Annotated in this window: 60 protein-coding genes (1 of these 60 running past the window's edge); 21 read left to right on the top strand and 39 right to left on the bottom strand. The window is 67.4% G+C overall.

Annotation, left to right across the window (positions count from 1 at the left end; genetic code table 11):
* From NA10_RS03090 to NA10_RS03080, 3 genes are all read left to right on the top strand, one after another.
* Positions 1-345, top strand: partial view of a TIGR03557 family F420-dependent LLM class oxidoreductase gene (locus NA10_RS03090; RefSeq protein ID WP_067563039.1) — the final stretch only. It extends 663 nt beyond the left edge of the window; 345 of the gene's 1,008 nt are visible here — the last part of the coding sequence; its start codon lies beyond the left edge, outside the window; the stop codon is at positions 343-345.
* Positions 346-429: 84 nt separating this feature from the next.
* Positions 430-1,080 carry a response regulator gene (locus NA10_RS03085; RefSeq protein WP_067563036.1) on the top strand — a complete coding sequence of 217 codons (651 nt, stop codon included), beginning with the start codon at positions 430-432 and terminating at the stop codon, positions 1,078-1,080.
* Between the two features lie 140 nt (positions 1,081-1,220).
* On the top strand, positions 1,221-2,231 hold the full coding sequence (locus NA10_RS03080; protein WP_067563033.1) for an Acg family FMN-binding oxidoreductase: 1,011 nt from the start codon (positions 1,221-1,223) through the stop codon (positions 2,229-2,231).
* Positions 2,232-2,454: 223 nt separating this feature from the next.
* Here the strand turns inward: NA10_RS03080 and NA10_RS03075 are convergent, their stop codons facing one another.
* The 9 genes from NA10_RS03075 to NA10_RS03035 all read right to left on the bottom strand — a co-directional run bounded on the left by NA10_RS03075 (position 2,455) and on the right by NA10_RS03035 (position 9,975).
* The gene (locus tag NA10_RS03075; RefSeq protein WP_067563030.1) at positions 2,455-3,267 is read right to left on the bottom strand and encodes a DUF72 domain-containing protein; all 813 of its coding nucleotides are present in this window, start codon (positions 3,265-3,267) and stop codon (positions 2,455-2,457) included.
* Positions 3,268-3,434: 167 nt separating this feature from the next.
* Positions 3,435-3,620, bottom strand: coding sequence for a hypothetical protein (locus NA10_RS03070; RefSeq protein WP_067563027.1), 186 nt, complete (start codon positions 3,618-3,620; stop codon positions 3,435-3,437).
* 20 nt (positions 3,621-3,640) lie between these two features.
* A complete protein-coding gene (locus NA10_RS03065) occupies positions 3,641-4,261 on the bottom strand; it encodes a class I SAM-dependent DNA methyltransferase (protein ID WP_067563024.1) in 621 nt (206 codons plus the stop codon).
* Positions 4,258-5,007 carry a PIG-L deacetylase family protein gene (locus NA10_RS03060; RefSeq protein ID WP_067563021.1) on the bottom strand — a complete coding sequence of 250 codons (750 nt, stop codon included), beginning with the start codon at positions 5,005-5,007 and terminating at the stop codon, positions 4,258-4,260. Before NA10_RS03060 ends, NA10_RS03065 begins: the two co-directional genes overlap by 4 nt.
* Positions 4,992-5,966: an acyl-CoA dehydrogenase family protein gene (locus tag NA10_RS03055; RefSeq protein WP_373862333.1), complete on the bottom strand. Its 975-nt coding sequence runs from the start codon at positions 5,964-5,966 to the stop codon at positions 4,992-4,994. Before NA10_RS03055 ends, NA10_RS03060 begins: the two co-directional genes overlap by 16 nt.
* Complete coding sequence (locus tag NA10_RS03050) at positions 5,959-6,684, bottom strand: glycosyltransferase family 2 protein (protein ID WP_067563019.1); 726 nt, start codon at positions 6,682-6,684, stop codon at positions 5,959-5,961. The genes NA10_RS03055 and NA10_RS03050 overlap by 8 nt, the downstream gene beginning before the upstream one ends.
* A 316-nt stretch (positions 6,685-7,000) precedes the next feature.
* On the bottom strand, positions 7,001-7,645 hold the full coding sequence (locus NA10_RS03045) for a GNAT family N-acetyltransferase (protein WP_067563016.1): 645 nt from the start codon (positions 7,643-7,645) through the stop codon (positions 7,001-7,003).
* 177 nt (positions 7,646-7,822) lie between these two features.
* Positions 7,823-8,902 carry an NAD(P)H-dependent amine dehydrogenase family protein gene (locus NA10_RS03040; protein ID WP_157556006.1) on the bottom strand — a complete coding sequence of 360 codons (1,080 nt, stop codon included), beginning with the start codon at positions 8,900-8,902 and terminating at the stop codon, positions 7,823-7,825.
* A 26-nt stretch (positions 8,903-8,928) separates the two neighbouring features.
* Positions 8,929-9,975 carry an aromatic ring-hydroxylating dioxygenase subunit alpha gene (locus NA10_RS03035; protein ID WP_067563012.1) on the bottom strand — a complete coding sequence of 349 codons (1,047 nt, stop codon included), beginning with the start codon at positions 9,973-9,975 and terminating at the stop codon, positions 8,929-8,931.
* 174 nt (positions 9,976-10,149) lie between these two features.
* Between NA10_RS03035 and NA10_RS03030 the strand changes: the two genes are divergently transcribed.
* Positions 10,150-10,716 (top strand): TetR/AcrR family transcriptional regulator, encoded by a 567-nt coding sequence (locus tag NA10_RS03030; protein WP_245676999.1) that lies wholly within the window; start codon positions 10,150-10,152, stop codon positions 10,714-10,716.
* A gap of 30 nt (positions 10,717-10,746) precedes the next feature.
* On the opposite strand, the gene NA10_RS03025 is transcribed toward NA10_RS03030, so the two are convergent.
* A complete protein-coding gene (locus NA10_RS03025) occupies positions 10,747-11,475 on the bottom strand; it encodes an alpha/beta fold hydrolase (protein WP_067563006.1) in 729 nt (242 codons plus the stop codon).
* A gap of 221 nt (positions 11,476-11,696) precedes the next feature.
* Between NA10_RS03025 and NA10_RS03020 the strand changes: the two genes are divergently transcribed.
* Positions 11,697-12,554, top strand: a complete 858-nt coding sequence (locus tag NA10_RS03020) for an enoyl-CoA hydratase-related protein (RefSeq protein ID WP_067563003.1) — start codon at positions 11,697-11,699, stop codon at positions 12,552-12,554.
* Positions 12,555-12,559: 5 nt separating this feature from the next.
* Here the strand turns inward: NA10_RS03020 and NA10_RS03015 are convergent, their stop codons facing one another.
* The 5 genes from NA10_RS03015 to NA10_RS03000 form a co-directional block, all read right to left on the bottom strand.
* Positions 12,560-13,180, bottom strand: a complete 621-nt coding sequence (locus NA10_RS03015; protein WP_067563001.1) for a class I SAM-dependent methyltransferase — start codon at positions 13,178-13,180, stop codon at positions 12,560-12,562.
* A gap of 33 nt (positions 13,181-13,213) precedes the next feature.
* Positions 13,214-13,954 (bottom strand): glucose 1-dehydrogenase, encoded by a 741-nt coding sequence (locus NA10_RS03010; protein WP_067562998.1) that lies wholly within the window; start codon positions 13,952-13,954, stop codon positions 13,214-13,216.
* 195 nt (positions 13,955-14,149) lie between these two features.
* On the bottom strand, positions 14,150-14,350 hold the full coding sequence (locus tag NA10_RS39420; RefSeq protein ID WP_084514252.1) for a LysR family transcriptional regulator: 201 nt from the start codon (positions 14,348-14,350) through the stop codon (positions 14,150-14,152).
* Between the two features lie 81 nt (positions 14,351-14,431).
* Positions 14,432-15,352 carry an alpha/beta fold hydrolase gene (locus tag NA10_RS03005; RefSeq protein ID WP_067562996.1) on the bottom strand — a complete coding sequence of 307 codons (921 nt, stop codon included), beginning with the start codon at positions 15,350-15,352 and terminating at the stop codon, positions 14,432-14,434.
* A gap of 646 nt (positions 15,353-15,998) precedes the next feature.
* Positions 15,999-16,961, bottom strand: a complete 963-nt coding sequence (locus NA10_RS03000) for a hypothetical protein (RefSeq protein ID WP_067562993.1) — start codon at positions 16,959-16,961, stop codon at positions 15,999-16,001.
* A 247-nt stretch (positions 16,962-17,208) separates the two neighbouring features.
* Here NA10_RS03000 and NA10_RS02995 point away from each other — a divergent pair, with 247 nt between their 5' ends.
* A complete protein-coding gene (locus NA10_RS02995) occupies positions 17,209-17,871 on the top strand; it encodes a TetR/AcrR family transcriptional regulator (RefSeq protein WP_067562990.1) in 663 nt (220 codons plus the stop codon).
* 1 nt (position 17,872) lies between these two features.
* On the opposite strand, the gene NA10_RS02990 is transcribed toward NA10_RS02995, so the two are convergent.
* The 17 genes from NA10_RS02990 to NA10_RS02910 form a co-directional block, all read right to left on the bottom strand.
* Positions 17,873-19,066, bottom strand: coding sequence for an esterase/lipase family protein (locus NA10_RS02990; protein WP_067562989.1), 1,194 nt, complete (start codon positions 19,064-19,066; stop codon positions 17,873-17,875).
* Positions 19,067-19,161: 95 nt separating this feature from the next.
* Positions 19,162-20,382, bottom strand: coding sequence for a PucR family transcriptional regulator (locus tag NA10_RS02985; protein WP_067562986.1), 1,221 nt, complete (start codon positions 20,380-20,382; stop codon positions 19,162-19,164).
* 238 nt (positions 20,383-20,620) lie between these two features.
* Positions 20,621-21,385 carry a ThuA domain-containing protein gene (locus NA10_RS02980; protein ID WP_067562984.1) on the bottom strand — a complete coding sequence of 255 codons (765 nt, stop codon included), beginning with the start codon at positions 21,383-21,385 and terminating at the stop codon, positions 20,621-20,623.
* The gene (locus tag NA10_RS02975; RefSeq protein ID WP_067562982.1) at positions 21,382-22,146 is read right to left on the bottom strand and encodes an SDR family NAD(P)-dependent oxidoreductase; all 765 of its coding nucleotides are present in this window, start codon (positions 22,144-22,146) and stop codon (positions 21,382-21,384) included. The genes NA10_RS02980 and NA10_RS02975 overlap by 4 nt, the downstream gene beginning before the upstream one ends.
* A 59-nt stretch (positions 22,147-22,205) precedes the next feature.
* The gene (locus NA10_RS02970) at positions 22,206-22,433 is read right to left on the bottom strand and encodes a biotin/lipoyl-containing protein (RefSeq protein ID WP_067563194.1); all 228 of its coding nucleotides are present in this window, start codon (positions 22,431-22,433) and stop codon (positions 22,206-22,208) included.
* A 41-nt stretch (positions 22,434-22,474) separates the two neighbouring features.
* Positions 22,475-22,684 (bottom strand): ferredoxin, encoded by a 210-nt coding sequence (locus NA10_RS02965; protein WP_373862332.1) that lies wholly within the window; start codon positions 22,682-22,684, stop codon positions 22,475-22,477.
* A complete protein-coding gene (locus tag NA10_RS02960) occupies positions 22,681-23,826 on the bottom strand; it encodes a thiolase family protein (RefSeq protein ID WP_067562979.1) in 1,146 nt (381 codons plus the stop codon). Before NA10_RS02960 ends, NA10_RS02965 begins: the two co-directional genes overlap by 4 nt.
* A complete protein-coding gene (locus NA10_RS02955; protein ID WP_067562977.1) occupies positions 23,823-24,254 on the bottom strand; it encodes a Zn-ribbon domain-containing OB-fold protein in 432 nt (143 codons plus the stop codon). The genes NA10_RS02960 and NA10_RS02955 overlap by 4 nt, the downstream gene beginning before the upstream one ends.
* Positions 24,251-24,604 carry a 2Fe-2S iron-sulfur cluster-binding protein gene (locus tag NA10_RS02950; protein ID WP_245676991.1) on the bottom strand — a complete coding sequence of 118 codons (354 nt, stop codon included), beginning with the start codon at positions 24,602-24,604 and terminating at the stop codon, positions 24,251-24,253. The genes NA10_RS02955 and NA10_RS02950 overlap by 4 nt, the downstream gene beginning before the upstream one ends.
* A complete protein-coding gene (locus NA10_RS02945) occupies positions 24,597-25,859 on the bottom strand; it encodes an acyl-CoA dehydrogenase family protein (RefSeq protein WP_067562975.1) in 1,263 nt (420 codons plus the stop codon). Before NA10_RS02945 ends, NA10_RS02950 begins: the two co-directional genes overlap by 8 nt.
* Entirely contained in the window at positions 25,852-27,051 is a 1,200-nt protein-coding gene (locus NA10_RS02940) for an acyl-CoA dehydrogenase family protein (RefSeq protein WP_067562972.1), read from the bottom strand. Before NA10_RS02940 ends, NA10_RS02945 begins: the two co-directional genes overlap by 8 nt.
* On the bottom strand, positions 27,048-28,595 hold the full coding sequence (locus NA10_RS02935) for an AMP-binding protein (RefSeq protein WP_067562970.1): 1,548 nt from the start codon (positions 28,593-28,595) through the stop codon (positions 27,048-27,050). Before NA10_RS02935 ends, NA10_RS02940 begins: the two co-directional genes overlap by 4 nt.
* Before the next feature lie 11 nt (positions 28,596-28,606).
* Positions 28,607-29,632, bottom strand: a complete 1,026-nt coding sequence (locus NA10_RS02930) for an alpha-ketoacid dehydrogenase subunit beta (RefSeq protein WP_373862334.1) — start codon at positions 29,630-29,632, stop codon at positions 28,607-28,609.
* A 5-nt stretch (positions 29,633-29,637) separates the two neighbouring features.
* Complete coding sequence (locus tag NA10_RS02925) at positions 29,638-30,630, bottom strand: thiamine pyrophosphate-dependent dehydrogenase E1 component subunit alpha (protein WP_067562965.1); 993 nt, start codon at positions 30,628-30,630, stop codon at positions 29,638-29,640.
* A 98-nt stretch (positions 30,631-30,728) separates the two neighbouring features.
* Positions 30,729-31,391 carry a TetR/AcrR family transcriptional regulator gene (locus NA10_RS02920; RefSeq protein WP_067563187.1) on the bottom strand — a complete coding sequence of 221 codons (663 nt, stop codon included), beginning with the start codon at positions 31,389-31,391 and terminating at the stop codon, positions 30,729-30,731.
* A gap of 67 nt (positions 31,392-31,458) precedes the next feature.
* Positions 31,459-32,856, bottom strand: a complete 1,398-nt coding sequence (locus NA10_RS02915; RefSeq protein WP_067562962.1) for an aromatic ring-hydroxylating oxygenase subunit alpha — start codon at positions 32,854-32,856, stop codon at positions 31,459-31,461.
* A 43-nt stretch (positions 32,857-32,899) separates the two neighbouring features.
* Positions 32,900-33,661, bottom strand: coding sequence for an SDR family NAD(P)-dependent oxidoreductase (locus tag NA10_RS02910; RefSeq protein ID WP_245676990.1), 762 nt, complete (start codon positions 33,659-33,661; stop codon positions 32,900-32,902).
* Positions 33,662-33,806: 145 nt separating this feature from the next.
* Between NA10_RS02910 and NA10_RS02905 the strand changes: the two genes are divergently transcribed.
* Genes NA10_RS02905 through NA10_RS02850 form a run of 12 tightly spaced genes read left to right on the top strand, consistent with a single transcriptional unit; the run spans position 33,807 to position 46,491 of the window.
* The gene (locus tag NA10_RS02905) at positions 33,807-35,075 is read left to right on the top strand and encodes a cytochrome P450 (protein WP_169812517.1); all 1,269 of its coding nucleotides are present in this window, start codon (positions 33,807-33,809) and stop codon (positions 35,073-35,075) included.
* A gap of 23 nt (positions 35,076-35,098) precedes the next feature.
* Entirely contained in the window at positions 35,099-35,932 is an 834-nt protein-coding gene (locus tag NA10_RS02900) for an MlaE family ABC transporter permease (protein WP_067563184.1), read from the top strand.
* Between the two features lies 1 nt (position 35,933).
* Entirely contained in the window at positions 35,934-36,788 is an 855-nt protein-coding gene (locus NA10_RS02895) for an ABC transporter permease (RefSeq protein WP_067562956.1), read from the top strand.
* A gap of 3 nt (positions 36,789-36,791) precedes the next feature.
* Positions 36,792-38,060, top strand: coding sequence for an MlaD family protein (locus NA10_RS02890; protein ID WP_067562954.1), 1,269 nt, complete (start codon positions 36,792-36,794; stop codon positions 38,058-38,060).
* Positions 38,057-39,100 carry an MCE family protein gene (locus NA10_RS02885; RefSeq protein ID WP_067562953.1) on the top strand — a complete coding sequence of 348 codons (1,044 nt, stop codon included), beginning with the start codon at positions 38,057-38,059 and terminating at the stop codon, positions 39,098-39,100. Before NA10_RS02890 ends, NA10_RS02885 begins: the two co-directional genes overlap by 4 nt.
* Before the next feature lie 6 nt (positions 39,101-39,106).
* Complete coding sequence (locus NA10_RS02880) at positions 39,107-40,153, top strand: MCE family protein (protein ID WP_067562951.1); 1,047 nt, start codon at positions 39,107-39,109, stop codon at positions 40,151-40,153.
* Entirely contained in the window at positions 40,150-41,268 is a 1,119-nt protein-coding gene (locus NA10_RS02875; protein WP_084514249.1) for an MCE family protein, read from the top strand. The genes NA10_RS02880 and NA10_RS02875 overlap by 4 nt, the downstream gene beginning before the upstream one ends.
* On the top strand, positions 41,265-42,365 hold the full coding sequence (locus tag NA10_RS02870) for an MlaD family protein (RefSeq protein WP_067562947.1): 1,101 nt from the start codon (positions 41,265-41,267) through the stop codon (positions 42,363-42,365). Before NA10_RS02875 ends, NA10_RS02870 begins: the two co-directional genes overlap by 4 nt.
* Positions 42,362-43,633: an MlaD family protein gene (locus tag NA10_RS02865; RefSeq protein WP_067562946.1), complete on the top strand. Its 1,272-nt coding sequence runs from the start codon at positions 42,362-42,364 to the stop codon at positions 43,631-43,633. The genes NA10_RS02870 and NA10_RS02865 overlap by 4 nt, the downstream gene beginning before the upstream one ends.
* 18 nt (positions 43,634-43,651) lie before the next feature.
* The gene (locus NA10_RS02860; protein WP_157555980.1) at positions 43,652-44,320 is read left to right on the top strand and encodes an Rv1363c family protein; all 669 of its coding nucleotides are present in this window, start codon (positions 43,652-43,654) and stop codon (positions 44,318-44,320) included.
* A gap of 27 nt (positions 44,321-44,347) precedes the next feature.
* Positions 44,348-45,064, top strand: coding sequence for a hypothetical protein (locus NA10_RS38435; RefSeq protein ID WP_067562944.1), 717 nt, complete (start codon positions 44,348-44,350; stop codon positions 45,062-45,064).
* Complete coding sequence (locus tag NA10_RS02850) at positions 45,061-46,491, top strand: carotenoid oxygenase family protein (protein WP_245676989.1); 1,431 nt, start codon at positions 45,061-45,063, stop codon at positions 46,489-46,491. The genes NA10_RS38435 and NA10_RS02850 overlap by 4 nt, the downstream gene beginning before the upstream one ends.
* A gap of 50 nt (positions 46,492-46,541) precedes the next feature.
* Here NA10_RS02850 and NA10_RS02845 read toward each other — a convergent pair whose 3' ends face one another.
* Both NA10_RS02845 and NA10_RS02840 read right to left on the bottom strand, forming a co-directional pair.
* Complete coding sequence (locus tag NA10_RS02845) at positions 46,542-48,077, bottom strand: aldehyde dehydrogenase family protein (RefSeq protein WP_067562943.1); 1,536 nt, start codon at positions 48,075-48,077, stop codon at positions 46,542-46,544.
* Positions 48,078-48,108: 31 nt separating this feature from the next.
* On the bottom strand, positions 48,109-49,557 hold the full coding sequence (locus NA10_RS02840; protein ID WP_084514247.1) for a carotenoid oxygenase family protein: 1,449 nt from the start codon (positions 49,555-49,557) through the stop codon (positions 48,109-48,111).
* 487 nt (positions 49,558-50,044) lie between these two features.
* On the opposite strand from NA10_RS02840, the gene NA10_RS39415 reads away from it, so the two are divergent.
* The gene (locus tag NA10_RS39415; RefSeq protein WP_245676997.1) at positions 50,045-50,194 is read left to right on the top strand and encodes a CDGSH iron-sulfur domain-containing protein; all 150 of its coding nucleotides are present in this window, start codon (positions 50,045-50,047) and stop codon (positions 50,192-50,194) included.
* Here NA10_RS39415 and NA10_RS02830 read toward each other — a convergent pair.
* Positions 50,184-51,185 (bottom strand): iron-containing redox enzyme family protein, encoded by a 1,002-nt coding sequence (locus tag NA10_RS02830; RefSeq protein WP_067562938.1) that lies wholly within the window; start codon positions 51,183-51,185, stop codon positions 50,184-50,186. The genes NA10_RS39415 and NA10_RS02830 overlap by 11 nt on opposite strands.
* Positions 51,186-51,272: 87 nt before the next feature.
* Between NA10_RS02830 and NA10_RS02825 the strand changes: the two genes are divergently transcribed.
* Positions 51,273-51,746 (top strand): CinA family protein, encoded by a 474-nt coding sequence (locus NA10_RS02825; RefSeq protein ID WP_067562936.1) that lies wholly within the window; start codon positions 51,273-51,275, stop codon positions 51,744-51,746.
* Between the two features lie 75 nt (positions 51,747-51,821).
* Here NA10_RS02825 and NA10_RS02820 read toward each other — a convergent pair whose 3' ends face one another.
* The 3 genes from NA10_RS02820 to dprE2 form a co-directional block, all read right to left on the bottom strand.
* Positions 51,822-52,331 carry a flavin reductase family protein gene (locus tag NA10_RS02820; RefSeq protein WP_245676988.1) on the bottom strand — a complete coding sequence of 170 codons (510 nt, stop codon included), beginning with the start codon at positions 52,329-52,331 and terminating at the stop codon, positions 51,822-51,824.
* 74 nt (positions 52,332-52,405) lie between these two features.
* Entirely contained in the window at positions 52,406-53,659 is a 1,254-nt protein-coding gene (gene cbiE, locus NA10_RS02815; RefSeq protein ID WP_245676987.1) for a precorrin-6y C5,15-methyltransferase (decarboxylating) subunit CbiE, read from the bottom strand.
* Entirely contained in the window at positions 53,656-54,417 is a 762-nt protein-coding gene (gene dprE2 / locus NA10_RS02810; protein ID WP_067563176.1) for a decaprenylphospho-beta-D-erythro-pentofuranosid-2-ulose 2-reductase, read from the bottom strand. Before dprE2 ends, cbiE begins: the two co-directional genes overlap by 4 nt.
* Positions 54,418-54,505: 88 nt before the next feature.
* On the opposite strand from dprE2, the gene NA10_RS02805 reads away from it, so the two are divergent.
* On the top strand, positions 54,506-54,931 hold the full coding sequence (locus NA10_RS02805) for a PPOX class F420-dependent oxidoreductase (RefSeq protein ID WP_067562931.1): 426 nt from the start codon (positions 54,506-54,508) through the stop codon (positions 54,929-54,931).
* A gap of 73 nt (positions 54,932-55,004) precedes the next feature.
* Here the strand turns inward: NA10_RS02805 and NA10_RS02800 are convergent, their stop codons facing one another.
* Complete coding sequence (locus tag NA10_RS02800) at positions 55,005-56,132, bottom strand: M24 family metallopeptidase (RefSeq protein WP_067562928.1); 1,128 nt, start codon at positions 56,130-56,132, stop codon at positions 55,005-55,007.
* Positions 56,133-56,309 lie beyond the last annotated feature (177 nt).

Genomic DNA, 56,309 nt, shown 5'->3' with positions numbered 1-56,309 from the left:
ATCAGCTGGGATACCGACCGGGACAAGGCAATTCAGCGCGCGCACGAACAGTTCCGCTGGTCCGCCGGGGGCTGGGACGTGAACGCCAATCTGCCCACCCCCGCCGCGTTCGCGGCGGCCACGCAGTTCGTCCGCCCGCACGATGTGGCCGAGAACATCCCGTGCGGCCCCGATCTCGACGCGATCACCGCCGCGGTACGGCCCTATCAGGACGCCGGTTTCACCGATATCGCGCTCGTACAGGTGGGCGATGAACAGCAGGACCGCTTTCTCGCCGAGGCCGCCGAACCACTGCTGGCGAAACTGCGCGCCGGAGACGAATCCGGGCAAACCGTACGGGGCTGATCGCCCGCGTCGTTTGCCGTCGAGGTTGCCGGGTAATCGCCACCTGCGAGCGCGTGTTCCCGATCTGCGACGAAGGGTGCGGCAATGATTGGGGTCTTCCTCGTCGACGATCACGAAGTGGTTCGCATCGGTGTGCGATCCCTCATCGACTCCCAGCCCGATATGCGGACGGTGGGTGAGGCCGCGAATCGCGCGCAGGCACTGGATCTCCTGCCGAGACTGGAACCGGATGTGGCCGTACTGGACGTCCGGCTGCCCGATGGCAGTGGAATCGACCTGTGCCGTGATCTGCTGAGCCGACGGCCCGGATTGCACTGCCTCATGCTGACCTCCTTCGCGCAGGAGCGGAATGTCGTCGAGGCGGTCCTGGCCGGGGCCGAGGGTTACCTGATCAAGGATGTCAGCGGGCCGCGGCTGCTGGCCGCCATCCGGGATATCGCCCGCGGGCGGTCTCTGCTGGACAGCCACGCCACCGCCGCGGTGCTGCGCGCGCTGCGCACCGGTGCCGCCGACCGGCACGATCCGGTGCGGGATCTCACCGACCGGGAGGTCGCGCTGCTGCGTCTTCTCGGCGAAGGGTTGACGAACCGGCAGATCGCCCGCCGCATGTTCCTGTCCGAACGCACGGTGAAGAACTATGTCTCACGTTTGCTGAGCAAGCTCGATCTGGAGGGACGCACCCAGGCGGCGGTCATGGCCGCCCGGCTCGGCTTCGCATCGGACCCGCGCGATTGACACCCGCGGTATCGCGCAGATCACCACAAATGCCCCGAAGTCACCGAATTTCGATGACCTTCCTCCCGATGCCACCGGCCCGGCCCGCGGCAAGACTGGACGGCGGATCATTTCCAGTCGAAAGGAACCGCACCGAAGCCATGATGTGCCAGCCCGGTACCGAAACGATCAGGGCCGCAATCCAACTCGCGCGCCGTGCGCCATCGGTGCACAATTCGCAGCCTTGGCGCTGGCGATTCGCCGGTGACGAATTGCACCTCTACGCCGATCGGTCGCGTCACCTCACCGCGACAGATCCCGAACAGCGCGCCCTGGTGCTGAGCTGTGGCGCGACCCTGCACCATATGCGGGTGGCGCTGTCGGCATTGGGCTGGGCGAGCGAAGTGATCTATCTGCCCGAACCGCGCGTACCCGATCTGCTGGCCGGCCTGCGGCTGGCCCGGCACAAACCTACGGGGACCGACATCTGTCTGGCCGCGGCCATCCTGCGGCGGCACAGCGATCGACGCCGCTTCGGCAACGGGGAGATCTCCCGCGCGCATATGCGCACGGCCGCACATTTCGCCACGCGCTTCGGCGCCGAGGTGCGCACCGTGCACGACGACGCGCGGACTCGACTCGGCACGCTGATCGGTGCCGCCGCCGATCGCCATGCCGACGATGCGCTTTATCAGGTGGAATTGGCCGAATGGAGTGGCCGACGCCGCGGAGCGGACGGGGTTCCGGCGCGGAACACGACCGCGGTGCGACCGCAGGACGAACTGCCCATTCGAGCATTCGCCGATTCCGTTCTCATCGATGCCGCGGGTGCGGTCGACGATGCCGAGTGGCTGATCGTATGCACCCGGCACGACGATCGCCGCGCGCGGCTGCGCGCCGGTGAGACCCTCAGCGCACTGCTGCTCGCGGCCACAGAACTGGACCTGGCCACCTGCGTCCAGACCGAACCACTGGGCATCCCCGATCTGCGCGAGGAGATTCGATTCTCCCTGTGCGAGGGGGCGTATCCGCAAGCCATGGTGCGCGCGGGGTGGATGCACTCGAGTGCGGGACCGCTGTCGGAGACACCGCGCCGCCCGGTGGACGAGGTGTTCTCGGGCGCGCTCGAATCGCGCCCGGACGCATTCATCCGTCGAGGTTCGTCGGTTTGACAGCCGGTTGCCAGGGCATCTCGACCACAGCGACGCGGGTCGCACCGGTATCGATCGTGATCGGCTCGACCTGACGAGTGTGGTCAAACATTTCGAATTCGTCGAGCGCGGCACACGCCGAATTCACCAGCGGCCCAGCCGGACCGAGATCGTGGCATGCTCGGCATGGTTCGAGGCCGAACTACCCGGGATCCACCGGCTCAATCCCGCGGGTGGGAGACGATCACCAGGGAGCCCACTTCCCCACCGGCCCAGCAGGTTTCAGGTTCGGGACGTCCGCGAGCCGGGGGATGCGGGCCACCGGACGACCCGCGGCACGGGCGAAATCGGCGAAGCGGATCGCGTCCAGGACGGCCGCACCGCCCGGGTCATTGTTGAAGTACACGAAGACATCTCGATCGCGGTCCCACGACTCGTCGATGCGGGCGATCCACTCGGACAGCACCTTGTCACGATAACTCGGCGACGGCTCGCCCGTGCCCTCGTGGAAACGCAGGTAGCCCCAATCCGCGGTGCGCCACAACGGTGTCACGGGCTGATCCAGTCTGTCCGCCCAGCACAGTGCCGCGTTGTGCGCCTCTAGCACCCCGCGCACCTCGCGGGTCCACCAGGACTCGTGCCGGGGCTCGACGACCACACGGATATCCGCCGGGACCAGTTCCAATACCGCATTCAGCCGGTCCGGCTCGGCGGGCAGGTTCGGGGGTAGTTGCAGCAACAACGGACCCAATTTGTCGCCGAGCCCGCGCGCGGCCTCGACCGATCGCTCCAGCGGCATCTCCGGATCCAGTAGTCGCCGATAATGCGTGATCACCCGGCTGGCCTTCACCGCCATCACGAAATCGTCCGGTGTGCGCTCTCGCCAGCCCTCGAAGGTGGTGCGCAAGACCGGACGGTAGAACGCGGCATTCAATTCCACCGTCGCGAACGACTGCGCGTAGTGCTCCAGCCAGCGCCGCTGTGCGACGCCCTTCGGGTAGAACACCTCTCGCCAATCGGCATACTGCCATCCGGAGGTACCGATCACCATCGTCATACCCCGGCGATTCCCGCAATCGCGGCCCGCAATCGTTCAGTTGCCGGGCGGTTCGCGACGTCGACGGTTCCGCGGTTCATCGCTTACCCGCGCCATCGATCACAAACCCGGACGGCGGTTATCGGCGCTCGGGCATGTACCCGGCCCGCGAATGAGGCCGTGGCGGGTCAGATATCGTCGATGTTCTTGCTGGACGGCGGATTGCCGGTGGAAAGGTCGGTGTCCGGCGCGCGTCCCGACCACCGTCGGCGCAGCAGAACCACACCGACCAGCACTGCGAGTGCGACGATCAGAAGTATCTCCATGGGTGTCGCATACCCGTCGATGCCGTGGCTATTCGTCAGCGACATCATCTCGACGCCGATTTCGGAGTTCAGATCAGACCTTCGTTCCGGGCGACGGAACCGGCTTCGGACGCTGCCGGTGTGTACACCTCGAGCAGGAAGTCGTCGTCGGCGTAGCGGGCCAGCCGGGCCAGACCGGGATGGCCCTCGAGGATGGCGTGGACCTCGTCGCCGGTCAGCGGGTACTCGGGGACGGGATGCCGCCAGTGCACGCAAACCAGGGTGCCGCCGGGGTCGAGATGGCCCAGGAGTTCGTCGAGTGTCGCGTGCAGGGCCGCGGCGTCGAGGTAGTAGCACACCTCGCTGAGCACGATGAGGTCGAAATGCGCTGCGGGCCAGTCGTCTCCGATCGCCCAGCGGCGCAGTTCCACCGTCCCCGAGATCTCGGCGAGCCGGTCGGCGGCACCGCGCAAGGCGTTCTCGACGATGTCGGTGGCCAGGATCCGATCGCAGCGCGCGGCCAGCTCCCGGGTGAGAACGCCTATGCCGCAGCCTGGTTCGAAGGCGCTGCGATATCGGGGGCGCGGTAGGGCGGCCAGGGTGAGTGCGCGTTTGCGCTCTTCGTACCAGCGGGTCGTGAACTGCCAGGGGTCGGCGCTGTGCGCGTACATCTCCTCGAAGTACTCCGGGGGCAGGCGGGGTGGCTTCATCGCAGGTAGGTCTCGGTCGGCCCGGTGAATCGGCGCAGCACGTGCGGGGGCACGATCGGGGCGTCGGCGGGGTGATCGGACAGGGGCAGGAACTGGCTGCGAAAGCACTCGAGGGCACGACATTTCGCGGCGTGTGCGGCGGGGGTCAGGGTCAGCCGCGCGGGGACGCAGTCCCGGAGGAGCGGATGGTCCGGGGTGGCCCACTGCCACATCCATACCGGATAGTGCAGCAGATCGGTCCCGGTGGCCGCGCACGCGGCGGCCGCGGCACGACCGACGGCCTCGTGGTCGGGATGGCCGTCGTACCGCCAGGTCGCCGCGCACACGACGCCGGGGCGGCGGATATCGCCGATCAGATCGCGTAATTCGGCCGCCAGCCGGTCCTCGTGCGCGGCGAGGCCGCCGTCGGGCAGTCCGAGGCGCACGGGTGGGTCGGCATTCAATTCGCTTGCGGCGCTGCGTGCTTCGTCGATGCGGAGGGCGGCCAGCCGGGACGGGCTGTGGGTGGGCGAATCCGGATGGGAGCCTTCCCCGTCGGTCGCGGTGACAATGGTGACCGCGATGCCCGCCGCGCGCGCCGACGCGATGAGACCGCCCGCGCCCAGCACCTCGTCGTCGGGATGGGCGGCCATGACGATCAGCTCACGCCAATCCGGCAAGCGCAGCGGAGCGCAGCGCCGCCGCCATGATTCCCACCGCGCCTCGGGCAATCCCCGTGCCGCCACATCGATCACAGGTCCGGCCATGTGAACTCCCGTTCGGCGATATCGCGGCCGAGGTCGGCCAGATCGACTTCGGCGTGACTTTGCCGGACGTACACCGTGAGGTCGGCGACCCGCCGGGCGTGCTCGGCATCGGCGCACAGCGGCCCGGCCCCCAAAGCCCGTCCGACCCGATCCACCGTCGTGGTGACCGCGTCCTCGACCAGCGCCCGCACGGTGCGGGCGCGAATGCGGGCGGTGACCATATCGCCGGCGGGGTCGGCGTCGATCTCCCCCGCCGCGGCCGATAACCCCAGCCCCGCGCCGTGCAACGCGGTGGCCACCGCGCCCAGATGCGCCAGCGCGTGTTCGTCGGCCCGGCCCTTGGCCGCACGCTCGTACAGCGGGCGCGCCACCTGGCACGCGCTGCCGTACCAGCACGCCGCAACTCCGATCGCGCCGTGCCAGAAGCCGGGGCGGTCCAGGTAGGCGTCGGGTCCGCCGACCGCCGTGGCCTGCGCGCCCTCGAAATCCACCGCGCCGGAATCGGATTCGCGCATGCCTACCGCATGCCAGCTGGAAGGCACCGGGCGCACCGCGGACTGGGTCAGCCGCACCGCGAACAGGCGGCGCTCCGCCCCGGCGCGGGCCGTGACCAGGGCGTGGGTGCACAGGTTCGCACCCGAACACCAGAGTTTGCGCCCGTCGAGCACCCAGCCCGACGAGGTGTCGCGAGCGCGCAAAACCGGTTCGGGGGGTTCGGCCGCCCACACCCCCCACAGCTGCCCGGACCCGGGTGCGGGGCCCGAGAGTTCCGCCAGGATCGCCGCCGCGTCGGCGTGCGCCTCGGCCAGGCGTCCCAGCACGGTGTCCTCGGCGCTCAACTGCGCGAGCTCGCGGAATCGCCGCGGCGTCGCCCCCTGTCCGGGGACGGGGAGCAGTAGTCGGCCCGCGTTCGACAGCTCCCGCAGCCGATCGCGTAATTCCGCGGAGCGCTCACGCACTTTCGGCCTCCGGCGAACATGCCTCCAGCCGGCGCAGGTGCGCGGCGAATCCATCGGGCGCACGCCCGATGCGACGCCCGGACGTGGCCACCCGGACGTCTTCGGCCCACACCACGGCGATGCCCCGCGCCTCGGCGCGGCGCACGAACTCGACATCCTCCCCGGTTTTCAGGGGCGCGAACCCGCCTGTGCGCCAATAGATATCGGCCCGGAAACCGAGACTCGCACCGTGTACGTGTCCGGTCGCGCGTTCGCGCCGATACGCGCGCTCGTACCGCGCGCGCACCTGCGGGGAGTACCCATCCCAACCGGTCACCCGCACGACTCCGGCGACCACTCCCGCCCCGGCCTCGCCGTAGCGGATTTGCCGATCCAACCAGTCCCCATCGACACAAGAATCGGCATCGGTGGTGGCGAACCAGGTGCGCGCACCGCATTCGGGTCCGAGCGCGGCGAACCCGGCCGCGCGGGCGACTCCGACATTGCCCGCATCGATCGCCGTCACCTCCACCCCGGCGGCCTCGGCCACCCGCGCGGAGCGATCGCTGCACGCATCGAGCACGACCCGAATCCGGACCGGAACGGCCACGCGCTCCGCACACCGATGCAGGGCGTCCAGGCAACCCGGCAGTAACCGTTGCTCATCACGCACCGGCACCACGATCGCGGCCTCGTCGATCCGCACCGGGCGACCGAGGGCCTCCTCGAGGATGATCATGTCCGTCGTCTACCCGCAACCTCCGGCGGCAAACGGCCCGACCGTCGGACCACCGTAGATCACGCGGGTCCCCCGGGCTGGTGTCACCGCGCCGCCGACGCCATCGGTCATGTCGAACCGGTCCCGAGGAGACCCCATTGTCACCGTCATGGGCGCCGTTGCCCCGACAGCGAGAACGCCGCAGCCTTCCCGCCTCGAATACGTACCGGTCCGAACCTGTCCATCGGTCCACCTCGATCATGCGCCGACCCGACCCGGCAATTCTCGGGCAATCTCGGCCAGTGAGACGCGGCCGGGAACGACCCCCGCCCGGCGGTCAGTGCGGACGACGAACCGGGGTCTCCGTGCTCGCGGCGGCCGACCGAGAGCCGGAACAGTCTCGGACCATCAGGATTTGGGGCGTCGGAATGCCGGTCCGGTCCTGCAGGGCGGTTACGGTGGCGACTTCGGCGGACTGCCGGAAGCCGTGACCCTCATACCGCTCGACTGCCTTGGTACCCCCGGTCGTGTCGGCGTGGATCTGTTCGGCGCCTGCCCGTTCGAGGTAGTCGAGCGCGCTCCGCATCAGGTCGCGTCCCACGCCGTGACCGTGCCAGTCCGGGTGGACGTACCAGGCCTCGATGACGCCGATGCGGCGATGTTCGTCCTCGCGTATGCCCGAATGGATGAAACCCGCGACCTCGCCGTCGATCGTTCGCGCGACCAGCAGACCCGGGTCTCCGGTGGCCCCGAGATCGGTCCACATGGCGAGTTTGCGCGGCGCGAAATCCGTCAGCAGGAATTCATCCAGCGACAGTAGCAGTAGGTTGTTCGGTCGACCCTGGAACGTATCGCGCGTGGCCAGCAGATGCACGCGCGTGATTCCCGGCCCATCCGCTGCCGTCGCCGGACCGATCTCGTGCACCGGTCCGGGGAAATCGGGGGTTTCCGCCGCGCCCGATCCGTGGCCGAAGTCGGTCATCGTCGAGTGCGCTCCTCGCCGAGCCCCGCCGCTGTCGCGAGTCCGGTTGTCAGATGCCAGGGCCGAGAACCGAACTCGGCCGCGATCAGCCGAAGCATAGATCGCGGGATGCGCCCGGGCTTCCCGTCGGTGAGAAGCGTGGTGTATCCGATGACCGTGGCCGTTCACCGCGGCCGATCAGGTGGTGAAGCGCCCGGCGAATCCGCGCAGGGGAAGGTCGGCGCTGGTCAGCAATCCCGGCGGCGCGGCCACGACCGAGGCGATGGCATTGAGTGCGGGCAGGCCGGTGACGGTCATGCCGATCGAGGCGAAGTTGGCCGGGTCGGAGAGGTCGACACCGGGCTTCGGGAAGATCATGTGCTTGTTGTAGACGCAGGGGTCACCCTGGATGCGAGTGATGTAGCAGCCCTTGATATTCCAGCTCGGATTGGTGTGCGGGGTCATCTGCCACTCCAGATGTGTTTCGATCCTGGGTACACCGTCCACCATGCCCCGGTACTTGATGTAGCTGCCGCCGAGTGAACCTTTGGGCAGGCGATACCAGCCCAGGTCGACGTCCTTGGTGCACGCGCCGAGTTCACAGCTGAAGGTGACCTCGTCGAGTTCGAGACCGAAGCAGTCGGCCATCATCAGCACGCTGTCGGCGAAGACACTGGTGTACTTGCGTAGTTTGTCCGGAATACCGGGATCGTCGACGGGCAGCCCGTACCCCACCTCGATCCAGGTTTCCTTCGAGTGATGGCAGGACACGTCGACCGATTCGAGGGTGACGATGTTCTCGATCTCGGCGACGTCGGCCGAACACACCACGCCGAGAACCTGATTCACCCCTGGGTTCATCCCGGTGCCGTAGAAGGTGGATCGCCCCTTCTCGCACGCTTCCCGGAGCAGTTGGGTGACCGCCTTGCCCGAGGGGTGCGGGTGGTTGGCATCGCGATGCCATCCGGTGATCCAGTCCGCCGTGGTGACGATATCGATTCCGGCTTCCAGGACTCGCACGTACAGCTCTTCGTCGGGGAAGACGCCATGGAAGGTCAGCACATCGGGTGCGGCGGCGATGATCTCCGCCACCGATCCGGTCGCGAGGACGCCGTTCGGCGCCAGTCCCGCGATCTCCCCGGCGTCGCGACCGATCTTTTCCGGTGTGTAACAGTGCAATCCGACGAGCTCGAGATCGGAACGGTTGCCGATGCGTTTGATCATCTCGGTGCCGACATTGCCGGTGGCGACCTGGAAAACGCGGATCGGCCTGTTCAAGGGTGCGGTCATTGTGGTGTGCCTTCTCACTGTGCGGGTGGTCGCGGGCCGGTGTCGGCCGCGAGCACCCGCAATTCCGCGGCGCTGCCGCCGCGACCGTCGGGATAGAACTGCTTGGCCCAGGCGCGAATCGCGGTGAAGCCTGTGAACTCGCTGGCCGACAGGGCCGGTGGATCGGAGTACCGCTGGTGCTGCCAGATCCGCACATCCCGGGTGAACTGTCGGATGATCTCCGCGGCGAAATCCTGGGCTCTGCGTTCGGCTTTCACCGGATCGGCACCGGTCGTCCGGCCGATGTACACGCTGAAACGAATATCGCAGGTGTGCTCGTCGACCGGGGTGACCGCGGTGATGGTGCGGTTGTCGACCATGCCCCAGCTCTTGGTCACCGCCACACCGAGTCCGCCGTTGATCGCCTGGACGCCGCTGCGGACGTCCTCGATCGACTGTCCCTCGTCGCCGTCGAAGGTGATGGTGAAATCGACGTAGGACACCGGTTCGGCGAAGTCGTGCCGGGTGAACACGGGCACGATCGGCGTCTGGTGCACGTACTTGAAATGTGCCGAGTCGACGCCGTTTTCGAGCACGTACTGCGGATGCAGTGCCAGCCGTTCCCGAAACAGCGTCGCCATCGGGTAGTAGTCGGCTCGGTTGCTGCCATCCCCGAAGCCCGCGAAGATATCGGGCACCTCGAAGAAGGGCGCGCGCCCGTCGAGGTCGTGCCACAGGTAGATCGATTCATTGCGCTCGACCACCGGATAGGTGCGAATACGCCTGCCCCGGTTGGGATGTCGCTCATATGGGATGCAGACGTTGCGACCTTCGCCGTTCCACTGCCAGCCGTGGAACGGGCATTCGATCACCTCGCCCTCGACGCGTCCGCCGAAGCCCAGATGCGCGCCGAGATGTTCGCAGTACGCGTCCATCACGGTCAGCGCACCCGAGTGCGCCCGCCAGGCCACCAATTCGCGATCGAAGTAGGTCATGCGAAGGACCTCACCGACTCCGATCTCGGTGGACCAGGCGACCTGGAACCATCCCGTCGGTTTCATCGACAGCGGCGGCTTCGCCATGACGATGCCCTCTCGATCAGTGGGCCCCGCCATTTCACAGCGCCTACTGTGAAACTATCACAGCAGGTACTGTGAAACAGTGAAAACTCGTCCACCACTACCATTTCCAGCGTGACCGATCCGGAAGCCTCAGTGCGGCGCGCCAATCGGCGTGGCCATGCCACGCGGGAGAACATGCTCGAGGCCGCGATCAGAGCGCTCGCCACCGGCGATCCCGGGGCGGTGTCGGCGAACAAGATCGCGCGGGAGATCGGTGCGACCTGGGGTGCGGTGAAATACCAATTCGGCGATAACGACGGTCTCTGGGCCGCGGTGCTGCACCGAACCGCCGAGCGCCGCGCCCGGGCCCTCACCTTCGGCGACAGTGCCGGACCGCTGCGCGAGCGGGTCGCCGCCATTATCGAAACCCTCTACGCGGGACTCACTTCCATCGATTCCCGGGCGATCGAGAATCTGCGCGCGGCGCTGCCGCGCGATCACCTCGAACTCGAACAGCTCTACCCGCGCACCGCGGCGGAACTGTCCTGCTGGGGACGCGGCTGGCTCGAGACCTGCCAGCACGCGTTCGCGGACCTGGGCGTGGATCCCGGCCGCGTCGCCGAGATCGCCGAGTTGATCCCGGGCGCCATGCGCGGCATCACCTCCGAACGCCAATTGGGCACCTACTCCGATCTCGACAAAGCCCGGCGCGGACTGACCAACGCCATCGCCGCCTACCTCGAGCAGTCCCGCACGAACTGATCGGCGTGCGAAGGACACCGACCCCGCGGATCACCGATTGCGAGCGGCCCGCTCGATCAGTGCCGCGATCTCGACGGGCTTGCTCAACATCGACGCGTGACCGGTCGCCAGGGTGACGACGCGCTCGTCATCGGTGATCTGGGCCGCCATCCGCCGTTCCAGATCGGGATGGATCATCGCGTCCTGCGCCGAGACCTGGTACCAGGTGTTGGCGCGCAAGGACTCCCACGCCGGAACTCGGTCGCCCGCACCGGCCAGCGCCAGCACCGAGGTCGGCTTCTGCACCGCGGCCAACACCGCCGCCTCCTCCGCGGTCAGATCGGCGCAGAAGTCCCGATGGAACCGGGCGCGATCGACAATGAAATCGGGGACCTCGGCCGCACCGATATTCACCAGGTCCGCACCGCTGGGCAGTTCCACCCCGAACTCCTGATTGATCGCGAACGCCGACTGCCCGGCCTCGGGCGCGTACGCCGCCACGAACACCAGCCCCGCCACCTGCGCGCGACCGGCACCGGCCTGGCTGATCACCGCACCACCGTAGGAATGCCCCACCAGAATCGTCGGACCGTCCAGCAGTTCCAGATCCCGCACCACGGTGGCCACGTCCTCGTCGAAGGAGCGCAGACCCAACTGGCTCGCCACCACGGTGCCGAATCCACCCGCCCGCAGGATCTCGATCACCTTGCCCCAGCTCGAACCATCGGCCCACGCGCCGTGTACGAGAAGGACATTCGGCAGTTCATGAGCGTTGGTCATCGTGTTCTCTCCTTGAATCGGGTATTTCGGGCGACGAGCGAAACCGCCGCCCGCCGCAAATCCTCGGGAGCGGTCTCAACATTCACTGAAAATTTGCTCAACGCGCAGTTCAGCGGGTGCGCGGGTATTGCCTCGTCCGCACACCGGTACGGCGCGGCAACTGCCTATGCTGATGCTTTGAGAGACTACGGATTCCATTTACTCAACGACGGGATTGCGGGATGACCACCGACGAGACGGATACGGGCGGCGTGACCGACTACTCGACCATCACCTACGGCGTCGCCGAGGCGATCGCGACCATCACCCTGAATCGGCCGCATGCCCGAAACGGCTTCACCCTCGCCATGGCCGATGAGCTCGGGCATGCGGTGACCGCCGCCGATCGCGATGATGCGGTGCGGGTCATCCTGCTGACGGCGGTGGGTGACTACTTCTGTGTCGGAATGGATTTCGCGGAGCCGTCGATCGGCGATATCGGCGATCCGGACTGGGACGAGCCCTCGACGCGGGTCGCGCGGCCGATCACGAATTCGAACAAGCCGGTGATCGTCGCCTGTCCGGGACCGGCGGTCGGGGTCGGTGTCTCAATCACCTTGGCCGCCGATTTCCGATTGGCCAGTGACAGAGCCCGATTCGGGTTCGTGTTCGCGCGGCGCGGGCTGTTTCCCGAAGGCGGGTCGACCTGGTTCCTGCCCCAGTTGGTCGGATTGGCCAAGGCCAAGGAGTGGATGCTCACCGGGCGACTCATTCCCGCCGAGGAGGCGCTCAGCGCCGGTCTGATCACCAGCGTGCACTCCCCCGACGAATTACTGCCCGCGGCATATGACCTGGCGCGGGACCTGGCGGTGCGGATCGCGCCCGCCTCGGCCGCACTCGTCCGGCGCGCACTGGTGGCCATGACCGCACACGGCGATCCCGAGGCCGCCTTCGCCCTGGATCGCAAGTCGATCCCGCACGCGTCCACCAGTTCCGATCTGGCAGAGGGCATCTCGTCGTTCCTGGAGAAGCGGCCGCCGCGATTCACCGGCGTCGCGCGCACCGATCTGCCGGCCCTGGACGAATGGTTGCGGCCCTGAGAACTTCAGGACTTGCGGGCCGCGAGGAACAGGTCGTGCTCGGCAATGGCGTCCGGATGATCGGGCAGGAACTCGACCACGCGCTGCCGCACGACCTGCAGCCCCGCCCCGGTCAGGAGGCGCTCGAATTCCTCGGGCGGATAGCTGCTGACCGTCACCGGTTTGCCCATGAATTCGATCTCGAGGTTCTCGATATCGGCGGGCACCGTGGCCAGTAGGAAGATCCCGCCGGGCGTCAGCCATTCGGCGAATTTCCGCAGTGCGTCATCGATTTCGGCCCGGGTGAGCTGGAGCAGCGGGAAGAACGCGGTCACCGCGTTCCAGCTTCCGGCCGGATAGGTCAGCGTTCGCAGATCCGCCACCTCGAACCGTGCCCCGGGCACCTGGGCGCGGGCGATCTCGATCATGCCGGGTGCGATATCGCAGCCGGTGACCCGGTGGCCGGCGGCCGCCAGCACCTCGGCGGTGGGCCGGCCGGTGCCGCAACCGATATCGAGAACCTGTGCCCCGGTAGGCAATTGGTCCAGCAGCCAGGCGAGCTCTTCGCGATGCGCGGTCAATCCGGCGAACGCGGTCTCATAGTCTTTGCCCAGCGCGTCGAAGACCTCGGCGGCAGAAAGTCCCATGGCGCCAAGGTAATCCAGCGCGGAGCTCGCGGTCTAGACGCGACCGGCGGTCATACCGCCGTCCACCACGAATTCCGCGCCATTGCAATAGCTCGACTCCTCGCTGACCAGGAAGACCACCAGCGGGGTCACCTCCTCGGGCAGTCCGAGCCGGGCCAGGGTGTTCGCGCCGCGATCGAGCGCACTGTCCGCGGGCGCGCCGAGCATCGGGGTCAGAATGCCGCCGGGATGCACCGAGTTGACCCGCACACCGTGCGGAGCCAGTTCCAGCGCAGCCGATTTCGTCAACCCGCGCACCCCGAATTTGGAGGCGGTGTAGGCGTGCACACCCGGAACACCTTGGATCCCGGCCGCCGAGGAGATGTTCACCACCGACGCCGGGCGGGCCGCGACCAATGCGTCCCGCGCCGCGGTCAAGCCCAGGAACGGCCCGGTGAGATTGATGGAAATGACTGTCTGCCACTGCTTTTCGGTGTACTCGCCGAGCGGTCCGCCGTCCAGGATGCCCGCATTGTTCACCAGCACGTCGAGTTTGCCGAAGCGCCGGACGGTTTCGGCCACGGCGGCCGCCCAGTCCTGCGAGCGGGTGACATCGAGGTGGATGAAGGCGGCCTGCTCCCCGAGTTCCTCGGCCAGCCGCGCGCCCGCCGCATCGGCGATATCACCGATCATGACGGACGCGCCCTCGGCAATGAAGGCCCGGGCATGCGAAGCCCCCATACCCGACGCCGCGCCACTGATCAGCGCGACCCGGCCGGTCAAACGATTGCTCATGCCAAGCAGTGAAACATAGTCCAATCGCCGATTCAATCAGTGATTGAACGCGATGCTCGCGCGGGCGAGACACCTATCCGGGCGCGTTCCCGTGTCCACATCGAACGCGGTCCTCGCGCGGGCGAGACGCCGATCTGAGCGCGTTCCCGTGGCCACGAGGCAGCACCTCACGAGTGTCGCCGATCGCCCGAGGACTCAGCTCCGCGGCGATCCGAGCCAGCGCGAGGTGCCGGTATCACCCGGAAAAGCCAGGGCCAGGCGAAGTCTCGGCGCGTGCTCCAGCGCTCGAATCCGCTGACTCAGCGACGGCGAGCGCAGGCCCAGACCGTGCGCGGCGCGGGTCAGATTCCCCTCCTCGGCCACCGCGCAGAAGTATCGAAGCTGACGTAGTTCCACCCCGACTGTGAACCAGCCCCGCGAGAACGGCCGAGCCGGGCGGCACCCGACTCGGTCGATCCGAATCACGAGGTTATGAGGTCACGACAGAGTTTGTATGGTCCCGGCGGTAATCAGGCTCTGGTAATACGCGCCGCCCGGGTACAGGTCCGCCGTCGTCGAACCGGTGACGAAGTCGCCCGCCCAGCCGACCGAAAGGCGCTGTAACGCTTCGATGTTCTTCGCCTGCGGCGTACCGCAGACGACCTTGTCCAGTGCCGGGGCGCTACTGCCCTCGACGTCGATGTGCGCGCCGGAGGTCAGCCGCACGCCCAGGAAGGGCCGGGCGAGCTGATCGAGCAGCACCTGGGTGCCCGCGCCGTTCCGGTTGCAGCTGTAGGGCGGTGCGGTGACCGCCAGGATCGGCAGGGTGGTGTTGGCCAGATGGTTGATCGAACTGCTGAGGTTGTTGCCGATGAAGCTCTTCACCGGGTCGTAGAGCAGCACACCGCGCAGGTTCGCGAAAGCGGCCGGATAGTCTTGGCGCAGTTGCTGTGTCACATAGGGCACCGCCTCGCCGCCGGCGGAGTGACCGGCGAAGACCCATGTGGTGGGCAGCGGCAGGGTGGCGCGCCCGGCCTTGCTTCGGGCCTCGGTGAAGCTGCGGCCGAGTTTGTCGCCGAGATCGGCGGATTTGCCGAACAGGTCGGCGACATTGTGCAGGAAATCGGTGTTGTTGCCGAGGTTTTCGAGCGTGCAGCCCAGGATGTTCGCGGTCGGCAGGGTGGGCGCGAAGACCAGGAAACCCTGCGCGGCGAACTTGCGCGCGGTGTCGTCGACCGAGTCGTTGGCGCTGGCGAAGCCGTGCTGGAGCCAGAGCAGCCCCTTGGGATCACCGCCCGGGAAGTACCAGGCACTGCTCTGGTGCAGGCTGCTGAAGGCGCAGCGAATATCGACCTTGTTCTCCACCTTGGTGACCGTGATATCGGCCGAGGCGTCCGGTGCGGACAGGGAGGTGAACAAGGTTGCGGTACATGCGATTACCGCGGCGAGAAGCCGTCCGATTCGCAATGGAACTCCTAATGTTTCTCACATCGAAACGATGTTTCGCTTCTAGCGGTTCATTAGGGGCCTTCGAGACGCACCGCGTCAATAGTTTGAAACGAGATTGCTTAACAATAGCCATGGGACGTCGCCGACCCCGGACACGACCAATCGACCGAGCCGGTACCGGCACGGTCGATCAGGCGATATGCGTGAGGTCAGGGTTCGGTTCGGGGCACCTCGCTCAGGCCGCGCACAGTGGGACGATCCGGTCGAGACCGCCGATGGCAGGGCAGCAGTGTGCCGACGGCGGTGGCGACCCGATCCGCCAACGCCACCACCCCCGGGTGAACGTCATCGAACCCTGGCTCAACGCGTATCGCCCGATCGAACGGGCCGAATCAAGAATCGCGAATCGACCTGTCGATCAACAGGATTCACGCGCGACCGGCTCACCGCACGTGGCCTGATCGCCCCGGGACAGCGCGAGCAGGAGTTGGTGGTCGTGCGCGCGGACCGGCCACGCGGGTGATCGGCGGACGATCCGACGCCCGGAAATGAGCCCGTTCCCCCGATTAGGGAGAACGGGCTCGTCGAGGCCGCCGGTGAATCTCGTTGTCTGGTATCAGTTCAGCCCGGTCACGCCCTGTGCGATGGCGGCCAGTCGCGTCTGGGCGGCCGAGACCACACCGCGCCGGTTGCTGTTCGCCTCCTCGTAGGCCAGGACCGTGCGCACGGCCGCCGGATCGGACAGCTCCTTGATAGCGGCGACCGCCTGGGCGACGTTCAGATCCGAGTAGTCCGGGATCGGCAATTCACGCGATTCCAGGACTCCGGTGGAGGCGCGGAAGGAATGCAGGGTATCGGCGGTACCCTCCGCGCCTTCCCGGCGGGTGACCTGCTCGGCGGTCTCGAGCGCGGCATCGCGGGAGGCGGTGAGAGTCTTGACCGCCACATCGCCCGCGCGGACACCCCGGGCCAGCAGGTCACCCAATGCCGGTGGGGCAGTGCGGAACACGTCCAGCGCCCGATCCAGGCCGTGGGCCGACCAGGTGACCGGAATGATGACGAGTTTGACGACGGTCCCGGCCGCGGCCTGGATGGGGGTGCGCCGCAGCGCGGCCGGACCGCCGAGGGCGTCCTCGGCCAGCACGGTGGTCAGCCAGTCCACCGTCGCGGTGTGCGCGGTGATCAGTCGGTCCGACAGGGCCACCACCTCGGACTGCTGCGCCGCCGTCGCCAGCGCCTTGATGTAGCGGGCACGATCGAGCAGCTGGTGTTCCAGGGCGAGGTCGCCGAGCAGCGCCTCGTCGAACGGCTGAGCCTGTTCACCAACCGCCTTGACCGCCGCCATCGCGCGGCCGACCAGAGGACCGATCAGATCGGGTGTGCCACCCAGTTCGCGAATGGCGGCCTGAATCGCCTCGGCGCGAGCGCGAGCATTGCCGGCGTTCTTCGACAATTCCTCGCGCACCGCTTCGGTGCGGGCCTGCGCGATGCGGGTTTCGGCGACCTGGATTTCGGTGTTGGTCAGATCAAGGACAGTGCGCAGCTGGGCCTGCAGCGTGGCGGTATCGCGGGTGCTCATGTGAATCTTTCTCCTCGGGGTCGACATCAGGTCGGCGCAAGTGCACCTCTCACCCCGACTACCCAATAGAGCGATCCGAAACATTGGGGCGCAATCGATCTGGACATAATCGCGGCGGTCCGCAGGTCGGACGCCGATCCGGCCGACCGGCCACGCGCTTTGTGACGCAACAATTTACAGCAAACCGGACGCCGGTCGAGTCGTAAGATGAGCAAAGCTCGTTTTTGCACGCACAGCAGGAGGCCGGATGCCGCCCAAGGCAGTACGCCAGCGTCGCCGTCCGATCCAGGAGCGTTCCCGGGCGACCCGGGAACACATTCTGGATACCGCCGGGCGATTGTTCGGTGAGCGCGGTATCGCCGATACCTCGACCAATCGGATCGCGATGGAGGCCGAGGTGAGTATCGGCACGGTCTACCGATACTTCGACGATAAGAGCGTCATGGTGGACGAATTGCTCGAGCGCCTGCTCTCGCGGGTCGAAGAGCGGTTCACGCGCTGGCTGTCCGGGCTTCCGCAGCAATCGAATCCGCAGTCCCCGGCAAATCGAGCGCGGGTGGTCACCGAACTGCTCGAGGTATTCACCGACGAGTTGGTCGCCAGTGCGAAGCTGGTACGCGCCCTGGTCGGCGGCGTGCAGTTCTACAACAGCGGGCTTCCGGAGTTCGAGCCGCGCCTGCGGCTACTGGTCAAATTACTCCTGATCCAGATCATCGGCCCGGGCGATGATCACAAATACGATGTGATGGCATTCGTCTTGGTCAATACCGGTTTCGCGGCCGTGCTGCGGGCCTCGGCCCTGGAGGTGGACAGTCGGGAGCGACAGGAGGTGGTCGCCATGACCGGATATATGATCGCCGCCTGGATCGAGGCCGAGATCGCCGCCGATCGACTTCCCGCCCCGCAATGATCTAGAGCGATCCGCCACCACCGACGAGCGGCGGATTGAAACTGCATTGCAATGGCACGGCGTGCCCCGGATCCAGTGCGCGCAGTGCGATGGAGAGCGCCCGCGGCGAATACATCATCGTCAGGTGATCGGAGAGATCCTGTTCGCAGCCGTCCTGAAGCAGAATATTGTCGACTTTCGCTCCCGCGCCCGCCTTGAGAAAGGTCAGCTCGTAGGGATTGGTGACCTCGTCGTACCGGGTGCCGACAATGGTGTAGTCGATGCCCGGCACGGTATCGCCATTGGCATTGAGTTTGTTCACGAAGTCCGAGCCGATGGTCTGCTGAATTCCCGCATGCCCCACGAGGATCTCGATCGGACCCAGCACGTCGATGCCCAAATTATTGATTGCCCGGCCCAGTGCGCCGATCCCGTCGAGGGAGGTGCCGTGATGGGTGGCGCCATAGGTGACGAAGGTCTGCACCTTGTTCGCGCCGCCCTCGTATTTGGTGTACCAGTTCGCCATCGACCCGCCCTGGGAATGCGCCACGATATCGACCTTGGGCGCGCCGGTGGCCGCGAGAACTCGATCCACGAAGGCGGACAATTGTTTTGCCGAATCCTGGATGTATCCGGTGCCCATCACACCGGGCAGCAGCGAACCCAGCCCGCCGCCCTCGAGCAGATTCGACCGCCCGTAGTTGAGGGTGAAGGTGCAATAGCCCGCGTCCTTGATGGGCTGGCCCATGTACGCGAAACCGTTGTAGGCGTTCATCCAGGTGCCGTGCACCAGCACCACCGGGCGCGGATGCGCGGCACTCGGCTTGCAGTTCCAGTCGTTGACACCGGGCGGCGCGGCATCGGGATGGGCCAGACCGTAACCGAAGGCCGCCACCCAGGAGGTCATGGTGGGTCCGTAACCCGTTGTGTCGGAAGAATATCCGCCTGACGAACCCGAACTCGACCCGGAACCGCCCAGGCAGTCGCCGGAGCCGTTGCCCGATCCCGCACCGCTGCCGGAGGTGCAGGCCGATCCGGAGTTCGCGGCGATCGGTCCGCCGTGCAGGCCCGCCGCGATGTAGTCGGCCAATTGCTGTTCGGTCGGCGCCGGATCGGGGGCGGCGTCCGCGCTCGTTCCGGTGAATCCCACCGCGAGCAGTGAAACCCCCGCGAGAATGGCCGATCGAAATGCCCTGGGGCGCATACTTCGTTTCATTTCGCCGACGCTAAAGCGGTGGCGAAACGGCCAGAAGGGGATGTGCCGGGTTCTGGGGAGTTCACCAAATCGCCCGGCGCGATTCATGAAGCGCCCTATCCGTCATTGAAGGTGCGGGCGATCAACGCCGAGCGCAGTTGCCACAGTCCGGAGTTCGCGGCCGGATCGAAGCCGGTGAGCTGGCGGACCCGCTTGATCCGGTAGTCGACGGTATTGGTGTGAATGTGCATCAGGTGCGCGGTGCGCTGCCGATTCAGATTGTTGCTGATATGGCATTGCAGGGTCTGCATCAGCTCGGGGTAGTCGTCGAGCGGATCCAGCAGTGCCCCAAGGGTTTCCCGGCCGGGACCCGGTCGGGTGAGCTGATACTCCAGGGCCATGTCGGTGAACCGGTAGAGGCCGGGAACACAGCGCAGCCGCTGCACCATATCGAGCAGTTCGTGCGCCCGGTCGGCCGCCGAGGGCACCTCGTCCGGTGCGGAGACCACCACCGTCGCGGTGACCCGAACCTGCGCCGCCGCCGACAGCCGGGCCACCAGCGTCTCGAGCTCCTTGTCCGCCAGCGTTCGGGTGGGAATCAGAATCGTGCCGCCGTCCACACTCAGCAGGGCGAGTACCGTTCCGCCACACCGGGTACCGAGCTCGGCCTGTAGGCGGCGCAGCTTGCGGCGCGCGACCACCTCCCCGTCGAGCATCGGATGCGCCTCGTCCGGATGTCGCGGAATATCGAGCGCCAGCACCGAATACTCCTCGGCGATATCTATTCCGCATTCGCGCGCCATGGTCGAGGTCGGATACCCGCCCAGCAGTGCGGAGGTGAGCGTGTGCACCGCGTTGTGGTGTTCGCTCACCGCCGCTTTGTGTTCGCGCACATAGGCAGTGGCCACGGTAACGCTGATGGCGTCCAGCATCTCCACCACCCGCTTGGCGCCGACCATCAGATTGCTGTGATCGCGCTCGGTGGAATTCTGCGAGATGAGGTCCATGCCGAATTTGAAGCCCTCGTGAATCGAGTGCAGGATCGTGTCGATCGGCACGCCCTCGCGCGCCCACCCCGCCGCCGCCTCGGACAATCGCTCGATCGTGGCCGGTGTGTCCTGTCCGTCGAGCATGTCCACCGCCAATTCCAGGCACACCCGCGTCACCGCGGTGACATCCCCGGAGATGACATCCCCCGGCAGTGTCCCGCACGGCACCACCTTGTCGACAAAATGCCCGACCAGCTGCTGAGCCAGGGCCCGCACATCCTGTAGCGGCCCGGACATCGGTTTCCCGGAGACCGTGAGTCCTTCCCGAAGCGCCCCGTCCGTAGTCATGGGCTACTCCCTTCCGTTGTGACCTACCGCACGTCAACGGTGGAGTTCGAACTCTAAAGTGATCGAGGGCTCACCTTCTACTCCCCTTCCCGAAAACCGCGGCATGGTCACGAATCAAGGTGCTGAGCAGCATCGATACCCGATGCCGTACATCGTGGCCGCCCGTGCCGGGCGGCAGATCGCACCCGCCGCTCATCTCTTGATCCACCGGCCCGGGCTTCCCGCGTACAGCCCCGGCTCACCCGTCCGGGTCCGGGAACTCCGCGGTGACAGCCCAATCCAGGCAACGGCGCAGGATCGTGCGGTATCCGTTCACCTCCCAACTACCCCGATCCACGAACCCGAGATCGTCCACGCCGAGGTCCTGGAGATCGAACCGGCCACGACAGTGGCCCAGCGTGAGGTAGCAGACCGTTCCGGCTCCGGACTCTTTGAGATAGAGCACCGGGCGCGGCTCGTCGACGGTGGTACGGCCCTGCTCGAAACCCGGTGCGTCCCCGACATATCGGGTATGCGCGAGCACGTGCAGCGGGGGATGCAGTTCACTGATGTAGAGCTCGTCGGTGACCTCGAAGGGCGCGAGGCCACGCACCAGCGGATGGTCGGGTTCGGTGATCTCGACCCGGTAGGGTCCGATCGGCGGGTGGCCGAGGAATCGACTGCCCAGCACTCGGGCCAGCTCGCCGAGCCGACGCGGAGTCGCGAATCGATCGGCGCCGAGAGGTTCGATGGCCGAGTTCGTGCCGTGCAAGGCGAGCCAGCGCCCGCCCCCGGTGACGAATGCCGTCAGCGCCCTGCGTTGTTCGGCCGAGGGCACGGCGTTGCAGGTGTACGTGATGAGTACCTCGGCTTCGGAGAGCGCCGCGAGGCAGTCGTAGTCCTGATAGACGCGCGTGCGGACCCGAGGGTGCGCGGCGAGTTCGGTGAGCAGGTGAACTCTGGCGTAGTCGAAGTCGTGCCAACTGCCACCGCAGACCAGGACCGCCTCGATCCGCCCGCTCAAAAGTCGAAGCGGTTGGTGAAGCCGCCGTCCACCACCAGGTTGACGCCCGTAATGTGGCCTGCGACAGGGGAAACCAGGAAGGCCGCCGCGTGCGCGATATCGTCGGCGCCGGCCAATTTGCCCAGTGCGGAGGCGGCCACCGCACCGTCGAACAGCGCGGGGAGGCCCGCGCGGATGTGGTCCCACACCCCGCCCTCGAAGAACACCGGGCCGGGCGAGATCGCGTTGACCCGAACACCCTTGGGTCCCAGGGCGCGGGCCTGCGCCGAAACATGTTGCAGCATCGCGGCTTTGAGCGCGCCGAAACTGTTCGCGGTCGGCAGCACACCCGCCTCCAGCGCCGAGGTGCTGGCGATGGCCAGAACCGCGGCGGCGGCACTGCGCTCGAGGTGCGGTGCGGCCGACTCGAGCAGGGTGACCAGGCTCATCAGATCGGTGCGGAAGTTGTCGAGCCAGGGATCGGGCCCCTCGCTCACCGACGCCGAGGCGTTGGCGATGACGATATCCAGTCCGCCCAGCGCCGTCGCGGTCGCGCCGACGAATTCGGTCAGGGCCGCCGGGTCCGCGACATCCACGGCACGGTGAAACACCGTGCCGCCCTGCGCACTCAGCTCCGCGGCCGCCTTCGCCAGCCCTTCTTCGCCCCGGGCGCAGATACCCACGGCGGCGCCCTCCGCCAGCAGGGTGCGGGCGATGGCGAGTCCGATACCGCGACTACCACCGGTGATGAGGGCGCGTTTGCCCGTGAGATCGAGATCCATGATTCGCTCCTGAATTCTGACGAAAATTCTTGCAGGACAAGCTGTCGCGCTGCCGGTGGTCATTCGAGCTCACCCAGCACCGCGCCGACCGGATAGTCGGTGTCCGCCTGGGCCGCCCCGTGGCGCAGCACCCCCGCGATCGGTGCGGGGATCTCGGTTTCGACCTTGTCGGTGCCCACGGCGTAGAGGCCCTCCCCCTCGGTCACCGTTGTGCCGTCGGGGACGAGCCAGCCCAGGAAGGTCCCCTCGGTCATGGAGACATCGAGCTTGGGCATGCGGATTTCCAACGAATACTCCTTCGTCACAGTCGGTTCGGTCGCCGAGCGGATCAGGGCGACAGGCGCAGCGCACGGCTGGGGCAGCTGTCCACGGCCGTGCGCGCCATCGCCATGCCATCCGGTGACAGCTCGGCGGGCGCGATGCTCGCGATGCCGTCGTCACCGACTTCGAACACCTCCGGTGCGATCGATTCGCACAGGCCGTTGCCCACGCACAGGTCACGATCGACAATCACCTTCACGGCGGTTCCTTTGATCATCGGTGCAGGACGGTGCAGCCACTCACACCGGGCGCACCGTAGACGTGGGAGAACGCCACCCGGGGCGACCCCGGAACCTGACGGTCCCCGGCGTCGCCGCGCAATTGCAGGACGTTCTCGTGGATCTGACGTAATCCCGACGCACCGATCGGCTCGCCATTGGCCAGGCAGCCGCCGTCGGTGTTGATCGGCAGCGCACCGCCGATTTCGGTTGCGCCACTGTCGATCAGCTCGGTTTGCGCACCGTGCGCACACAGTCCGGTCTCGGCCAGATGGATGAGCTCCGCACCGGCGTCGGTGTCCTGTACCTGGGCCACGTCCACGTCGGCCGGACCGATCCCCGCCAGTTCGAAGGCCGCCCGCGCCGCGTCGACGGTGGGACTCTCGCCCCGGTGGATGGAGAGCGAGGGGCTCAGCACCTCGAACGATCCGGGCTTGCGCGTGCGCACCGCCGTGGCGGCGATATGAACCGGATCGGCGCGATACCGGCGCGCCCGGTCCGCACCGCACAGCACCAGCGCGCACGCGCCGTCGCCCGGGGAACACAGCATGTACTGCCGCAGTGGATCACTCAGCATGACGGACCCGTCGATCTCGGCCTCGGACAGCGCCTTGCGTCGCCACGCGTTGGGATTGCGCGCCCCATTGCGGAAGGCCTTGGCGGCCACCGAGGTCAGCAGGCGGGCGGGCAGGGCGTGCTCGTGGAGGTAGCGCTGGATCTTGAGGGCGAAGAATTGTGAGGTCAGGGCCATTCCGGTGCTGCCGTACCACTGTCCGAGCCCCATCTGCTCGGGCCGGATCGCGAAGGCGCCGCGTGGGTGTGCGTCGAATCCCACCACCAGCGCCAGATCCGTTGTGCCCGAGGTGATGGCGTGCACCGCGGTGGCGAGCGAGCTGCTCCCGGTGGCGCAGCCGTTGAAGACGTTCAGGAAGGGCACCCCGGTCAGGCCCAGGTCCGAGACCAGGGTGTCCGCTGATCCGGAGGACATACTGCCTCCCACCGCGTAACCGATATCGCCCCAGGCCACCCCGGCATCGGCGAGCGCGAAGTGGATCGCGCGCACCGCCTCCCGCCGCACGGAGGTGTCCTGATACCGCCCGAACGGTGTGCAGCCGATGCCGATGATCGCCGCGCCGCTCATTGTCCCGCTCCTTCGGTCACGGGCGCGAAAGCGAAGGTCGTCGCCTGTTCGCCGCAATGCCCGGGCACGTCGAAAGTGGTGAGCCGCATCGGCATTCCGATCCACAGGCGATCGGCGTCGGATTCGGTGAGCAGGCTCTCGATGATCACCTCGCCGGGCAGCTCCACGTAGCCGACCCCGAAGGCCTCGAATTCCCGTCCGCGCGGCACGTAAGGCGGACTCGGCGGCGGGAACCGCTGTACGGTCCAGCTCCACAGCACGCCGCGCTCGCCCAGGTGCGCGACGCGCATATCCGTCGCACCGCAGCGGCGGCACGAATCCTGGGCCGGGAAGTCGATTTCGGCGCAGGCACCGCAGCGGGATCCGATCAGCCGGATACCGTGCGCGTCGACCCGCATGAGTGTCGGGTCGATCGGCCTGATGGTCATGACCGATCACCTCCTTCGCTGTTGTCGCGGCGCGGACGGACGCCGCGCTTGTGCACCACCACATCGCCGTGCACCCCCGCCTGACAGGCCAGCCGGACCGGGCCGAGACGCCGGCCGAGGGTGCCACCGAGCTCCCGAATCGCCTGTGCCTCAGCGGGTTCTGGCATCGACAGGCGCTCGTGATGTTCGAGTACCTCGACGAAGCACACCCGGCAGTCGCCCTTTCCGCCGCAGACCGTGGGCCAGCGAAAGCCGGCCGCGATTCCGGCCGCCATGATGGGCTGCCCCGGCAGCGCGCGGAACCGGACTCCGGACGGCCGCACCGTCACCATCGGACACCGCTCAGCCATGGCGGAGCTCCCGCCACGGCCGGCCGCGGTCGGGATCGGGTTCGCGATCGAGCCCCAGCACGCGCTCGCCGATAATGCTGCGCTGAATCTCGGAGGTGCCCCCGGCGATGGTGAGACGCCTGCTGTCCAGCAGCGCGTGCGCCTGCGGGGTCATGGGTTCGGCGCCGTCGGCGAGCGCGACGGTGTCCGCATCCCAGTACGCCGCGCGCGGCCCGGCGAGTTCGAATCCCAGCTCGGCGATCCGCTGCGCCAGCTCCGACTGCACCAGTTTGGTGATCGAACCTCGCGCATCGGCACCGGATCGCGCTGCCGCCGCGTGCAATCGGCGGTTGGTCAGTTCCAGTGCCCGCTCGGTGACGTACAGCGCCGTGAGTCGATCGCGGATCGATTCCTCCTGCCAGCGCCGCGATACGCGCGCCCGTTCCAGCACCGGCGCCAGCGCGATCGCACTCACCTCCGAACCGCCGGAGAGGCCGGACCGCTCGGCGTTCAGCGTCGACAGCGCCACCCGCCACCCCTGATGCAACGGTCCCAGGCGCGCACTGTCGGGGAGCACGACGCCGTCGAGGAACACCTCGCAGAAATGGGCTCCGCCGGTGATCTGCCGCAGGGGACGCGTACTCACCCCGGGTGATCGCATATCCAGCAGAAAGCAGGTGAGACCGGCGTTCTTCGGCCGATCCGGATCGGTGCGGGCCAGCAGCAGCCCGTACCGGGAGCGGTCGGCGAACGAGCTCCACACCTTCTGCCCGTCCACGATCCAGTTCCCGTCCTCGGCCGGCCTCGCACGGGTGGACAGCGCGGCCAGATCCGATCCCGCACCGGGTTCACTGAACAGCTGACACCACATATCCGCGCCCGAGGCGATGCCCGGCAGGTAGCGCCGCCGCTGTGCGTCGGTGCCCCACTTCATGATTCCCGGACCGACGAGGGTGATCGGCACGAAATGCCGTGCGGGCAACTCCGCCCGATAGTGCGCGAGCACCGCGCGCACCACCGCGCTGCGCTCCTCGTCCAGGCCCGCGCCGCCGTACTCGCGCGGCCACCACGGCACGATCCAGCCGCGTGCGGCGAGTACTCGGAACCAGTGTCGTGCGTCCGGATCGTCGAGTACGGGTCCGGTATCGAATGCCGCGGAATCGATGGCCGCCAACCACTTCGGCGGCAATTCGGCTCGTACCCACCGCTCCACCTCGCACCGGAAGTCGGCGAGGTCCTCGCGTCGGGGATCGGTGCGATCCGCACTCTCACCCATGGCGGGCCTCCCGCTGATCGAGCAGTGCGGCGAGGTCGCGGCGATGGCGAACCGCCCCGCCGGTCAATGCCGCGACGGCCCGCGCCCGGCGCAGTGCGCGATGGGCGTGGTGTTCCCAGGTGATCGCGATACCCCCGTGCAACTGCACGGCCGCCGTGGTGACGGTGACGGCGGTATCGGCGGCCAGCGCCGCCGCCACCGCGAGATCGATGGCGGTATCGGTGTCCTCGGGCGCGGTGGTGAGCCCCCAGGCCGCCCCGTACACCGCCGACCGGGTCAGCTCCACCTGCGACACCAGATCGGCCAGCCGATGCTTCACCGCTTGGAAGGAGCCGATCGTCCGCCCGAATTGCACACGCCCCCGGGCATATTCGACCGTTCGGTCCAGCGTCCGCTGCGCGAGCCCGAGCGATTCGGCGGCGGCGACCAGCGCACCCCGAGCCCGCATGGCGGCCAGGGCCCGGCGGGCGGTGTCCCCGGTGAGCAGTGATTCGGCCGCCACCGCGACGCAGTCGGCCCGGCCGACGGCCCGTGACAGATCCAGCCCGGCCAGCGCTGTCATCGTGAATCCAGCTGTGCGGGTGGGTAGTACCGCCACCGCGGGATCGCCCGACGCATCCACGGCCACGCAGACCAGCACGGTCGCGTGCCGCGCGTCCCAGACCGGTTCGACGCGACCGGAAAGACGTTGTCCGGCCCTCACGCTCACGCTGTCGTTCGCCCCGGCACCGTGGCCGAGCGCACAGCTTCCGATGGCAGGCGCCACTCGGCCCTCGCGCAGGCCGCGAACCAGGTCGGCGAACCGTGCCGCCGATTCCCCCTCTCCCGGGCCGGTAGGCCGTTCCCGATTGCCCGCGATCTCGCACAGCGCGGCGGTCACCGCCGCCGAGAACACCGGTCCGCCATACAGGGCCGCACCGGATTCCTCGGCGAGGATGGCGATATCTATCGGCGTGCCGCGCGGTTCGTCCGCACCGCCGAAGAGCAGATCGCCGATGCCCGCGTGGTGGGCCAGATCCGTCCAGGTAGGCGAAACCGTATGCGCACCATCGGCTTCGGACGCGTGTGCACCCGAATCCCGTCCTTCGGACGCCGCCGCATGATCGAATCGGCGCCGCAGCATCTGCCGCAGGTCGCGGTGTTCGTCGGTGAATTCGAACAGCGGTGGGGCGGCGGCCGCGACGGTGTTCACGACGCGCCCCCCGGTGCCCCGGCCGGCTCACGAGGCGAGGCCAGGTAGGCCGCACGCAGCCGACGTTTGTCCAGCTTGCCCATCACGGTGCGCGGATCGGCGTCGAGGAACTCGATCCGCACCGGACACTTGTAGTGCGCCAATCGATTTCGGCAGTACTCGACAAGTTCGACCGGATCCGGCGGATCGCCGTTCGGCACGACCAGGGCCAGGAGTTGTTCACCGAGGTCGGCATGCGGGATGCCGATCACCGCGATATCGGCCACGCCCGGATGGGTGCGCAGCACCGCCTCGGACTCGGCCGGATAGATATTCACCCCGCCGCTCACCACCATATCGGCGGCTCGGTCGGTCAGGTACAGGTAGCCCGCACGGTCGAGGTATCCGATCTCGCCGATGGCGAAAACGCCCTCGGCGACATAGCTGCGCCGCGTCTTCTCCGGATCATTGTGATAGCGCGGACGCACGCCGAGAGTCGATCGCACACAGACCAAACCCTGCTCCCCCGCGGGAAGTTCCACGCCTTCGGCGGTACGGATGCTCAGTTCGTATCCGGGCAAGGCCGTCCCGACCGATCCCGGATGCGCCAGCCACTGCTGCGAGTCGATGAACGTGACCGTCCCGACCTCGGTGGAGCCGTAGGCTTCTCGCAGCACCGGTCCGAACCAGTCGATCATGGCGCGCTTGATGTGCACCGGGCACGCGGCCCCGGTGTGCACGATCGAGGTGATACTCGCGATGTCGTACCGGGCGCGCGTCGACTCCGGCAGGGCGAGCAGCCGCGAGAAGTGCGTGGGCACCATCATGGTGCTCTCGATCCGGTGCCGGTCGATCAGGCGCAGCACCTCCTCGGCGTCGAATTTGCGCAGAATCACCAGGGGCTGGCCGACGCACAGCCCGCGCACCCCGCCGATCGGCCCGGTGTGGTGCATCGGTCCGACGATGAGATGCCGTCCCGCCGGTCGAACCGGCGATTGCGCGATCCGCCGGATGTGCTCGATCATCGAATCCCCGCCCGGGAACATCTGTTCGGGCAGCGTCACGCCTTTGGGAACACCGGTCGTCCCGGACGTGTAGTACAGCGGCGGCCTCGGCGCGATTCGCTCGGAGACCGGGATATCGGGTTGCTCGGCCAGAATCCGTTCCAGCGCGCGGCAACCGTCCGAGGATTCCGCGCCCCAGACGATCACCCGGACCGCCTCCGAGGCCGCCCGCACGATCGGCGCGCTGCGCGCATCGCACAGCACCGTATGCACCGAGCCGTCGGTGAGAATATGCCGCACCTCCGCCGCGGTGAGGGTGTGGTTCACCGGCACGACCGAGGTGCCCGCATAGGTTCCGGCCAGATGCGCCAGCGCCGTATGGGCGCTGTTCCCCGCCATCACCGCCACGCGTTGCCCATCGCAGATCCCGTCGTCGAGCAGTCGCCCGGCCAACCGGTCGACCATCGAATCCAGTTGCGGCCAAGTCCATTCGGTCTCACCGTCGGTGACGGCGATACCGTTCGGCTGCCGCCGCGCGACCGCTGCCAGTCCGTACGCCACGACCGCACCCCTCAGCCGGCCACGCGCGCACGCGAACGTGCCAGGGTGGTGCGCACCGCCGCCAGCACCCCGTCGACATCGGGCAGAAAGGCGTCCTCGAGGGCCTTGGCGTACGGCACGGGGGTGTTGGCCCCCGCCACCCGAGCGACCGGCGCGCCGAGCTCGTCGAAGAGCTGCTCGCTGATCATGGCGGCCAGTTCGGCGCCGAAACCATTGCGGCGCACCGCCTCGTGCACCACCACCGCATGCCGGGTGCGGGCCACCGACGCCAGCACCGCCCGCTCGTCGAGCGGCACCAGCGAGCGCAGATCCAGCACCTCGGCCTCGATACCCTCCCGCGCGAGCAATTCGGCCGCGGCCAGTGCGTCGTGCACCTGACGCCCGTAGGAGATGAGCGTGATATCGCGCCCGGCACGGGGTGTCGCCGCCACGCCGAGTGGCACGAGGTGGTGTCCGACCGGAACCGGTTGCGGCGGCAGGAAATACAGCAGGCTCTGCTCCACGATCACACACGGATCGGGATCGAGTATGCAGGCGGTGAGCAGTCCCTTGGCGTCGGCCGGATTGCTCGGCACCACCACCTTGAGCCCGGGCACGTGGGTGAGCCAGGCTTCCAGCATCTCCGAATGCTGTGCGCCGAACTGCATTCCGGCTCCGGCCGCGCAGCGCACGGTGAGCGGCACGCTGGTCTGGCCGCCGGACATGTACCGCAGTTTGGCGGCGTGATTGGCGAGTTGGTCGAGGCAGACGGCGAGGAAGTCCATCAGCATGATCTCGGCGACCGGTCGCATTCCCGCCACCGCGGCGCCGATGGCCGCGCCCATGATCGCCTGCTCGCTGATGGGTGTGGCCCGAACCCGGTGCGCGCCATATTTGCTCGACAATCCCGCGGTCACCTTGAACACCCCGCCACCGGGGTCGGCGATATCCTCACCCAGCAGGAATACCGACGGATCGCGGGCCAGTGCCTCGTCGAGCGCACTGCCCAGCGCCTGAAATCCCAGCATCGGCCGGGTGTTCGGCTCTTGTTCGGTCACGCCGCTCATGCCAGCGCCTCCTGGTAGACATCGGTGAGCAGCTCGGAGAGTTCGGCCGCCGGGCTTTGCTGTGCGAATCGGTACGCGTCCGCCACCGCGGCCGCGGCCTCCGCCTCGAGCGCGCCGAGCTGGTCGGCGGTGGCGAACCCGGTGGCCACCAGCCATTCCCGCATGCGGAGCACGGGATCGGCGGCGCGGGCCGCGGCCAGTTCACCGGGTTTCATGTACTCGTTCTGATCGGACATCTGATGCCCGTGGAAGCGGAAGGTCATGGCTTCGAGCAGGGTCGGCCCGGCACCGGCCCGCGCGCGGTCGACGGCCTGTTTCGCGGCGCGGTACATCTCGATCGGATCATTGCCGTCCACGCGCACGCCGGGAAAGTTGTAGGCCGCGGCCCGATCGGCGATGCGCGCGACGCTGGTCCCGTCCGCGTAGGCGGTGTGCTCGGCGTATTGGTTGTTCTGGCAGCAGAATACGATCGGCAGCCGCCAGAGTCCGGCGAGATTGCAGGCCTCGTGGAACGCACCGATATTGGTCGCGCCGTCGCCGAAATTGACCACCGTCACCTGATCGGTGCCGCGCAGCTGTGCGGCCAGCGCCAGCCCCGCCGCGATCGGCAGGCCGCCGCCGACGATGCCGGTGGTGACCATCAGGCCCGACGCGGGATGGGTGATGTGCATCGGCCCGCCCTTGCCCTTGCACAGGCCGGTCGCCCGGCCGAAGAATTCGGCCCAGAGTTCGCGCAGCGGAACACCTTTGGCGAGTTGGTCGTGCAGTCCGCGATAGGTGGTCACCACCTGGTCGTCGGGTCGCAGCAGTGCGCCGACCGCGGCGGAGACGATTTCCTGTCCGCGCGGCGAGTAGTACTGGGCGCTGACCTGTCCCGCCAGGACCAACGAGCGAAACTTCTCATCGCACAGCTTGATTCGGGTGGCGACGGTGAATATCGACAGGAGGGTTTCCGGGCCGATATCGGCTGGAACGGTGGTGTCGTCCACGGCAATCCTCACTATTAGTTAGTCCATCAATTAATTTGTAACATGCGTCACCATCCTCGTCAACGCGTGCGTGGGCGTGAAAGTGGCGGTGCCGCAGGCTATCCGGTACGCCGTGCGGAAGAGCGCCGGGTGCGCTCCGCGGCGTCGTCCAGCAGTAGCTTTTCGAAAAGTTCGTCCAGGGTGTCCATGGCGATCGGATCACTGGCCGCCGCCGCGTGCGCGAATCCGTCGACCACGGCCAGGATCAGCCGAGCCACCTGCACCGGATCCAGTTCGGCGGGAATCTGTTCCGCCTCCTGACCACGCACGACCGCCTCGGCCAGTCCCGTGATCATGGTGGTGTTGACCGCGGCGAACGCCTCGGACAACTCCTTGTGCCGGCGCGCGTCGATCGGGGCGGTGACGACGAATCCGGCCAGTTCGGGATGTTCGTGGTTGAGCCGCATCGACACGCTCAACAGCGCCCGCAACAACTCGCGCACCGAGAGCGCACCCGCGATGGCCGCCGAGGAACGCTCCACGATCCGGCCGTACACCTCGGCGCAGACGGCTTCGAACAAACGGCTCTTGGTGCCGAAGTGGTAGAAGACCGAACCCGCTGTGACCCCGGCGATCTCGGCGATCACGCTATTGGTGGCGGGACCGTAGCCGTACTGCGCGAAACAGCTGATGGCCGCCTCGAGCACCCGCTGGCGGGTATCGACGCTGTCACTCCCGGCCGGGCGACCGGGACCGGACTTACCTGGCTTACGCTCCGTCATGTCGGAATTATCGCGCGATCGGCCGTATGCGATCGCACCGGCACTCCACGCCATGCCCGCGCCCGGGTCAGGAATCGAGTTGTGCGTCGAGATCGCGGTGGAATTGCCGGATCCGGATCTCCTGATAGTTGGCCAGCGTCACCCCGGGCTTGGTCATGGCCTTGAGACCGCGCTGCACCTTGGGGAGGTTGGCCAGGTCCTGGTTGTAGACCGCCACCAGCGCACCCAATTCCGGTGCGGCGGTGTAATCCTGCTCCGGCCCCAGCCAGTGAATCGGCACGCCCTTGGGTTTGGGAACGCCGGGCGGCAGCGGGTACAGCATCATGATGTCGAAAACGCACCGATCGGGATCGTTCCCGTACGGCCGGAAGCGATAGGTCAGCGGTGCGCCCACCCCCGCCCACGGGGCGAAGTTGGGGAACATGAAGTATTCGATGGCGTCCACGATCTCGGAGTCGCTGGTTCCGCTCAGATCCGCACCGGTGAGCTGGCCGAGCCGATCCCGCAACGCGCCGGCGACCACGGTCCGCGCCGAACCGCCTTCGGGTACTTCGAAATTGCCGACACCCTCGGGGTAGAAGTCACGGAACATGGCCTCGAGCACATCCTGGGGCTCGAGCTGTTCACCGAGCAGCGGGCTGCTGGTGGCCTGCGGGGTGATCATGCGATTGAAGCCGGGGCCGCCCTCTGTTCCGGGATAGATGTCGTACTGGGTATTCGCATCGCCCAGATAGTCCAGCAGCTGCGGGTGGGTGGCGATGACGTGATAGGACTCGATGAACGCCTCGAGCGCGACCTTCCAATTGCACTCGATCACCTTGGCCACGTGGACGGCTTTGAACCGCTCTCTCAGCCGATACGGCGACAGGTGCTTGTCGAGGTCGCCGAGGAATTCCAGCAGCGGCCGGGCGGCCGGATCCGGATTGACGAACACGTATCCCGCCCATACCCCGGTCGCCGCCTCGGGCAGCGCGAACTTCTCGTCCCGCACGTGCGGGAAGTCCCAGCGGCTGGGCACATCGGTGAGCGCGCCCTGCAGATTCCAGGTGAAACCGTGGAAGGGACAGCGCAATTGGGCGGCATGCCCGGTGTCGTCGCAGAGCCGCGTGCCGCGGTGCAGGCAGGCATTGTGATAGGCGCGGATCTCCCCCGTCTCGGTGCGCAGCACGATCAGCGACAGATCGGCGATGTCGTAGACGAGGTAGTCCCCGGGTTCGGGTATGTCCTCCTCCCGGCATGCCATCTGCCACACCCGCTTCCACAGCTTGTCCACCTCGCGCCGGTGGAATTCCGGGCTCAGATAGCGGTCCTTGCCGATGTCCTGCGAGCCGAGGAATTCGTAGGACTCCTCGAGCAGGGGTGCGGGCACGGTCCGGGTATCGGTGGCGAGCAGGCTCTGCACGGAGGGTCCACCCGAGCGCGCCTGACCGGGCGCGCGGTCGCGCGGGGTGTCGATATCGGTCATGAGAATTCTCCGATGTCTGTGAATTATTTTGCTTCGCAATCGATTACGACGTCGTAGCGCGGACCAGGAAGCCCTGGACGGCATCGGCGATGAAGGCCGAACCGTTGATGGTCCACCCGCCGTCGACGAAGAGCGTCTGACCCGTGACATAGCCGGCCGCGGGTGAGGCGAAGAAGCTCACCACCGAGGCGATATCGTCGGGTCGGCCGAGTCGGCCCAGCGGCAGGGCAGCGCCGATCGCCTCCCGCACGCCCGGATGACCGAACTCGCCCGAGGTGCCCTCGGTGACCACCAGACCCGGCCCGACGGCATTGACGCGAATCCCCAGTGGCGCGTACTCCGAGGCCATCTGCCTTGTCAGGGCAATGATTCCGGCCTTGGAGGCGGAGTACGCGCCACGGCCCTGGGCTCCGGTGACCGCGACCACCGAGGACAGATTGACGATGGCGCCACCCGCTCCGCCGAACTTCGGCACCAGCGCACGGGTGACCAGCCAGCTGCCCAGCACATTGGTGCGCAGCACCTGCTCCATCTCGGCCAGACTGGACTCGGCGAGGGTGTGCGAATGCCAGATACCGGCGTTGTTCACCAGAATATCCAGGGCACCGACATTTTCGGCCAAGTCGGCCACGGCGGCCTCCACGGAGATGTCACAGCGCACCGCCCGCCCGCCGACGGATTTCGCGGTCGCCTCGGCCGCCTCCCCGTCGAGGTCCACGGCGATGACCTCCGCACCGTCCGCCGCGAGCCGGTGCGCGATCGCCCGGCCAATGCCCCTGCCGGCACCTGTCACCAGAGCTTTCACGCGAATCCTCCGATCCCCCGGGCGTTTACACCCACTTGCTTATGATCCATATCACTATTATATTGGTCGACTAATTAGTCAAGCACGAGCCGATCGGCTCGAACGCCACGAAATCTCGTGGCCGACAAACCCTTTGGAGGCCGCCTTGACCGCGACCCCGGCCCACTCCATCGATGCCTTCGACCCGCTGGATCCCCAGACACTGCAATGCCCGCACCCCTGGCACCGGGCACTGCGCACGCACGCACCCGTGCACTTCGTCGCCGCGCGGGGGATGTGGTTCGTCACCTCACGGGACCTGGTCGCCAAGGCGCTCGCCGATCACGACACCTTCTCTTCCGCCTTCGGCCTGCCCCAGATGCCGATACCGGACCGCATCAAAGCCGAGGTCGAGGCCATCACGGCACAGGGCTGGCCGCCGGTGCCGACGCTGCTCACCGCCGACCCGCCCGAACATCACTACTACCGGCGCATGCTCGCCAAGGCGTTCACGCCCCGGTTCATCGCCCGGCTCGAACCCGAGATCCGTTCCATCGCAAGGGAATTAGTAGCAGCGCTACCGGACGGCGCGCCGGTCGAGACGATTGAACGGTTCGCCGCACCGCTCCCGCTGCGAGTGATCGCCACGGTGCTCAATGTGCCCGGCGATCGCATCCACGATTTCAAGCGGTGGTCCGATCAATTCACCGCGACGGTGGGCGGGCAACTCGACGACGCGGGCCTGCTCGAACAGGCGCGCAATATGGTGGAGTTCCAGCGGTACTTCGCCGCCCGGTTGGACGACCGTCGCGCCGATCCCCGGGACGATCTGCTCAGCGGCCTGGTCACTGCGCACAGCATGGACAACCAGGACGAACCGCTCAGTACCGGAGCGATTCTCAATATCATCGTGCAGCTGCTCATCGCCGGTAACGAGACCTCCACCAAACTTCTCGGCGGCGTCCTGCACGAACTGGCGCGCGAACCCCGGCTCTGGGCCGAACTGCGCGAGCGCCCCGCCGAACGCGCGGCCGACATCATCGAGGAGGGGCTGCGGTTCCTGAGCCCGGTGCAGTCGATGTTCCGCATCACCAAGGCCGAGGCCACACTCGGGGACTACACCATCCCCGCCGGACAATTGGTGGTCCTGGTCTTCGGCTCCGCCAATCGCGACCAGGAGATATTCACCGATCCGGACGAATTCGATCCCGATCGGCCGAACGCCAAGGCCCACTTGGCCTTCGGCGCGGGCATTCATGCCTGCCTGGGTGCGCCGCTGGCCCGGCTGGAGAGCCGCATCGCACTCGAGGAGCTCGCGGCCCGCTTCGGCACCCTGCAGCTGGATCGGGACAACGATTTCGCCTACGAGCCCAGCTTCATGCTGCGCGGATTCCAACGGCTGTCCGTGGTGTGCACCGAAGGGGAGCGGCGGTGACGACCGACTACACCCCCTCCCCCATGCCGAGTACCGCGGCGGCCGAGGTCGTGCGTTGGTCGCGCGGCTACGCCGAACGGCATCCGCTGGCCGCGCTGAGCACCGTCGGCGGACAGGTGGTGCTCGGCCTGCGCGCCTTGCGCTACCTGGGGGCCGATATCGTGCGGTGGCGCTTCCCCTTTCGGGAATTCGTCGAACAGGCCACCTTCATGGCCCGCACCGCGGTGGTGCCGACGCTCTTCGTCACGGTACCCATCAGCGTCACGCTGTCCATTCAATTCGGTTTGCTCGCAGGGCAATTGGGTGCCACATCGATGGCGGGCGCCGCCAACGGGCTGGCCACCATCCGGCAGGGCGCACCACTGGTGGCCGCGATCCTCATGGCGGCGGCCGTCGGCTCGGCCATCAGCGCCGATCTGGGCTCGCGCACCATTCGCGAGGAGACCGACGCCATGGAGGTGATGGGCGTTTCGGTGATTCGACGCCTGGTGGTGCCCCGGCTGGCGGCCTCGGTCGTGGTGGCGGTGGCACTGACCGGATTCACCTGCTTCATCGGCTTTCTCGCCGGATACGCGTTCACGGTCGTGCTCCAGGGCGGCGCCCCGGGCAGTTACACCGCCACCTTCTCCTCCTTCGCCACCGTCAGCGATCTCGTCCTGACCCTGATCAAGGCGGTGGTGTTCGGGATGATCGTCGCGATCGTGGCCTGCTACAAGGGCCTGGACACCCGGCACGGCGCGGCCGGTGTGGCGAATTCGGTGAATGCCGCTGTGGTGCAGTCGATTCTGCTGCTCATGGTGGTCAATGTGCTGTTCACCCAGATGTATCTGATCCTGTTCCCCAAGGCGAGCTTCTGATATGGCGGCCACCTACTCCCCCGCGGCGCTGCGCCCGATCACCCTGATCGTGCGCCCGGTGTCCTATCAGCTCTCGCGGGTGGGACATATGGTGGCCTTCTTCTTCCGGGCCATGGCCGGCGTGCCGCTCGCGCTCACCCGGTACCGGCGCGAATTCCTGCACCTGTTCTCCGATGTCACCTGGGGCAATGGTTCGGTCGTCGTGGGCGGGGGCACCGCGGGGGTGGTGCTCATCGTCGGTGCGGCGGGCGGGGCCGTGGTCGGACTGGAGGGCTACAACGCGCTGAGCCTGCTCGGTCTCGGGCCCGCCACCGGACTCATCACCGCACTCGCCGCCGTACGCGAGCTCGCGCCCCTGATGGCGGCACTGGCCTTCGGCATCCAGGCCGGGTGCCGGTTCACCGCGCAACTGGGCGCCATGCGCATCGCCGAGGAGATCGACGCCCTGGAATCGGTCGCCATCCGGCCGATACCCTACCTGGTGAGCACGCGCGTCCTGGCGTCCGCCCTGGCGGTGGTACCGCTGTTCGTCGCCTGTCTGGCCTTGAATTTCCTTGTCTGCCAAGCGGTCGTCGGATTCTCCAGCGGCCAGCCGTCCGGCAGCTACCTGCACTATTTCACTCTCATGCTCAGCGGGCGCGACATGCTCCTGGCGGTGATCAAGGTGGCCGTCTTCGTGGCGATCATGGCCACCGTGCAGTGCTACTACGGGTTCTACGCCACCGGCGGCCCGCGCGGGGTCGGCATTGCCGCCGGACGCGCCATGCGCGCCGGCATCACCCTCATGACGATTCTCAACATGCTCTTGACCATGGCGTTCTGGGGAATCGACGCCGGCGGAAGGCTGGGTGGCTGAGCCATGGCCAATACCTTCGAACTCGACGGCCGCGGCCCGTCCACCGCGGCGCTGCTGCTGACCGGAACCGTCTTCACCCTGGCGTGCGCACTGTGCGCGTGGCTGCTGATCGCCAAATCCAATGGCAGTCTGGACGAACGCGTTCGAGTCACCGCGGAACTGACCTCGGTGGGCGACGGGCTGCCCCGCAAATCCGATGTGAAGTTCCGCGGCGTGCTGGTCGGCATGGTGCGACTGGTCACCCCGGCCCGGGACGGCACGCCGAATATCGTGCACATCGACCTGAAACCGCAGTACGCACAAGACATTCCGAATACGGTGACCGCGCGTATCGTGCCTGCCAACGCGTTCGCGGTCTCCTCGGTGCAGCTGGTCGACAATGGCGACGCCCCGGCACTGCGGGACGGTTCGCGCATCGCCGAGGATCGGACGCTACCCACCCAGTTGTTCCAGGGGACGCTGGCCAAGGTGCACGAGTTGCTGGCGGCGGTGGCGCGGCCCGGCGCGGCCCAGACCCTCGGTCTCATCCGCACGCTCGCCGACGCCACCGTGGGCCAGGGCCCCACGCTCACCGCCGCGGTCGACGGGCTCAATCGGGTTACGGCGGAAATGAATTCGCTCAGCGCCGGTGATACCGGCCCGGGCACGCTGCACACCTGGGAGACCGCCATCGCCACCCTGCGCGGCAGCGCCCCCGAACTCGTCGACGCCCTGCACGACGCGGTCGCGCCGATGCGCACCGTCGCCGAACAGCAGGCCCAGCTGATGCAACTGCTGGCCGGAGCGCACACCACGCTCGGCACGATGAACAGCGCCGTCGACAATCACATCGATCAATTGGTGGAGATCACCACCGATCTCACTCCCGTCGTCGGCGTACTCGCCGACAATCACGCCAAATATCCGGCGGTCATGGTGCGGCTCAACGACACCGTCGACAAGTTCTTCGATGAGCTGTGGACACGCAGCGGCAGCAAACTCGCCTTCACCTTCCGGCTGGTGGTCTCCTTGACCCCGCTGCGGCTGTACGTGCGCGCCGACTGTCCGGTGTACGGCCGATTGCGCGGCCCCAGTTGCGATTCCGCGCCGGAGACGACTCCGATACCGGAGACCACCGGCATTCCGGACATGCGCAACTATGTCCCGCCGCCCGGAACCGTCGCACTCCCGGTACTGCCGCCCGCCGCCGATTCGGCGGACCGGATACTTCTCGGTCCGCTTGCGATCCCGGCTCCACCACCGGATTTCGCGCCACTGGACGGTGGCCGATGATCACCGCCTATCGCCGGCAGGTGCTCTGGCTCGCCGTATTCCTGGTCGTCTGTCTATCGCTCACCTGGATGATCCTGGTGACCCTGCGCCGCGATGTGTCCGGTCCGACGGACAGCTATGCAGCCGTCTTCACCGATGCCTCCGGTCTCAAAGCGGGTTCCGATGTGCGAGTGGCCGGGGTGCGGGTGGGCCGGGTCGATGCGGTCGACCTGGATGGGGTGCACGCCCGGGTGCGTTTCCGGGTGCGGCGTGATCAGCCGGTCTACGGCGATACCAAAGCCGCGGTGGTGTACCAGAATCTGGTCGGGCAGCGGTATCTCGGACTGTCCCGGGCCGACTACGGCCAGCCCGGACGACTACCCGCCGGAGCCGTCATTCCCGTGGAACACACCGAGCCCTCCTTCGACGTCACCGCACTGCTCAATGGATTCGAACCGCTGTTCACCACACTCGATCCCGATAATCGCGGCAATATGTCCAATGCGCTCATCAAAGCGCTCCAGGGTGACACCACCGCGATCGCGACACTGATCACCGAAACCTCGCGGCTGGCACAGACTCTCGCGGGACCGGATGAGATTCTCGGCCGGGTGATCACCGGCCTCGACGCCGTCACCCGCACGCTGGCCGCACAGGGATCGATGCTCGAGACGACCCTGACCCAGGTACGCGCGCTCGTCACCGGCCTCAATGACCGCCGCGATCAAATGATTTCCTCGATCGGGTCGATCTCCACGGTGGTGGCGCGGCTCTCGGCGATCATGACCGGTGTCTCGCCGGATCTGGCCGCGCTGCTCGGACGCCGGCCCGGCTTCCTGTCGGCCATCGTGTCCAACCCCGACGGGATGGCCGCGCTCGGCGCCAATATCCCGGCGGTATTCAAGGGATTGGCCCGGGTCACCGGCGACAGCACGGCGATGAGCGCGCAAGCCTGCGACTTCAATATCACCATCGCGGACTTCCTCAGCCCGGTCATCCCGGCGATCGTCGATGCGGCGACCCCCGGTGGCCACCGCGAGTACTCACCGATGTGCAGGTGAAATAACATGCGCGACAGACTGTTTCGTATCGGACGCACCCTCCGCGCGGGCAACAGGGCGTGGATCGGCGCGTTCTCCATCGCGGTGATCTCGGTGGTGGTCGCCAGTACGACGGCGATCACGCAATTGCACCTGGGCGAGCTCACCTATACGGCGGAATTCGGCCAGGCAGCGGGTATCCGCACGGGCGATCAGGTGACCGTGGCGGGCGTGCCGGTGGGGACGGTGGACGGTACCGAGCTGGCCGGGGACCGCGTGGTGGTCACCATGAAGATCCACCGGGACGTGCCGGTCGGGTCCGATTCCACGGCCGCGATCAAGCTCACCACCGTACTCGGCGCGCGCGAACTGGTATTGCGACCGGCAGGTGCCGGAACCCCGCCACACCGGCGAATCACGCTGGCGCACACCACCGTTCCCTACGATCTGCAAAAGGTGCTGCAGGACTCCACCGGCACCTTCGAGCAGGTCGACGCCGACCAGTTCGCACGCTCCATGCAGGCCCTGGCCGCTCAGCTCCGCGATACGCCCGCGGTGCTGCCGGACGCGCTCGCCAATGTCCAGCACCTGTCCGCGATCATCTCCGATCGCCGGGGCGAGATCGGCTCACTGCTGCGCAATACCGCCCAACTCGCCACCGTGCTCGGGAATCAGCAGACCGATATCGGCGTGCTGGTCAACCAGGGCGGCAGACTGATACACGAGATAGTCACGCGCCGGGACGCGGTGGTGCGGCTGCTCGACGCCGCCACCGATCTGGTGCGAACCGCCGACGGCGTGCTGACCGTGCACCACGGCGATATCGACGACATGCTCACCGATATCCGCGCCCTCACCACCATGCTCGGTGATCACGATGCGCTGCTGCGCAATATGTTCCAGGTGATGCCGGTGGCGCTGCGCAATATCGCCAATGCCACCGGATCGGGCCCGTTCCTGGATTTCCTGCTGCCCGGTGGCCTGATGATCGACTCCTGGATGTGCGCCATCGCCAAGCAGGCCGATATCCACGGCGTCCCCGAGAACCTCCAGTCGTTCAAGGATTGCCAGTGAGGAAACCACGCCCCCGCACCGCCGTGCGCGTCACCGTCGTACTGGCCGTACTGATCGCGGCCACGACCCTCGGCGCGCATCTGCTGCTCTCCGGCCCCGGCAGGACGTTGCGCATTACCGCGCAGTTCGACAATGCGATCGGCCTGTACCGGGGCAATACCGTTGCGGTACTGGGGATGCCGGTCGGCAAGGTCGAGGAGATCACCGCGCGGGGCGGCTATGTGGAGGTCGTGCTCACCGTCGACGCCACGGTGCGGATCCCGGCCGGCGTCCAGGCCGTCACCGTGGGCACCTCCATCCTCACCGATCGGCATGTCGAACTCACCCCCGCGTACACCGGCGGACCGACGCTCGACTCCGGTGCGGTACTCGGACTCGACCGCACCCGCACACCCATCGAATTCGATCGCGTCATCGCGATGGTCGACAAACTGGGCGGCGCACTGCGCGGTAACGGCACCGGGGACGGCCCGATGGCCGATATCCTCACCGCGACCGCACAGGTCGCGCAATCCAGTGGGCCGCAATTGAAATCGGCGCTGGCGGCGCTCTCGGACGCCATGCGCACCGGCTCGGACAATGGCGAGGCGACCCGGCAGGACATCACGACCATCGTCACCAATCTCTCCGCCCTGGTGGGGGCGGCGAACCAGAACCAGCAGGCCATCGACGGCTTCGGCGCCGATGTCGGACAGCTGGCACAGCTACTGGAATCCGAACGGCTCGGCCGCGGTGACACCGGCAGACAGCTCGATTCCGTCCTCGAACGGTTGAACACGCTGCTGGCCGACCAGGGCGGCAACCTCGCCGCCACCGTCGCCGCCAGCACCTCGTTCACCCGGGCGCTGGTGGACTATCGCAGACAATTGGCCGAGGTGTTCGATCTGGCTCCGCTCGCGGTGGACAACGTCTACGACGCCATCGACCAGAAGAACGGAAACCTGCGCGTCGGAGCGCATTTCGACAATGTGTTCTTCGACAGCTCGATGACCAAACAGCTCTGCAATATTCTCGGCCTGCGCCAACTCGGCTGCAACACCGGCAATCTCGGCGATATGGGCCCGGATTTCGGTATCACCTCGGTGCTCGAGGCCATGACCAGGATGAACAAATGAGCCGCCGACACCGAATCGCGGTGCTGTGCTGCGCGGTGGCGCTCCCACTGGCCGGCTGCTCGGCCACCCTGGAGGATCTGCCGCTGCCCGCGCCGGGCGTGAGCGGGCCCGGCTACCACGTGAACGCGATCTTCTCGAACGCGCTGAATCTCCCCCACCGGGCCAAGGTGCGCCTGGGCGGCGCCGATATCGGCGAGGTCGAGTCCATGACCGCGCGCGATTACACCGCGGTGGTATCGCTGCGGATCATAGACAGCGTCACCCTGCCTGTGGGTACCACCGCCGAATTGCGTTCGGCCACACCGCTCGGCGATGTCTTCGTCGCGCTGCGAAAACCGGCGGGTGCGGCCGAGTCCGGCACTCGCCTGCACGACGGCGACACCATCGCACTGGCGGATACGCTGCCCGGGGCGACGGTGGAGGAGGTACTCGCCGCCACCGCGCTACTGGTCAACGGGGGCGTCTTCCAGAACCTCACCCGAGTCCTCAATGGCATGGGCACGGCCATGGGCGATGACGGGAACCGGCTCACCGGGCTGATCCGGCAATCGCGCGAACTGCTGGGCACACTCTCCGGCCGCTCCGCGGAATTGCAGCGGGTGCTCACCGAAACCGCTTCACTGGCAGATGATTTGAATGCGCGCCGGGATGCGATGACCGATATTCTGACCACCGCCGCACCGGCACTGACGGTGATCTCGGACAATACCGCGCAGATCGCGGGCCTGGCCGACCAGGTCGCCGCCCTCACCGCCCAGCTGGGTAGGTTCCCGTCCATCCAGGGCACCGACACCCGTGGCCTGATCCATGATCTCAACGAGCTCTCCGCCGCGTTCAACGAGTCCGCCACCGACCCGCGGGTCACCATGGCGAACCTGCAACGCATTCTGCCGCCGACCCTGAAGTTCTTCAGTTCCAACGCCGCCCACGCGGATGTGGAGCTACGGCAGGTGGTGCTGGGGCCGGTCGACGATCCGGGCCACTACGCCGATCCGGCGTTCGTGCCGCCCAGCCAGGCGGATTGGGCGAACCTGGTGGGGTCGCTGGCCTTCGTGCTCACCCAGCTGGGCGATCGGGTGCGGGGGCCGCGCAGATGAACGTCCTCGAACCGCCCGCCCGCGTGCTGGTTCGCGCCGCGCGCCTGGGTGTCTCGCATAAACTCCTCCTCTCCACCCTGGCCCAGCTCACGGTGGTGGCCGTCGGTGCGGCGTATCTGATTTTCGGCGCACTGCGGACGGACCCGTTCGCCACGCAGATGCTGATCCGGGTGGAGCTCGCCGAATCCGGCGGCCTGCTGGCCGGGCAGGATGTGACCCTGCGCGGGGTCTCCATCGGGCGGGTGCAGTCGGTGCGATTGCGTGAGCACGGCGCGGAGGCCACCGTCCGGATCGATGCCACCGCCCGTATTCCGCGCGACACCCTCGTCCGGGTCTCCGCGCTGTCACCCGCGGGTGAGCAGTACCTCGACTTCCAGCCCACCGGCGGTGACGGCGAACCGCTCACCGACGGCAGTGTCATCGACCAGCGCCGGACCACCACGCCGATCCCGTTGTGGAAGGTCCTGGGCAATGCCGATGGCGTACTGGCACAGGCGAATCCGGATCAGCTCCGCGCCATTGTCGACGAGCTGGGCGTAGGCCCGCGGGGACCGGAGAAGTTGCGCGATCTGCTCACCGGCATGCGGCTGATGTTCGACACCCTGGACGGCGTACTGCCGCAGACCACGGCGCTGCTGCGCGCCAGCCGACCGGTCTTCCAGCTCGTGACCGACAAGGCCGCCGGATTGCGTACCGCCACGGGCGCATTCGCGGACACTCTCGCGGGCGTGGGCGCGAAGGACGCGGGCCTGCGCACCCTGATCGGCACCACCCCGCAGGTGCTCGCGACTATGGACAAGATCATCGCCGACAACTCCCCGACCATGGTGCAGTTGCTCGGCAACCTGACCACCGTCGCGCAGCTGTCCTACATTCGGGTTCCGGCACTGGCCCAACTGTTCCGCGACGATCGCGGATCGCTCTTGGAGGCGGTGCAGTCGATCATGCACGACGGCGGCGTATGGGCGGTGGCGAGCCTGTACTTCCGGCACTTCTGCGATTACCCGCATCCCCGCGACGTCCCGTTCGATCCCAGCTATCCCGAGCCGTACGTCAACACCTACTGCACCAGCGACGACCCCGGCCTGCTGGTGCGGGGTGCGCGCAATGCGCCACGACCGCCCGGTGACGACACCGCCCACCCCCCGCCCGGCTGGGATCCCGGCCAGCGCACCGACCCGACACCCCTTGGACCGCACACCATCCCATTGCCGTCCGGCGGCCCGGTCATGCCACCGGATTCCGAACCGCGGCGGCACGGCAACTAGACCCACCAGGAGGGGCCGATGTCAGAGCACCAAGTCCAGGAGCGCGACGAGGTCGAGACCGAGACCGAGACCGGAAACCCCACCGAGAGCGCCGAACCCGGCGTCACCGCGCCCGTCGACACCACCGCGCCCGTCGACACCACCGCGCCCGTCGACTCCGAGTCCGTCGAGACCACCGAGTCCGGCACCCGCACCCGGCGCGCGCTGTCCCGGGCGCGCCGGACCCTGCCCTATCTGAGTGCGGTTTTGATCATCGTGCTGGCGGTCTGCACCGGCCTGCTGGGCTGGAAGTACCAGCACACCCGCGCTGTCGACACCGCGAGCCGGACGGCATTGCGGGCCGCCACCGCTTACGCGGTCACCCTCACCTCGGTGGACACCACCAACCTGGACGCCGGTTTCCAGGCGGTCCTGGACGGATCCACCGGTGAGTTCCGCGACACCTACACCAAATCCAGCGCCGGGCTGCGGCAACTGCTCATCGATCACAAGGCCACCGGCCACGGGGTGGTGCTGCGCGGCGCGGTCGAATCCGCCTCGGTGAACGAGGTCGTGGTGCTGCTGTTCGTGGACCAGACCGTCTCCAATACCGAGATGCCCGATCCCCGGATCGATCACAGCCGCATCGTCATGACCATGCAGAAGATCGACGGCCGCTGGCTGGCCGCGAAGGTCGACATCCCGTGACAACGGTCACGGGTAGGAGAGGTGACAATGACTGCCCTGCAACAGAACTCACGCCCGCGGTCCGGTGCGCTCGGCGCCCTGCGGGACGATTTGATCATGCGCTCCATGCTCGGCAAGGTCGGCGACATACCCGAGGAGGTACTGTTGCCGGTACTGCGCATGGTCAGTGACGATCGCGGCGAGGTCGACGCGGGCTGGGCGGCGCTGACAGTCCACCGCCCGCGCGGTATGACCCTGGAATCCCCGCGACGATCCTGGCAACGCCGGTACGGCCAGTTCGTCAGTGAATTGGAGTGGACCGCGGGCGAATTGACCCGCCATCTCCCCGAAGCAGAAGTGGCCGAACTGGTCTCCGGCGCGGTGGCGACCCGGCTGCGGCGGTGGTTGCGATTGCTGCTCCCCGCCTTCGGCACGATGGGTCTGGTGCCCGCGCGATGGCACCCGCGGGTCATGGACGCCGGGGTCTCGGTCGCCACCTTCCTGGTCGGCCCCATCCACCGCACCGGAATCGAGGACGACGGCACCCTGGTCTACGAGATTCCCGAATGCGCCATGCATACGGCCACCGGAACCGGTACCGCCCAGCGGAATTCGTGCCTCATGGGCTGCAAGGCCGCCTGCGAACGCGTCTTCGACGCCGATTCCCCCATCCCCCTCGAATTCGAACCCCAGCTGCCGGGGCTGTCCTGCACCCTGCGGGTGCGTCCGGCGGATCACACCGACACCACCGAGGAGGGGCTGTGAACAGCCCTGTCATCGCGGACGACTACCGCGACTATCTACCGCTGTACGACGAATACGATTACGACATCACCGAATTCGAGGGCGCGCCGCCCGAGGAATTACGGGGCACGCTGTACCGCAACGGTCCCGGGAAGCTCGATGCCGGTGGCCAGCAACTCGGTCACCTCTTCGACGGCGACGGCATGATCTCGAAATTCGCCATCACCGACGGAAAAGTCCACTTCCGCAATCGATTCGTCCGCACCAAGCACTATCACAAATCACTGACCTCGACCCGGGGCGCACCCTATCGCGCCCTGGGCACGCTACGACCCGGCGGAATCCTCACCAACGCCATGCAATTCCCGGCCAATGTCGCCAATACCGGCGTGGTCATGCATGCCGGAAAGCTGCTGGCCCTGTGGGAAGGGGGACCGCCCACCGAGATCGACCCCGACACCCTGGGCACTCTCGGCGTGCACCGTTTCGACGGGGCGCTCAAATGGCTCGGGGCGTTCTCCGCACATCCCAAGTGGGACAGCATGACCGGGGATATGTACAACTTCGGTCTGGCCATGGTCCCGAACCCCGGACTGGTCTGCTATCGGGTGGACCGCGCCGGGGTGCTGCGCAAAGTGGGCCGGGTGCCGTTACCGCGCCCGATGTTCAATCACGATTTCGGGCTCACCCCGAAGCATATGGTGTTCGTGACCGCGCCGCTGGTATTCCCGATCGGCAAGATGCTGGCCGCGGGCCTGGGCATGCGCAACTATATCGAGGCCATCGACTACGAGGCCGCCCGCGGCACCATGATCTCGCTACTGCCCCGCTACGGCGGCCGGCCCCGCGTCCTGCACACCGATCCCCTCATGCACCTGCATCTGGCGAACACCTACGAGCAGGGGTCCGATACCGTCGTCGAACTGGTCAACTACGACGCCTCCTGGGAACAGCTCAACGGTCAGCTCTCCGGTGCCCAGGACGGACTCGCAGAGGAGGGAATGCCCTACGGCGGAACACTGCTGCGATTGCGAATCACCAAAACCGACAGGGTGATCCATGAACACCTCTCGGATCTGCGGGGCGACTTCCCCACCTTCAACCTCGGTTACACCAGCCGGCGGAATCGATATACGTATCTGGCGGTCGGCGCGGACGGACACCACTATCCGAACGCGATCGCCAAAGTGGACAATATCTCCGGCGCACAACGGCTGCATCGGCTGCCCGCGTACCATTTCGCGCACGAGGCCATCTTCACCCCGCGCCCGGGCGCGACCGCGGAGGACGACGGCTGGCTGCTGGTCGCCACCCAGGACCGACCGAACGCACTGGCGCACTTACGAATTCTCGACGCGGCCGATATGGAGGCCGATCCCGTCTACGTGGGAACCCTGCGCCATCATCTGCCGCTGACCTTCCACGGCAATTTCACACCGCGCGGGTGAGCACGCGGTGGGCGATTCACTCGCCGAATCGCCCACCGTCCGAGGTGAACTCAGGATCTCCCGGCGCGCAGGGCGTGGGGGAGTTTCCGTACCCCGCCCGCGTCCACCGCACGCATGAGCCCGGTCACCAGCATCGAACGCCACCGCGACGCCGGGTACCACAGCGGCTCGCGCCGCAATGCCCGGCGCGGTACCGTAATCGCCTGCTGGCGACAGTATTTCCGGATTCCCGCGGCCCCGCCCCAGCGGGCGCCGATACCGGAATCCTTCCAACCGCCCATCGGCAGGGCGAAATTCACCAGATTCGCGAACGCGTCATTGATATTGACCGCACCCACCTCCAGCCGGCGCGCGATGCGCTCGCCGCGCCGCCGGTCCCCCGTCCACACGGTCGCGGATAATCCATAGACCGAGTCATTGGCCAGCCGCACCGCTTCGTCCTCATCGGCGACCCGCACCACCGGAATGGTCGGCCCGAAGGTCTCCTGTGTCATACAGGACATCGAATGGTCCACATCGACCAGAACCGTGGGTTCGAAGAACAGGCCCGCCCCGACGGCCTTGCCGCCGATCAGGATTCGCGCACCGGCCGCCACCGCCGCATCGACCTGGTCCCGGACGATATCGCGTTGCGCCGCGGTCGCCATCGCGCCCACGTCGTACCGGAATCCTCGATCGTCACCGCCCAGGCGCAGCGCCCGCACCCGCGCGATCAGCGCGGTCACGAAGCGGTCGTACACCGGCGCCTCGACATACACCCGCTCCACCGAGATGCACGCCTGTCCCGCGTTGAACAGCGCGCCGTAAACGATGCCTGCCGCCGCGCGGTCCACATCCGCATCGGCCAGCACAATCGCCGGATCCTTGCCGCCCAATTCCAGACTGTACGGGGTCAGCGAGTGCCCGCACGCCACGGCGATGGCACGACCGGTCCCGGTCGAACCCGTGAACTGCACGTAGTCAACGGCGTCGACCACCGCGCGGCCGGTCTCGGCGGCCCCGGTCAGCACCGTGAACACCGGCGGCGCACCGATTTCCGCCCACCCGCGCGCCAACTCGACCGCGCTGAGCGGGGTGACCTCCGACGGTTTCAGGACCACGGCCGCACCCGCCATCAGCGCAGCGAAGGCGTCGAAGCACGGATTCATCAGCGGCAGATTCCACGGCGTGACTATGCCGACCACCGGATACGGCCGAAATGTGTTGAGCAGCCGCTTGGTTCGGCCGATCGGGCTGTGCGGGCGCGGTCGCTCGTCGGCGAGAAACGCTTCGGCATGGCCCGCCCAGTACTTGGCCAGATCAATGGCGCACGGTACTTCGATGGCGGCATCGAAGCGCGTTTTGCCGGTCTCGGACTGCACCACATCGGTGAGCCGGTCGCTCTGGTCGACCAGCCAATCCTGTAGCCGCATAAGCCATCGCGCCCGTCCGCGGGCACCGAGCGCCTCCCACTCGGGTTGCCGCGCGCGCAGTGCGCGCACCGCCTCGGCGACCTGTTCCGCGGACTGCTCGCGCACCCGCGCGACCACCCGTCCATCGGCCGGATTGCGAACTTCGAACTCCGCGGTGACCTGCGCTGTATTCATGCCGTGGCACTCCTGTGCTCTCGCGCTGCGATTACCCCATCGCCTGGCGATAGAGCGGACTGTCGACGCTGTAGTAGTTGCAATGGAATCCGCTCGGAATGGCGAACGGGATCAGCACCCGCGCCAACGGTCCGGCGGCCAGATCACCCGCATCGAACACCACCAGCTCGGTTTCGCACGCGTGCGCGCGATGCATCAGCGTCAGGGCGTAACCATCGAGTTCGCCGAGGCCGCCGACGCGCGGGGCGAAGATCAGTTCACCGGCCGCCGCGCCGTCCCCGAAGTGGTACAGATCCTCTGCGCCGGTGCGGGTGTCCACCCGCAGTACCGCGTCCATACCGTCCGCGCGGCCGTCCACCGAATGCAGATTGCTATTGGCGAAGGCGTGATCGGTGCGACGGGTCATGAGTCGATCGTCCGGACGCGGGAACTGGATATCCCGGTCGTTGACGATCTCCTCGCGCACCACATCGGTGGCGGCGGCCGGATCGATGATCCAGCGCCGTAGGCTCTGCCGGGTCTCCCGGTGAGATCGCCTGCGGCCGTGGAGATCCGGGAACAGTGCGGTGCCGTCGGCCGCCGCGACATCGGCGATCAGGCGGCCGTCCTGCTCCCAGACATTGGCCTCGTGCATCATCTGGCGCGGTTCGGCCTCGAACCAGCGCACCTGCGACGCGGTCCCCCGGCGCGGCATGACACCCAGTTTCGTCGGCCGATCCGGATCCCAGGCGACCATCGGACCGCCCGATATCGCGCGCGCGATGCTCACATCCAGTGGCGTGACCGGAAAGACCACATGGTTCTCGGTGACGAAGAAGGTGTGCATCATGCTCTGATGCGGCATCGGGATGGTCTCGGTCTTGATCGGCACCCCGTCGAAATCGATGATGTCGTAGCGGATTTCGGGTCGGGTGCCACCCCGGCGCGCGAGCGAGCCGATATTGATCAGCTCTCCGGTGCGGTGATCCACCTTGGGATGAGCGGAGAAGGTGGTGGTCACGACACCGCCGTAATGCTCCTCGCCGATCGTGTCCAGCGTACGGGGGTCCAGCTCGACCGGCGGTGCGCCCTCCATCAGCGCCAGCAGCTTGCCACCGTGGATGACGATGTTCGTATTGGCGGTGTTGTACCGGGTGCCGGCCGCCAGCGGATCGCTGGTCGCGGGATTACCGTGCACCCCGAACAGCCTTCTGCGGTGCTCGGTTTCGAGCCGGAACTTGTCCGTGCGCACCCAGCGGTTGCGCATCGACACCCGCCCGCCCTCGAGGAAGAACGCGTACACCATCCCGTCGCCGTCGAACCAGTGGTAGTCCTCGGCGGTCGGCGGATACAGCGGCTCGGCTCCGTTGCGATAGAACACCCCGGCCAGATCCGGCGGCAATTCCCCCAGCACGAACAGATCCGGGGCGTCCACCTCCATCCGAGTGGGCCGATGATGTCCGACCAGGAAGGGACTCGGGCGAAAGTCCGTGCCGGCCATATGATCTCCTCGCGATGCGTCCGCAGCGGCGCGACGGCATGGGCAGGTGAATTAGCTAGCCCACTAATTAATTAGTAACAGCCGTCATCGGTACTGTCAATCGCGCCGACCGCCACTCACATTCGCTCGAGGGTCCCCGTCCTGCCGTATGCGCAAGCTGGATTGGTCCAGGATTCGCGGTGCTACAGCTATTCGGTCTCGGCGTTCGATCCTTTCGACGAGAGGCTGATGAATCTCTACGTGGTGGCCGCGGGTGCCGCCATCGCCAATGCGCGGCCCTTCTCGAAAACTCGCCCCACGTCGAATTCAACCCCGCGCATTCCTCATCGCAGCCGGTTCCGGCGGGTTGACCACCGTCGAACGGGGTACAGCCAAGATCAGGAGGTGTGCCATGACCGAAGATCGCTCCGGCCAGGACAGGTGCGAACCCGCTCCCCCGCCGGGGGCGCAAAGACGCAGGATCACGTTCGTACCCGGCGGCCCCGCCATGGTCGAGGGTCCCGTGGAGTTGGTCCGCGAGGACGGGACCACGGTCTGCTCCGATCGATTCCTGGTCGCTCTCTGTATGTGCAAGCGCAGCAAGACCTTTCCGCTCTGCGATACCAGCCATCGCAAGCGCGCCCGCCCTACGTCGTGACGCGCAGGCTGCTCTGCCCCGCCCGCCAACTCCCCAGCACGTGCGCGCTGAAGCGGTCTTCGAGCAGATTCGTGGCCTGAATCCCGAAGGCCACCGACTCCGCGAGCGCGGGCTCATGCCGCAGCAGATTCTCCACCACGTCGTGGCGCATGACCTGTTCGTGTACCGCGTCCGCCTCCACATGCTCGGCGTAGAAGCGCACGCATTCGATGGGCGCGTTCAGCTTCTCCAGTGCTTCCACCATCCGCCGTGCCGACGGCGAGGAGGTGATCTCCGCATTCGCCAACTGTCCGACCAACGCACCGCGCCACCGGCGGTGCAATCCGAACAGCGACATCATGTTCACCACCGCCAGCATCGGCGCGGGCGTGCTGTCGAGATAGTGCAGATACCCGTTGTCCAGGCCCGCGCCCGTCAGCAGATCGCGGAACAATTGCGCATGCAGCCGCTCCCCGCGTCCACCACCGAACTCGTCGAATTCGACCGCGACCAGCGAAGCCTTCTCCTGCCCGAACAGCCGCGGGATGGCCCATGCGTGCGGATCGCCCTCTTTGTGATGGTAGATCGACCGCTGCGCCAAATACTCACGCAGCTGCGCCCAGTCACCCTCCTGAAGTAGGTACTGACTGATGTCGGCGGCCTCGATCGGCTCGATCAGCAACCGCGACAACTCTTCTCGGACATCCTCACCACCTTTGACATCCCCGCGCAACGCGTCGAGAAAGGGTCGCTCCAGCTCCGCGCGCAAGCGCAGCAGTTCCGGATCCCACTCCCAGGCGGGATCGACCGCCTCGAAGCCGTGGTAATGCAGTTCGTAGCACAGGTGCAGAGCCAGCTGCAGATCCTCGCCGTACGGATCCGGATCGACCACATCGGGAAAACTCGGATGCTCGGCGGGCAGTCGGCGCAAGATCTCCACCAGCGCGGCGGAAACCTCGCCCCGCGGTGGGGGCAGTACCGCCGTGCAGGCGAACGCCTGGGAATCGGCCATCGATGATCACACTCCCTTCGCAGCCGACATACCCACTACCGCCGTTGCCAACCGGCTCCGGTCGGCCGCCCCGGTAGAATTCGACCGATGTCCGGAATCGATGAGACCGCCCACCGTGTAGCCGCCGCCGCACAGACCTCAGGACGTACGATCGCGGCCGCGGAATCGCTCACCTGCGGAAAGCTGTCGTCGGCCCTGGGCGCCGCACCCGATTCGGCGCACTGGTTGCGCGGTGCCGTGGTGGCCTACGGCACGCAGGTCAAACATCGGGTACTCGGCGTCCCCGAGGTGCCGGTGGTGTCGGAAACCGCAGCCCGGGCGATGGCGGCCGGGGTGCGCGAGCTGCTCGGAGCGGACCTCGCCGTCGCGGTCACCGGGGTCGGAGGCCCCGACCCGCAGGACGGCGAACCCGCGGGCTCGGTGTGGCTGGCGATCGATACCGGTGATCGGCAGTGGGCCCGCCACGAACAGTTCGACGGCGATCCCGCCCACGTGCTCACCATGACGGTCGCGACCGCCCTGGACATGCTGCTCACCGCCTTCGACAAGGATGCGAACTGAATCCGCGGTGATCACCGGTCAGGCGCGCACCACCCGGATCGTCCGATCCGGCCGAGGCACACTGCCGGAAGGGGATCAGTCCGCCGGTTGTCCGGGGTCGAGGTCGGCGACTTTGTCGTAGCGGAGGCTGCGGACCGGTGCGGCGGGGGCGTGGGCGGCGGTCGGGGCCAGGACGAAGCCGATGTGATCGCCGAACTCCACGCGCTGGACGACCTCGCCGGTGAACCAGCCCGCGGCCCCGCCCAGGATGGGTAGTCCGTGCGGGCCGGTATGCCAGTCGCAGTGTTCGAATTTGTCCAGTTCCACACCGGTTTCGGCGCCGAAGAGCTGGGCCAGTGCGAATCCGTCGGCATCGAGCAGGTGGACCGCGAGGTGCCGGGCGCCCTCGGCGATGGTGAAGGTGTGGTTCGCGGTGGAGAGGCCGACCAGGAAGCGGCGCGGTTCGATGCTCACCTGGGCGGCGAAACCCACCAGACAACCCGCCCGGCGCTCCTCGGACCGAGCCGTCACGATCCACACCGGCGCATCGGCATACGCCACGATCGTGTCGAAGGGCCGAAGGACACTGTCGGCTACCCGGCTCACCATGCCTCCCTCTCGGGCAGATCAATTCCTGCTGGCAGCACCACTCTAACGATGATCTTGGAGATTGGAGCGACCTAACCGGCCGACCCCGGCTTGGTCACCGTCCACTGGGTGACCGGCAATTGCGGTCGCCAGGCGGTGAAGCCGCCGAGGGGTTCGGCACGATGAATCTGGAAGCGGCGCAGACTGCCGCCGTATCGGGCGTACAGCGTGGTCAACACCGCTTCCGATTCCGCGGTCACGGCATTGGCGACCAGTCGGCCACCGGTGGGCAGGTGCTCCCAGCAGGCCTCGAAGAGGCCGGCACGGGTCAGCCCGCCGCCGAGGAAGATCGCGTCCGGGATCGGCAGCCCGGCAAAGGATTCGGGTGCCGAACCCTGAATATCGATACTCGGAACGCCCAGGGCGGCAGCGTTTTCGGCGATCTGCTTGCGGCGCGGCTCGACCTTTTCGAAGGCGATCGCACGGCACGCCGAATGGGTACGGCACCACTCGATGGCAATGGTGCCCGAGCCGCCGCCGACATCCCACAGCAATTCACCGGGCGCGGGCGCGAGCGCGGCGATCGTCAGGGTGCGAATTTCGTATTTGGTGAGTTGTCCGTCGCCGGTGTAGACCGCATCCGGCAAACCGGGAACCCGGGTCAGGCGGGGGAATTCCGGGGACGCGACGCAGTCGACCGCGACGATATTCAGCGGATCACCCGGCGGCCGCCGCCAATTCGCGGCGGTGCCGGTGCCTAGGCGTTCATCCGGACCGCCCAGCTGCTCCAGTACGGTCAGGGCGGAGGCACCGAAACCATTGCGCGACAACAGCTCCGCCAGCAGCCCCGGGGTGCGCTCATCCGAGCTCAATACGAGAATGCGCCTACCGTCGGATAATTCGGGCAGGACCGTCTCCAATGGACGGCCCACGGCGCTCACCACGGGGGTCTCGGCCAGGCTCCAACCGAGACGGGCGCACGCCAGCGACGCCGAGGAGGGTTGCGGCAGCACACGCACCGCCGCCGCCCCCAGCAGGCGGGTCAGCGTCACACCGATACCGAAGAACATCGGATCACCGCTGGCCAGGACGCACACTCGTTGCCCCGCATACCGATTCAACAGGCCCGGCAGTGCGGGCAGCAGCGGCGAGGGCCACGGCACCCGCGCGGCGGCGCTCTCCGCCGCCGGAATCAACGCCAGCTGACGCGGGGAACCCAGCAGCACCTGCGCGGCGGCGATGGCGCGCCGGGCCGGGCCACCCAGCCCGTCCCAGCCGTCCGCGCCGAGACCGGCGACCACCATTGGCTCGCTCACCGGCCAGTCGACCGCGGGCGTTCCCGTCATCGCGGCATCCGCCGCCAGATCGATTGCGGCACATAGTGCATGGCAATGAACAGCAATTTGATGCGGCGCGGCACATTCACCACGCGCGAGCGCCGATACAGCGCCGACACCACCGCATCGGCCACCTGATCGGGCGTGCTGGACAGCGGAGCCGGATCCATTCCCGCGGTCATCCGCCCGATGACGAAGCCCGAACGCACCAGCAGCAGATGAATTCCGGTGCCGTGCAAAGCATCCTGCAATCCGTTCACGAACCCGTCCAGCCCCGCCTTGGCCGAGCCGTACACGTAATTGGACCGCCGCACCCGCACGCCCGCGATCGAGCTGAACGCCACGATCTGCCCACTTCCCTGCGCGCGCAACAGATTCGCCAGATTGGTGAGCACACTCACCTGCGCCACATAATCGGTCTGCACCACCGCGACCGCATGCGCCGCCTCGCGTTCCGCGCGCGCCTGATCACCCAGTACACCGAAGGCCAGCACCGTCACCCCGAGCGGACCGTGCTCACCGATCACCTTCTCCAACAGCGGCTGATGACTCGCGAAATCATCGGCGTCGAATTCCACGCAGTGCACCTGCGCCGCACCCGCCGCGCTCAATTCGGCTCGCTGCGGACCGAGATCATCGGCGCGGCGCGCCGCCAGCACCACCACGCGCCCCGGCGCGAGTCGCCGCGCCACCTCGAGCCCGATCTCACTCCGTCCACCCAGCAGCAATACGACGCCCGCATCGGCGTCCCGCGAACCCAATCCCATGGCGAACAGTCTGCCATTGGCCCGGTCCGGCCCGGCGCGCCAAGTGGCCGAACCGCTGCGCCCGGATCCGCTTGCTAGCGTCGTCGCCATGCCCACCACCTCGACGCGCTCCGAGCTCACCCCCGCCGCCCTCGAATTCGTCACCGAACGGCACCTCGCCACCCTCACCACGCTGCGCGCCGACGGCACCCCGCACGTGGTCGCGGTGGGCTTCACCTGGGATCCCGAGGCCGGGATCGCGCGCGTCATCGCCGACGGCGGCTCGGTGAAGGTGCGCAATGCGCGGCGCGGCGGGCATGCGGCGGTCAGCCAGGTCGACGGGGCTCGCTGGCTCACCCTGGAGGGACCCGCGACGGTGCTCGACGATCCGGCGTCGGTCGCCGAGGCGGAGCAGCGGTACGCGAGCCGCTACCGCACGCCCCGGGTGAATCCGAACCGCGTGGTCATCGCGATCGCCGTGCGGCGCGTACTGTCCAGCAGCGGCTTCAAGCCGGTCGCGCCCGTCGAGCTCTGAACCCGGTTCCGGACACCCGGCGGGCTCCCGGATTCACCTCGGAGCCCGTCGAAATGTCTTGACGTACAGCCTCTTACAGCTGGGTGAGCCCGTGCGGGCGCTTGTTCATCGATTCGCAGCCGTCCGCGGTCACCACCACGATGTCCTCGATGCGCGCACCCCATTCGCCGACGAAGTAGATGCCCGGCTCGATGCTGAACGCCATGCCCTCCTCGAGGACCAGATCATTGCCCGCGACGATGTACGGCTCCTCGTGCACGGACAGGCCGATGCCGTGACCGGTGCGGTGCACGAAATAGTCACCCAGTTCGGCCGCGACCAGCACATCGCGGGCGGCGGCGTCGACGGACTGCGCGCTCACCCCGGGCCGCACCGACGCCACCGACGCGGCCTGCGCCCGCTCGAGCACCGCGAACCGCTCGGCCACCTCCTCGGAGGGCTCGCCCAGCACATACGTGCGGGTCGAGTCGGAGAAGTAACCCGGCTCCACCGGACCGCCGATATCGATGACCACCACATCACCGTCCTCGATCACCCGATCGGAGACCTCGTGATGCGGATCCGCGCCGTGCGGGCCACTGCCCACGATCACGAACGCGGCGCGGGTATGGCCCTCGGCGATGATCGCGGCGGTGATATCGGCCGCCACCTCGGCCTCGGTGCGACCGGCGCGCAGGAACTCGCCCATGCGCGCGTGCACCCGGTCGATGGCCGCGCCCGCGCGCCGCAACGCGTCGATCTCAGTGGCGTCCTTGGACATTCGCAGTTCGCGCAGCACCGGAGTGGCCGATACCGGCAGCGTGCCGAAGCGCTCGGCAATGGGCAGCAGATGCAGTGCGGGCATGGCGTCGTCGACCGCGGTGCGCGCACCGGCATTGAGGATCGATTTCACCAGCGCGTACGGATCGACGCCGTCGACCCAATCCACCACCTGCACACCCAGCTCCGCGACCGCGGACGCGCCGAGCGAGGCGAGTTCCATCTTCGGGATCACCACCGACGGTGTCGCACCCGACGCCGGGACCACCAGGCAGGTCAGCCGCTCGAACGACTGCGCCCGGGAACCGAGCAGATACTGCAGATCCGGTCCGGGGGTGATGAGCAGCGCGTCCAGGTGGGCGGCCCGGGTCAACTCGGCCGCCCGCTCCAATCGCGCCCCGTAGACGTCCGCTGTGAACCGTGACTCGTCATGAGAGCTCATAGCCCTCGACGTTACCCGCCGCATCCCGCCACCCCGAACCGTCACCCCGATGTGTTCGCACAACTTCGGCCACACCACCGGATTGCCAAGGAGCGGCACGGTTTTCGACGCCCAGTGATCCGAGGCACCGGCCGGGAGCGGGCCGCCCACCACTGGTGCACCGTGGCCGAGCAGGGG

The organism is Nocardia acidivorans NBRC 108247 (assembly GCF_001625085.1).
GTDB classification, from domain to species: Bacteria; Actinomycetota; Actinomycetes; order Mycobacteriales; family Mycobacteriaceae; genus Nocardia; species Nocardia acidivorans.
Note: the sequence above shows the minus strand (reverse complement) of the source record. Positions and strands in the feature narration are given on the sequence as shown.

Excerpts from the sequence above, each read along its gene's own strand:
- NA10_RS03085 (WP_067563036.1), top strand. The coding sequence starts at position 430 with ATGATTGGGGTCTTCCTCGTCGACGATCACGAAGTGGTTCGCATCGGT.
- NA10_RS03080 (WP_067563033.1), top strand. The coding sequence starts at position 1,221 with ATGATGTGCCAGCCCGGTACCGAAACGATCAGGGCCGCAATCCAACTC.
- NA10_RS03075 (WP_067563030.1), bottom strand. The coding sequence starts at position 3,267 with ATGACGATGGTGATCGGTACCTCCGGATGGCAGTATGCCGATTGGCGA.
- NA10_RS03070 (WP_067563027.1), bottom strand. The coding sequence starts at position 3,620 with ATGATGTCGCTGACGAATAGCCACGGCATCGACGGGTATGCGACACCC.
- NA10_RS03065 (WP_067563024.1), bottom strand. The coding sequence starts at position 4,261 with ATGAAGCCACCCCGCCTGCCCCCGGAGTACTTCGAGGAGATGTACGCG.
- NA10_RS03060 (WP_067563021.1), bottom strand. The coding sequence starts at position 5,007 with ATGGCCGGACCTGTGATCGATGTGGCGGCACGGGGATTGCCCGAGGCG.
- NA10_RS03050 (WP_067563019.1), bottom strand. The coding sequence starts at position 6,684 with ATGATCATCCTCGAGGAGGCCCTCGGTCGCCCGGTGCGGATCGACGAG.
- NA10_RS03045 (WP_067563016.1), bottom strand. The coding sequence starts at position 7,645 with ATGACCGACTTCGGCCACGGATCGGGCGCGGCGGAAACCCCCGATTTC.
- NA10_RS03035 (WP_067563012.1), bottom strand. The coding sequence starts at position 9,975 with ATGGCGAAGCCGCCGCTGTCGATGAAACCGACGGGATGGTTCCAGGTC.
- NA10_RS03030 (WP_245676999.1), top strand. The coding sequence starts at position 10,150 with ATGCTCGAGGCCGCGATCAGAGCGCTCGCCACCGGCGATCCCGGGGCG.
- NA10_RS03025 (WP_067563006.1), bottom strand. The coding sequence starts at position 11,475 with ATGACCAACGCTCATGAACTGCCGAATGTCCTTCTCGTACACGGCGCG.
- NA10_RS03020 (WP_067563003.1), top strand. The coding sequence starts at position 11,697 with ATGACCACCGACGAGACGGATACGGGCGGCGTGACCGACTACTCGACC.
- NA10_RS03015 (WP_067563001.1), bottom strand. The coding sequence starts at position 13,180 with ATGGGACTTTCTGCCGCCGAGGTCTTCGACGCGCTGGGCAAAGACTAT.
- NA10_RS03010 (WP_067562998.1), bottom strand. The coding sequence starts at position 13,954 with ATGAGCAATCGTTTGACCGGCCGGGTCGCGCTGATCAGTGGCGCGGCG.
- NA10_RS03000 (WP_067562993.1), bottom strand. The coding sequence starts at position 16,961 with ATGAGCACCCGCGATACCGCCACGCTGCAGGCCCAGCTGCGCACTGTC.
- NA10_RS02995 (WP_067562990.1), top strand. The coding sequence starts at position 17,209 with ATGCCGCCCAAGGCAGTACGCCAGCGTCGCCGTCCGATCCAGGAGCGT.
- NA10_RS02990 (WP_067562989.1), bottom strand. The coding sequence starts at position 19,066 with ATGAAACGAAGTATGCGCCCCAGGGCATTTCGATCGGCCATTCTCGCG.
- NA10_RS02985 (WP_067562986.1), bottom strand. The coding sequence starts at position 20,382 with ATGACTACGGACGGGGCGCTTCGGGAAGGACTCACGGTCTCCGGGAAA.
- NA10_RS02975 (WP_067562982.1), bottom strand. The coding sequence starts at position 22,146 with ATGGATCTCGATCTCACGGGCAAACGCGCCCTCATCACCGGTGGTAGT.
- NA10_RS02965 (WP_373862332.1), bottom strand. The coding sequence starts at position 22,684 with ATGATCAAAGGAACCGCCGTGAAGGTGATTGTCGATCGTGACCTGTGC.
- NA10_RS02960 (WP_067562979.1), bottom strand. The coding sequence starts at position 23,826 with ATGAGCGGCGCGGCGATCATCGGCATCGGCTGCACACCGTTCGGGCGG.
- NA10_RS02955 (WP_067562977.1), bottom strand. The coding sequence starts at position 24,254 with ATGACCATCAGGCCGATCGACCCGACACTCATGCGGGTCGACGCGCAC.
- NA10_RS02950 (WP_245676991.1), bottom strand. The coding sequence starts at position 24,604 with ATGGCTGAGCGGTGTCCGATGGTGACGGTGCGGCCGTCCGGAGTCCGG.
- NA10_RS02945 (WP_067562975.1), bottom strand. The coding sequence starts at position 25,859 with ATGGGTGAGAGTGCGGATCGCACCGATCCCCGACGCGAGGACCTCGCC.
- NA10_RS02920 (WP_067563187.1), bottom strand. The coding sequence starts at position 31,391 with ATGACGGAGCGTAAGCCAGGTAAGTCCGGTCCCGGTCGCCCGGCCGGG.
- NA10_RS02915 (WP_067562962.1), bottom strand. The coding sequence starts at position 32,856 with ATGACCGATATCGACACCCCGCGCGACCGCGCGCCCGGTCAGGCGCGC.
- NA10_RS02900 (WP_067563184.1), top strand. The coding sequence starts at position 35,099 with ATGCCGAGTACCGCGGCGGCCGAGGTCGTGCGTTGGTCGCGCGGCTAC.
- NA10_RS02895 (WP_067562956.1), top strand. The coding sequence starts at position 35,934 with ATGGCGGCCACCTACTCCCCCGCGGCGCTGCGCCCGATCACCCTGATC.
- NA10_RS02890 (WP_067562954.1), top strand. The coding sequence starts at position 36,792 with ATGGCCAATACCTTCGAACTCGACGGCCGCGGCCCGTCCACCGCGGCG.
- NA10_RS02885 (WP_067562953.1), top strand. The coding sequence starts at position 38,057 with ATGATCACCGCCTATCGCCGGCAGGTGCTCTGGCTCGCCGTATTCCTG.
- NA10_RS02880 (WP_067562951.1), top strand. The coding sequence starts at position 39,107 with ATGCGCGACAGACTGTTTCGTATCGGACGCACCCTCCGCGCGGGCAAC.
- NA10_RS02870 (WP_067562947.1), top strand. The coding sequence starts at position 41,265 with ATGAGCCGCCGACACCGAATCGCGGTGCTGTGCTGCGCGGTGGCGCTC.
- NA10_RS02865 (WP_067562946.1), top strand. The coding sequence starts at position 42,362 with ATGAACGTCCTCGAACCGCCCGCCCGCGTGCTGGTTCGCGCCGCGCGC.
- NA10_RS02860 (WP_157555980.1), top strand. The coding sequence starts at position 43,652 with ATGTCAGAGCACCAAGTCCAGGAGCGCGACGAGGTCGAGACCGAGACC.
- NA10_RS38435 (WP_067562944.1), top strand. The coding sequence starts at position 44,348 with ATGACTGCCCTGCAACAGAACTCACGCCCGCGGTCCGGTGCGCTCGGC.
- NA10_RS02845 (WP_067562943.1), bottom strand. The coding sequence starts at position 48,077 with ATGAATACAGCGCAGGTCACCGCGGAGTTCGAAGTTCGCAATCCGGCC.
- NA10_RS02840 (WP_084514247.1), bottom strand. The coding sequence starts at position 49,557 with ATGGCCGGCACGGACTTTCGCCCGAGTCCCTTCCTGGTCGGACATCAT.
- NA10_RS39415 (WP_245676997.1), top strand. The coding sequence starts at position 50,045 with ATGGTCGAGGGTCCCGTGGAGTTGGTCCGCGAGGACGGGACCACGGTC.
- NA10_RS02830 (WP_067562938.1), bottom strand. The coding sequence starts at position 51,185 with ATGGCCGATTCCCAGGCGTTCGCCTGCACGGCGGTACTGCCCCCACCG.
- NA10_RS02825 (WP_067562936.1), top strand. The coding sequence starts at position 51,273 with ATGTCCGGAATCGATGAGACCGCCCACCGTGTAGCCGCCGCCGCACAG.
- cbiE (WP_245676987.1), bottom strand. The coding sequence starts at position 53,659 with ATGACGGGAACGCCCGCGGTCGACTGGCCGGTGAGCGAGCCAATGGTG.
- dprE2 (WP_067563176.1), bottom strand. The coding sequence starts at position 54,417 with ATGGGATTGGGTTCGCGGGACGCCGATGCGGGCGTCGTATTGCTGCTG.
- NA10_RS02805 (WP_067562931.1), top strand. The coding sequence starts at position 54,506 with ATGCCCACCACCTCGACGCGCTCCGAGCTCACCCCCGCCGCCCTCGAA.
- NA10_RS02800 (WP_067562928.1), bottom strand. The coding sequence starts at position 56,132 with ATGAGCTCTCATGACGAGTCACGGTTCACAGCGGACGTCTACGGGGCG.